We start from the raw sequence: 48161 nt of genomic DNA on the forward strand, positions 1-48161 counted from the left end.
GATACACTCTTTCTCAGAAAAAAATGTAGGCCCGCTAAAGAATTTCTCCAGAGGGATTAAACTGACATCATCTCCTTATATTATGCTTTGTGATCAAGATGATGTTTGATACACTCTTTCTCAGAAAAAAATGTAGGCCCGCTAAAGAATTTCTCCAGAGGGATTAAACTGACATCATCTCCTTATATTATGCTTTGTGATCAAGATGATGTTTGGTTACCCGAGAAAATAGTGAAAAGCTATCAAAAAATCAGCAGTTTTTGTTCATCTAAACCCGCGCTGGTATATTGCGATTTAATGATCGTGAATGAAAGTTTAGATTTATTTTCATCATCTTATTTTTGCTACAAAAAAATCCCCAAAACTTGGGATAAGCACTTTATTCAATTATTACAGCAAAATACGGTATCAGGCTGTGCTGCTATCTTTAATCGTGCTCTTCTTGAAAAAGCTACTCCTATCCCCGACGACGCCTACATGCACGACTGGTGGTTAGCGTTGGTTGCTAAAGCATTTGGGAATCTCAAGCTGATAGATGAGCCTTTAATCAAGTATCGACAGCACGCGAATAATAGCATTGGTGTTAAAAAGCGTACGCTTAAGAGAATAGATAAGCAATATCAATGCTTTAAATCAAGTATGATGAAGGTGGAAAAACAAGCGAAGGTGTTTTCTAAGTCTTTTGATGTTTCGCCACAGACTGCTTTAGGCAAGGATCTTGTATTGATCTCAAGCATGAGTGCGCTGACTCCTTTGCAAAAAGTGAGGCTTTGGTGTCAGAGAAGGTTGGATCGGAGTCACATTACAGGTCGCATTATACTGCTAGTTTACTTGCTATTTAGCTGCAAGTGAGTCACATTTTGTACGAAATTTTAAACTTATTCATCATAGAGAAAGTTATGGACAAGCGCATATATTTATCCTTATTAGCACCGCTAATCATCGCCGGTTGTGGCGGTGGTAGTGATGGTGGCAGCCCTGCTCCGACTCCGAAGTACACGATCGATTTCGCTAGCTTTTATGTGCAAAAAACAGACAGGACTACGACAAACTGCTCTATTTACGATGAAACAGTTTTTTATAAAGAACAAGATCCTTCCGATCCAAACTACGATCCAGATGCTGAACCTGAGATTGATTATCGCGAATGGGTACTTGCGAATGAGATACGAGACACGCGTCTTCGTGTGGTGATTCACGGGGCTGACGGTGCTGTACTGAAAAGCTTCTCTACGGTCGACTCTGAGTGGTCCAGTACGGGCAACTTATCAATCAAAAAAAGTCAAGTGCCGAATGATGGTTATCTCACTATTTACGAAAGCATCGTAAGGCCAGGCGGAACAAGTATTTTAGATAGCGTCTCGTATCAAAAGTCGCTACTAACATCAAGCATGCGCTTCAATAGCTTCAGACCCAATGAAGGACAGGGTAACTGCATTACGTCGGGTAAGAACTTCCCTAAATTACAAGAGAAAGAGCAAACCTTAGAAGACGGCGGGGACTCAAGTGGCCAGGTGTTTGCTATCAATACGCGAAACGAGGATTTTTGGGCCACTTCACCGATCAACGTACCCGCTAAGCTTGATAGTGAGCAACTACTAGCGGCTCGCTACGAACGTCTAGACTCGGATACGAAAGACAACGTTAATGAGAGTATTCAGCAAAACAAATATCGCCTCATTAATGCATATAAACTGTTCAAACGTGGCAACATTAGCAATAAGCCACTGGCAATGCATGAAATTGGTGACGATCGCCGTGATGATTAGAATCTCTGGTATGCGCCTCTAGCAGGTACCGGCACTCTTAATAACGCTAAACTCTACATCCACCAAGGTGGTGAGCCGTTGTTATGGCAGGTCTTACCTAGTAATAGTAATGGTGAGTATGGCTATGCATATGATATTGGTGCACGAAACTACTATCTGAATGGCCAAGGCACACTGAACAACTGGGGCTTAACCTTTAGCGAGAAGGCACAAGATGTCAGCAGTGGTATTGATTACTCGAACGCGCTATTAGACATCAATACACCTAATAGAGTGTCCTCAACTCAAGTGTTAACTTGTGGTAGCAGCGTAACCGGATCTTGTGTTCAGGGATATGTAAGTGGTGAAGAAGATACTTGGGATATTCAGCGTAGCTTCCTTCGCTTTATTGATGGGTCTGGGCGCGAAGTGCGTCAGGTTATTTACTCTAAACCTCAATCTATGCTGCCGCTACTGTCTTTTACTGGCTTCAACGATTTATTTCAAAATGAAAACATCAATAAGGCCAAAATTTCTCTGATATCGGCAGATAGTGATGATGCACTAGATGCGCTGACTGGCAACAATATCAACGTTAGGGGTGTTGCTACACAGACATCGGATGTATTGAATGATCCGGATAACGATGGTATGGCACTACTTCATACAGAGTATGAGCGCAAAAAAGCGCAGACGCAGCTTAGGGTGCAACCACATAGAGTAATCAGCGCAACAAACTAACCGAGACTATCTTAACGTAGTCGAAGTGGTGAGAATCCAACCAAAAAACTGCCCTTCATCCGTATCAAGGATAAGGGCAGTTTATTGTTTCTGGCTGCACACTTTATTTCGTTGGACAGAGTCGTTATCATCATTCGTTTTCTTTAAGGTTGTTAGTATAACCTATATATCCATAGGAAGACGTTTTCTCAAAGTCAGTGGAAGTGTGCCATATGCTCTTGCCTGGCGAGGGTCTGAAATAGCAAGGAAAAAACGTGAAGATACTTATTACTGGCGGAGCTGGCTTTATTGGCTCGGCACTTATTCGACAAATCATCAGTAATACTGACCACAGCGTCGTTAACGTTGATAAACTAACATATGCAGGTAACTTAGCCTCAGTTGCTGATGTGGCGTCATCCCCTCGGTATCGATTTGAACAAGTAGATATTTGTGACAGTGATGCTCTCTCTGATGTTTTTCATAAACATCAGCCAGATGCAGTCATGCACTTAGCAGCCGAGAGCCATGTTGACCGCTCGATAGACGGTCCGTCCGCATTTATTGAAACAAATATTATTGGGACCTACACATTGTTGGAAGTTGCTAGAGCTTACTGGCAATCCTTATCTGCTCAACGCAAAGACGCCTTTAGATTCCATCATATTTCAACAGATGAAGTCTATGGTGATTTACCGCACCCAAGTGATTATCGACAAGGTAAGCTGCCGATGTTCACAGAAACAACTGCGTACAAACCAAGCAGTCCATATTCAGCATCTAAAGCGTCGAGTGACCATTTAGTCACCGCATGGGCGAGAACCTACGGATTACCAACGCTTATTACTAACTGTTCTAACAATTATGGCCCCTACCACTTCCCTGAGAAGTTAATTCCGCTTGTTATTTTGAACGCTGTCAATGGAGAGCCTTTGCCGGTCTACGGCAGTGGCGATCAGATCCGAGACTGGTTGTTTGTGGAAGATCATGCGCGAGCACTACTCACTGTGGTAGAAACTGGAACAGTTGGTCAGACATACAATATTGGGGGACACAACGAAAAGACCAATTTGGAAGTCGTTGAAACTATTTGTGACTTACTTGATAAGTTAAAGCCACAAACAAACTCTTATCGAGACCAAATTACTTTCGTTAAAGACAGACCTGGCCATGATCGTCGCTATGCAATTGATGCAAGTAAAATTGAAAGAGAGTTGGGCTGGCAGCCGCAAGAAACCTTCCAATCCGGAATCGAAAAAACGGTGCGTTGGTACTTAAATAACCAAGGGTGGGTTGATGCGATTCAATCGGGGGAATACCGCCAATGGGTCGAAAAGCAATACGGGGAGCAATAAATAATGCGAGTATTGCTTTTTGGTACAGATGGACAAGTAGGATGGGAGCTACAACGCTCCCTCAGCTATTTGGGAGACCTATTCTGTGTAGGGCGTGATCATCCTGACTATGAAGGCGATTTCCTAGAGCCTAGCGGTCTCGTCCGCACTATTGAGGCGATTAAGCCAGATGTGATTGTAAACGCTGCGGCTTACACCGCGGTTGATAAAGCCGAGACCGATCAAGAGAACGCCCATAAAATCAACGTTGAAAGCGTGCTAGCGTTAGCTAAAGCAGCAGAAAAACATCAAGCATGGCTGGTGCACTACTCAACAGACTACGTATACGATGGTTCTGGTGACCTACCGCGTAGTGAGGAAACACCCACAGCCCCAATTAATGTTTACGGAAAAACTAAGGAAGCATCAGAACGGGCAATACGCGCACATTGTTCTCGTTATCTCATTTTTCGCACTAGCTGGGTATATGCCGCACGTGGCAATAACTTTATAAAAACCATGTTGCGCCTAGCAAAGAGTCAGCAAACACTCAGCGTTGTCGATGACCAAGTTGGCGCTCCCACAAGTGCAGAGCTACTCGCTGACTGCACCGCACATGCAATTAAAAAGGTGAAAAGTGTTGCACTCCAGGTAGATGAAGAAAGGTTAGCTGGAACTTATCACCTAGTTGCTAAAGGCTTTACAAGCTGGCATGGATTTGCAAAAACCATTTTTGATCTGTCAAAGAAAAATGGGATAAAACTTGTCGTTCAGAGCGTTGAGCCTGTGCCAAGTAGTAACTATCCAACGCCTGCTGCGCGACCACACAATTCTCGATTGGATGTATCAAAATTTGAAAAGAGCTTTGATTTAACATTACCAGCATGGCAGCTGGGTGTTGAACGTATGATCAAAGAACTATCTGAGTAGTTATATGAAAGAACAAAAAAAGCGTCGCGGGATTATTCTCGCAGGTGGCTCAGGAACGCGTTTGTATCCAGTCACACTTGCAGTAAGTAAGCAATTACTTCCTATTTACGATAAACCCATGATTTACTATCCGCTAAGTACATTAATGCTAGCGGGTATAGACGAAATACTCATTATCAGCACACCGCAAGATACACCGAGATTTGAGCAACTACTTGGTGATGGTAGCCAATGGGGTATTAAGCTCGAATATGCAATACAAGAATCTCCTGATGGACTTGCGCAGGCATTTATAATTGCAGAATCTTTCCTAGATGGGGCCCCCAGTGCTTTGATCTTAGGTGACAATATTTTTTACGGACACTCATTACAATCTTCGCTCGAACAAGCAAATAGTAAAACAGAAGGCGCAACTGTATTTGCTTATCATGTACATGATCCTGAGCGTTATGGAGTTGTGGAATTCGATGAAAAAGGCACTGCACGCTCTTTAGAGGAAAAGCCTTGTAAACCTAAGAGTAACTATGCTGTTACAGGTTTGTATTTTTATGACGAAAAAGCGGTTGAGCGCGCGAAGCAGCTTATCCCATCAAAGCGTGGCGAACTAGAAATCACCGATTTAAATAAGATTTACCTAGAGCATGATGAACTATCAGTAGCGCGTATGGGACGAGGCTACGCTTGGCTTGACACAGGTACTCACGAAAGTTTGATTGAAGCGTCAAATTTTATTCAAACGATCGAGCATCGCCAAGGATTAAAAGTCGCATGTCCGGAAGAAATTGCCTATCGGAAGGGTTTTATCAATGCCGAACAGCTTAAAAGCTGTGCGATTCCACTCAGTAAGAATGGATATGGACAATACCTGCTCAAATTATTAGAGACTGAGTAATCAGTATTCATTAATCCACAATATCAATAAGTAGCGTCGCTTTTTGGGTGAATAATAAACGAATTATTTTATCAATACGCGGCGTTATAGGAGAAAATATGAAAGCTACGCCTACTAATATTCAAGGTGTTTATATTATTGAGCCAAAAGTTTTTGGAGATGAGCGAGGGTTTTTCTTCGAAAGTTTTAATCATCAAAAATTTGAAGAAGCGATTAAACAGAAAGTCAACTTTGTGCAAGATAATCACTCACGGTCAATTCAAAATGTAGTGCGTGGTCTACACTTTCAAACTCAACAGGCTCAAGGAAAATTGGTTCGATGCACGCTCGGTGAAGTTAGAGATGTGGCTGTAGATATTCGTCGAGACTCTCCTACATTTGGTGAAGTAGTTACAGTGGATCTAAGCGCAGATAATAAGAAGCAACTTTGGATTCCTGCCGGCTTAGCCCATGGATTTAGTGTGCTATCAGAGGTGGCAGAGTTTTTATATAAAACAACTGACTATTATGCGCCTCAGTATGAAGCATGCATCAAGTGGGATGATCCTACGCTAAATATTAACTGGAAAATTACTGGGGAAGCTATTGTTTCAGAAAAAGACAAGCAAGGTATGAGCTTTAGAGAGTTATAATGATAGCGTCTGAAATAAAAAGAAATAGCACTTTGCTAATTTCTCTTGTTCGCCGAGAGTTGGCTATAAAATATAAAGGCACATTATTTGGATTCTTATGGAGTATCATTACGCCTATATTTATGCTTTTAGTCTACTCCACCGTTTTTGTAGTAGTTTTTAAAGCAAAATGGCACTTGAACAACAATGAACAAGCTGATTATGCACTTATGCTATTTGTTGGGTTGCTTTGTCATATTTTTATATCCGAAGTGTTGACAGCTTCAAGCAGTGTGATCGTTAACAATATAAACTTAGTGAAAAAGGTCGTTTTTCCTATCTCGCTGCTACCCCTAAATATTATTCTTTCTGCATTTGTCGGTTTTGCCCTAGGTATAGGCCTTTGCATCCTATACGCCAGCTATCAAGGCTATACTGAAAGCTATATTTTTTATTTATGGCTTCCATATGTCTTTCTTGTGTATTTATTCACTGTAAGTACATTTGGATATATATTTGCTTTTTTAGGTGTGTTTTTAAGAGATATTACTCAAATAGTCCCTATATTGAGTACAGTGCTATTATTCACAAGTACAGTGTTTTTCTCAATAGACTCAGCACCAGATAAAATAAAGCCTCTACTTTATTTAAACCCAATCAGTGCAATTGAATATAATCTATGGAATTCCACCTAATATCGAAAACCTAAATATACAATTTTTATTATATGCAATAGCGTTTGTGTTTGCTGTTATTATATTCAAACGATTACAAACAAGTTTTGCAGATGTGTTGTAGGGGTAGTAATGGCTAAGCTAATAGGTCAGATTCTTTTAGAAAAAGAAGTTATTAATGAATCAGACATAAAAGAAGTAATAAAGATCCAAGACCAAGCTAATGCACTTGAAAGACCTTATTTCGGAGAGGTATGCATTTCTAATGGTATATGCTCTGAAAGTGATATTTTATCTGCACTTAGCCAACAGTTAGGCTTTTGTCTATATGATGAGTTTAACGAGAATTATTTGAGTGGCGCTCAACCAGATTCCAGCCTGGCGCTTAGTTACTTTCCTGAAGACTGGTGGAAAAAAAATGGCGCTTATCCACTTCTGTTAAATGAAGAGAAAAGAACTCTATTCGTTGCTTTGACTGACGTTTGGAACGAATATGTTATTCAAACGTTCGAGCAGAAGTTTCAATTAGAGATTGAGCCTGTACTTATCTCTAACTACCAATATCGACAATTATTATCAACGTTTGAAGAAAGTGATGCTGAATTATCTGGCACCATTGTTGAGGGAGATACGAGCTCTGCACCTGTGGTTAAACTAGTTAATGAATGTATTCAAAGGGCTATTATTGATAAAGCCTCAGATATACATTTGGAAGTCAATAAAGGGAAATTCTATATAAGATATAGGATTGATGGTGTACTTCATACGGTTGACCAGCCTGACATATCACTTCACTCCGCGATTATATCAAGGGTTAAGTTAATGGCAGGGCTAGATATCTCAGAAAAGCGTCTTCCTCAGGATGGACGAATAAAAACTAGACTATCAGGTAATCAAGTAGATATTCGTGTTGCAACAACACCTACTGTGTTTGGTGAGAACGCAGTTTTACGTCTTCTAGTAAACGAAAAATCATCTCCTAATGGGACCGTCAAACAGACTTTAGATATGTTCCCAGACCAGTTGGCCCTAATTAATAAAATAATCACAAATAAAAATGGAATCTTCCTTGTTACGGGTCCAACTGGTAGTGGTAAAACGACTTCTCTTTATACTTTATTAAAAGAGTTGAACGACGAGAAAACAAAAATAATTACAGTTGAGGATCCGGTTGAATATCAAATGTCGGGTCTTACACAGATTCAAATTAATAGTGATATCGGACTCGATTTCGCAACAGTACTACGTTCTGCTTTGCGACAAGATCCTGACATAATGCTAATCGGTGAAATGCGTGATAAAGAAACCGCACAAATTGCAATTCAATCAGCATTGACCGGACACTTTGTATTGTCGACATTACACACTAATGATGCACCTAGTAGCTTTATTCGTCTTAAAGATATTGGAATTCCTGACTATCTTATTAAGTCAACAATTGTAGGTGTGATGGCGCAACGTTTGCTACGAAGAGTTTGCCCTCATTGTGCTCGAGAGGACGAGACTGCGTCTAAAATGGCAGAGAATGTTGGGTGGGAGGCGATAAAAGAAAAGTGGTCACATGTAATTCACAAAGAACAGTGGCTTTCTGCTACCGGTTGTGAAGAATGCAATTGGACCGGATATAAAGGTCGCCTCCCAGTGTTTGAGTTAATGTCTTGGTCTACTGAGTACGATGTGCCGATTGAGACCTCGTCAATATTAACTATTGCTGAACAGCAAAATATGCGAACACTGAAACAGGATGCACTATTGAGAGCGGCCAATGGAGATACCACACTTGAAGAAGTGATGAGAGTTATAGGATGAAAGACTATAAATATATAGCTCGTCGCCATGATGGTAGCCAATCCGATGGATGGATTAGAGCGAATAGTAAAGCCCATGCTGAAAAATTACTTGCTGATCGTAAATTGAATGTCATTTTGGTTGTTGAAGAGCGAGGTCAACGTAAGTCAGCAACTAAAATTAAGCGAGAGTCTTTAATGACATGTTTGAGAGAGTTGGCAACTTTAAGGGAAAGTGGCATGGCTCTTGACTTGTGTATTCAGTCCCTTGTAGAGACAACAGAAGAAAAAGAACTAAAGTCATCTCTTGTGCGCATCCATCAGGATATTTCTAGTGGTATGAGTTTGTCTGAAGCGATAGAATCTCAGCCAAAAATCTATCCTTTCTATGTCAGTTCCATGTTAAAGCTGGGGGAGGCAAACGGTAATCTTTCGGAATCAATTCAAAGTGTGGCTGAGCGAATGGAAAAAGAGGAAGCTATTGTAAGTGAGATTCGTTCAGCACTTACATATCCTTCTTTCCTTATCGTGATTTGTATAACGATTGTACTTTTTCTTTTTTCTTACGTTATTCCTAACTTTGAATCAATGATAAGTGAAGCTAACGAGGAATCAGCACTAGCGGGATTGGTCAATTTCGCAAAGTTTATCAACTCTAACATGTGGTTTATTGTTGGTATTATTATTGCTCTGATTTTGTACGTAAAGTACCTTTCCGATACAGGGAAACTCAAAGAGATTGGAATGTCCTTTATGAAAAAGACGCCGTTTTTGAGGGATCTTGTAAAAGCATGGCAAATTGTCCAATTCTCATCGAGTATGCAGAAATTGATAGAGTCCGGTGTTGATCTCGTAGATGCGCTTGTCATAACAAACAATAATGTTTCTGACCCTGATATAAATCGAAAACTGGATTTAGTAACAACCCGAGTGAAAGAGGGGGAACCTTTGGGTGTTACATTGCAAGAATATGATGTGTTCCCAGCCATCGTTAATCGGTTAATATCTTCTGGAGAAGCAGGGGCGGCACTGGCGCCATGTTTTAGAGAGATTAACAAGTTGTATGAAAGACGACTCTCAGTGGGAATTAAGCAAGCCTTGTCCGTGCTAGAGCCTGCAATTATTGTTATTATGGGGGCCATTGTTGGTTCAATCATGATAGTACTCATCTCGGGTATCATATCGATTAACGAAATTGGATGGTAAAATGAAACGTAGTAAAGAATCTGGTTTTACACTCATCGAGTTACTTGTTGTTCTCGTATTGATCTCCTTGTTAGCTGGGCTGGTTGGACCAAGACTTTTTAATCAAGTCGGCTCGTCAAAAACGAAAGTTGCTAACGCGCAAATCGAGCTGCTTTCTTCGGCGATTAAAACTTATCGTCTTGATACTGGCGAGCTACCCACTACCGAACAGGGGCTATCTGCTTTAATGGTCAAGCCTAGTAATGTCGTTGGCTGGAATGGTCCCTACTTATCGAAAGCGATTCCTAATGATCCTTGGAATCGACCATATCACTATGAATTGAAACCGAATTATGAGTTTCTTCTTTACTCCTATGGCCGAGATGGCGAGAAAGGAGGAGAAGGTGAAGACGCAGATGTAGGCATTTTGGAATGAACTCAAAAGGCTTCACATTAATTGAACTATTAATTGTGATGGCATTGCTAGCGCTTATCTCTGGAGTAGTTGTCCCCAGGTTATGGGGGCAATATACATCTTTTAAAGAGCAGCATAGTATTGAATCCTTGTGGGGAAAGGTGCAGCTAGAAGCTCAAAAAAAGAACGATGCCTCTGAAGTTTTCTTTATCGATGAAAGTTCGATTTCTTGGCTAACTAAATTAGCAGAGCAAAAACAACTTTCGATAGAGTCGTATCAACCTATTTTCTATCGAGCGGACGGTTTTGTAACAAGTGGTCATATATTGTTCGAGTCAGACGCAGGAAACCGATGGCGGCTAGAAGTGGAAATGCCATATGGGAAAGTTAAGATTCATAAAGCAGAATAATGGTTTTACTTTAATTGAAGTCCTTGTTGCGATCACAATTGTTGTGAGTGCATTTTCAGTTATATTTCCTGTAATGTATCAGTCTAATATACAGACGTCAAAAGTAAATCAAGCATTAATTGATGCCCAAATAAAAGAGTCAATTATCAATGAAATAAGTGTTATTAATGTCGCTACAAATCAATCAGGTGCAAAAAAACTAAGTGACAAAATAACATATGATTGGAGAGCTGTGCCGGCCAGCAGTATTATCGATGTTCGGGATGATACAGGGCAAAGAGTACAACTTTTCACGGTTCAGGTAAAATACAAAAGAAATAATAAAGAAGTTACTTTATCATTTGATCAAATGGGCTGGTATGATTAAAAGGGAATTAAATCAAGGGTTTACTTTGGTAGAGATGCTCGTGGTATTATTCATTTTTTCAATGGTTATATCACTTGTTATGTTTGGCTTTGAGCAAGGTAGAAGCCAGTGGTTGCGAACATTAAATGAAAACCAAGGATTCCAAGAAAGCTATAAAAAATTTAAGTGGTTAAATTCTGCTTTTAACCAGGCAATAGCATCTAATTTTCAGATTGGGTTCTCAGATTCCTCCCCTTACTTTAAAGGTAATGAAAAGTCAGTGTCTTTTTTGAGCGAGAGCCCGATTTTGGGCGGACCTGGCACCTATGCTTGGATAGAAATAAAGCAACGTCTGTCTGCTGAAGGCGATAAATCAATTGTTTATTACGAAACGCCTAACGCTGATCCTTATTACGGTACTTACCACACTGAACAAACAAAAGAGCTGATCCTTTTCGAACATGTTGATGAATATAAGTGGAGTTTCTATATCGACGACATGGCTGATGGTCCTAACGGTGGTCGTATAAGAGTCGGCCGACACTGGGCTAATGAGTTTGATAGTTATGATGACAGCCAAATGCCTGTTTTGATCAAGTTAAACGTTAAGCTAAATAACGGTGAAGGGTATGATTGGCCATTTAAAGTGACTCAGTTTACAAGAAGTGCAGATATTGGCTCACGAGTAGAGGTGAAATGAATAAACAACAAGGGATCGTATTACCTCTTACATTAGTCATTATATCTATGTTGCTAACAATCGGTAGTATGATGCTTATTAAGGCGGACACGAAATTACAGTCTGCCGTATCGGCAAGCAAAAGAGTAGATGCGCTACTCCACATCCATTCCGCAGAACAACGACTCTTTTTTGGTATGTTGGCAGGCGAAAGATTACCCATGGGGTACCAGATAGGGGATCTATTTCTGAGAACAGATGGCGAACCTATTAAGCTAGATAATGGTGTGCATGTTTCTCTACAAGATTTAAAGGGTTTAGTCAGCCTTCGCTATATAAAGAAGGTTAATCTCGTCAGCATATTGAGGCTATATGTTTCTGAGAAAGAAGCAGACGAAATTGCTAGCAGTATAATTCGCTGGCAATCTCAAGACAACGGAGGTTATGGACGGCAAGATTTGTTTAGAAGCATGGATGAACTACTCTTGATCGATGGTATCACACCGGAAATATATAACGGTACAGCATCCAAACCAGGACTACGTGACCTGACGGTTCTCAATCATGCTATTGACGTGAATTATGCAGTTGTACCTAATTATGTTCTTAAACATGTATACGGACTGTCCGGATATGAAATTAGTCGTATTGAGTACCTGAAAGTAAACCAGAGGTGGCGTGAGCTAGAGTCCTATCTTTACGAAATAGGTTTAGGAAGTGAATTGACTCCAAGTACTCGACTACGCGTTCAGTATGAATATAATGGAGTACGAGCTTCTGCTGAATATCGAATCCGGCCTGGCACGAGTATGCCGCCACCGATAAGAATGTGGCGATTTCCGGATTATGAGCGGTATTTCCTGTTTAAAACCCAAGATGTTGGAGATTAATAGTGCTATCAGCCTTACAAAAGCATTATGTTGTATCACCTGAAGACAAGCATACGGCAGGTAGACGAAAAAGATTTGATAGGGTTGTAGGGTTGGTACCACACAGCCGTTGTTTGTATAAGACTTATACATACCAAGCAGCAGTAGTGACTCGCGAAGAAGTCGAGTTATGTGTCAAGTCTGAACTTGAGCGGGAGTCATTGTGGGACGACTTTGAGTTTTATTGCTTTATAAAGGCCGTAGACAATACTTGGGTAGCTTGTGTGTGGGTATGGTCCGGTAGCGAAGTAACTTTCGATGTTGAGGTTACTCATGTTATTCCTGCACTTGCGTACGAGTTTGGTCTGACAGAACACCCCAAATGTGTTATTTTGCACTACGAGAATCATTCAGAGTGGGTCGCATTTATCGATGGAGGTGTAATAACTAAAATCGTTAAAGTAAAAAAAATGCTCACAGAAGTGATGAGTCAGCAAGTAAACTCTTTTTCAGATGTAATATATGGTGACATTCATAAGTCACAGCTAAATATTAGTGCACCTATCACGTCATATGAGCGAACTATCCCTAGGATAGCGATTCTAAATTTAGGTAAGTTACCTGTCTATCATGATATCGCCAACCCAAAAACATTTTATAAACCGGCATTGGCGTTTATTTTTGTTTCATTTCTTGTCTTTATTATAGATTATTCGGTGATCTCATATAAGAAAGACATGATCAATGAAAACCTAGTTTCGTTACAAGATGAGACAAAAGATATACAGCGGATCAGAGCGATCGATGCTGATATGCGCAAGGTAATATCAAGTGTAGCTAAAATAAAATCGGAACAGCAACGACTAGCAAAAATTATGGATAATATGCTTGTCAGTCTTCCTAGAGATACTGTGTTAAATCAGTTTACCTATTCCTCAGGTGTTATTGTTATCTCGGGCTTCAGCCTTGATGCTTTGAAACTTGCTGATGTTATAAGCAACTTCGACAATGTGAAAAATGCTCGCCTAATTGGTGAGGTTGTCCCACAAAAAGAAAGCGATAAACAAAGCTTTAAAATTGAAGTTGAGGTGGAGTAGATGCTTTCTGAATATCTGAATAAATTTTTTGGCCCACATACCAAACTACGCCAAGAGTTTGAAAATAGTATCGTTACTCAGTGGTCTTTGCTTGGTATTCTTGTCATTGGCTTTATTATGATTGTTGCTACACCGTACATATCATGGCGTAGCGAACAAGCAAGCCAAATTCACAATATAGCTGCGCGAGAGGCGCGACTAATCGATCTGGCTGATCGTCGTGCAGAGATTGAAAAGAATCACCAGGTGCTTGAAACGCTGTATAAAGAGTCACAAGCTATGCTAGTTGACGCGCCCTCATTTAATCGAGCGCTGTCGCTTTCTCTTGAAAAAATAGAAGCTATGTATCAGCCGATAGGTTTACGATTTACGACCCGTCGGTTTGGTGAACCCAGTCAAATTGCGTGGGCAGGTGAAAAGGTGCCCAGTCGTTGGCAGTGGGTTGGTTCTAGCCAGAGCATTAGCGACTATATCTATAAATTAGCAAATTCGGATACTATCATTGTCCCAGAAAGTATGGATATTAAGCCAAAGGCCAGCCGGAATGGAGACGTTCAATTTGAACTATCAGCAACACTTTGGTCTGTTCGCTCACTCTCAATTGAACAGTTGAAACAGCAAGAAAGAGCACTAGCACCATGAGTATTATCACCAAAAAACGGGTTAAACATTCAGCAGTATTAGCTTCAATACTTATTATTGCTGTTTTGGTGTCTTTTTGGTCGCTAACAGTGAGTAATCGTTTAGAGCTAAATAACAGTGATAAGCTGGTAACACGCAGCGACTTTTTTGAGGACTACGGACTCCCTTCAAATGCACCTGGAAATCTATTTGTTGACGGCCGAAACCGCTCTAACACCGAAACCGCCGATGTAAAAGAAGAGAAGGAAGTCAATACTACACCGATTCAACTAGTCAGTGTTATCTCTGTGCATTCACAACCCTATGCTGTTTTCTTAAAAGGAACGGATAAGATCACGGCTGCGATAGATGAGAAAATTGATAATGATTATAAGGTTAAAGCTATAACGCCGACATCTGTTACTGTGACTGACACAAGTGGAGAGAATAAGACCTTCATGCTGTTTCCTACAAATAACGCTAAGCAAAAAGGCAAAGATAATGAATAACCCGATTATAAAAAGGAGCAAACGAGTGACCAAGCCGCTCGCCGTAGCCGTTGCATCAGTATTGCTGCTAAATGCATGCGCATCTAATCAATCAGATCCCAGCGTAAACAGTATTGAGGCTCGGCCAGTCTCCCAGCAAAGCGATAGAGTTTTAGTTGATGAAAATCGGGGAGTCTCTTCTTCTGTTTCAGAGAGTGAGAAAGTATCGAGCGCGCCGCTCATCTACAAAGATAGCCTTTCTAAGAGCGCAAGAGATGCGGGTATTGTTCTACCTGAAGAGTCGGTTAGCTTGAATGCTGATAAAGTTCCATTAAATCACTTCATTAATTTAGCATTGGGTGACGTACTAAAACTTGATTATATCGTTGATCAGTCATTGAACAGTAACTCATCACCAATTACTCTCAGAATTAATCAACCGATTGGTAGCGAGAGGATGCTTGGGTTAGTTGAAGAGGTTTTGCAAGTTAATGGCGTATCATTGGTTCAAGATGATGGTGTGCTAAAAGTGCTACCGGTTAGTAAAGTCAATAACCGGGCACCGGTATTACTCTCTGACTCAGTTGGTGCCAAACTAAAATACGGTAACGTTGCCGAGATCATTCCAATTTATTATCTCTCATTGAATGACGCCTCATTACTGGTAAACCAACTTGTCAAAGACACACGAGGTTCAAGTGTCCTTTTACAGAGACACCTCAATGCCTTAATGGTTGTTGCTCGTAAGGGGGATATAGATAAAGTACATACAATGCTTGCGCAACTAGATGTTCCCAAAAAAGTTGCAAGCAATATGAAACTCATTCAGCCACGATACTTATCACTGGATGATGTTGTCGACGATTTAAAACTGGCCTTACAAGCATCTGGTGTACCCGTTTACGAAGGCAACGGCACGAACGGTGTGGTGTTAACAAAAATGTCTAACAACACATTGCTAATGACAGCAAGCACTGCAAGTTGGTTACAGTACGCTGAAGATTGGGTTAAGCGCATAGATAAGCCTAAACCTGTTGGGGGAAATGAAGGCGTTTATGTGTACTACATGCGTAATACCAAGGCAAATGATGCTTGGGGTGTCATCTCTGCCATCTTTGGGCGTCAAACACAACAAGATGCTGGCGAAGAAGCGGGCGTTGACCTAGTAAAAGAAGCGGAGAAATCGGCTTCTGACAGTGAATATACGCTACCAGGCAATAAAGGCCTTGATCGTTCCAAGAAAAAAACTGTTACTAATTCTAGTGTGGTTACTGATAGCTATCGAGTGGTTGTTGACCCTAAACGTAATGCTATTATTTTCACTGGTCAGTACAACGACTATCWACGGCTGATTCAGCTGTTGGAATATGTTGACCAACGACCACGACAAGTCCTCATTCAGGCGGTTGTTGCAGAGGTTAAGTTAGAAGAAAGCAGCAGTGTTGGAGTGGACTGGAACTATAATGCTAATCGAAGCAATAGTAGCAATAAGCTTTTATCCGTCATCGGTGAGGGTCTAGCGGAAGGCGGTTCGTTAAACCTGAGCCTCGCGTTAGGTAAGACTAACGTTGATATTAATGCCTTACTTAAGGAGTCAGGCTCTAAGGTGCTCGCAACGCCTCGAATTTTAGCGTTAGACCAAGAAACGGCTAGAATAAATGCCGGCGACCAAATCCAAGTAACAACTGGGGAAATCGAAGGTGAAGATGGAAAAACAAAATACACGACACAGTTTGTGAATACGGGTGTCACGTTAGAAATTACTCCCTCGATTAATCAGAATGGTCTTGTCGAAATGGAAATTAGTCAAGAAGTGAGTACGCCTAATATTTCAGAGACAGGAACATCAATCAATACCCGTTCTCTCCAAACTATGCTATTAGCAGATAGTGGACAGACTGTCTACATGGGTGGGCTAATTAATACTAATACGAAAACGACTGAGAATAAAATTCCGTTATTGGGTGATATTCCTTGGTTAGGTAATTTATTTAAATACCAAAGCAAAGGTTCAAATCGCTCAGAGGTTGTTTTGTTGCTGACACCTTATGTTATCAATAGTAAAGAAGATGCGGTTTTCTACACCAACGAATTTAAAGAACTTACTGGCTGGAACCCTATCGAAGAGCTAGAAAGCAACTAAGAGTATAGTAAGATAGACGGGTCCGCTAGTTGTTTTAAAAGGAGATATACGTAATTAGCCTTTATGACTAGAATCAATGTGGGCTCGTCAACAAGAACACAATTTATACTAAAGATAAAAGCATAGCATTCGCTATGCTTTTTTATTAAGGAAGAGTAGTTTGATTATCTCTGTACACCTGCCCAAAACAGCGGGCACCAGTTTTTTTGATGCATTAAATAAGGCTTTTAATGGAGAGGTATTACGAGACTACCAAGACTTTCCATTGCACAAGACTATCCATGATAGGACACACAAAGCATTTTCTGATGCACTATTCATGGAGGATGTATTAAACGATAAGCACGCGGAAGTGCGGTGTATACATGGACATTTTATGCCGGTTAAATATGCGTTGCTACCCGAGCATAAAACTGATTTTATTACCTGGATGCGACATCCTGTCAATAGGTTAGTATCTCATTATCATCACTGGGTGAACACATATAATGAACATTCCCCCTCATTGCAGAAGCGTGTTGTAGAGGAGAATTGGACACTCGATGATTTTGCGTGCTCTTTAGAAATGAAAAACGTCTACGCACAATTTTTGTTTTCTTTTCCTATTACGAGATTTAAGTTTATAGGGATTACGGAGCACTATTCGCAGGATTTAAATTGGCTACGTGAAAACTTACTTGGCCAGCATATTCAGGAAAGCCAATTAAATAGACGCAAAACCGATTATTCTATTGACCCTAAGCTGAAAGATGAAATCGAAACGTTCCACATCGAGGATATGGATTTATACGAGCATGCTCTAAAGATGAGAGAGAAAAGAGTTTGGGTATAGGGCCTTTATGGCCCTTTTTTAAAGGACTTTACATAATTAACGTGGCGACGTAGGACGATTTTCGCATAACGCCTAGCAAGCCAATACCAAAAGTCTTTAGCTATCGAGTTAGGATTTTTGAACACTTCTTTCTCAGGAATAGCAACATGAGTAATACCTAAGAACTTAAATATACGATTGAGCGTATTTTGATGGTGATGTTTTAAATCGCTGTTGTGAACAACGAGGACTTGGTCCTTTGGAAATACGCGATATAGATTATTTATCTGATCAATAAATTTTCCTCGCCTTAAGTAGCTTTGGGTTCGAGCCGGTTGTTTCCATTCGCGATTATTATGTAGTCGCATCCTGATAGGCTCAAATAGAAATGCGAGAAAAGGGTTTAAATGTTCCTGACCACGGCTTTTAGCCATCATATATTGTGAAAAAGCGCGTTCAATAGGATCTCTCACGACCAAAATAATTTTAGCGTCTGGGTTATATAAGCGTATTTTATTAGGAATATCTTGCCAGTAAGCGTAAATTGGTGTTGCATCACAAGCATAACGTTGTTCAGCGTAGTGAGAAAAATAGTTATTATAGTGTTTATCGATATCTGTAAGTTTATACGTGTCGAAGTTTGGCTGATCAAATAGATGTGCTTCTTTCTTTAATGCCACACAGATATCTGGATGCTGGGACATAAAATGGGCTAGGGCTGTCGTACCACATTTCTGTCCTCCAACAATAAATAGATTAACTTGCTTGTTCATGGACCACACTTTCAACTGTCAAACCAATATCGACAATACCCGTTGCATCACTGTTGTCCTCAATGACGGAGAACATGGCGACATCGACACCGCGGTGAAGGAATTGCCGCTGGCCATCAACAATGCCAGAGCATCCACAATTCAGAAAGTAGTCGCCTTTTTGCAATGTGCAAATAAACGAAAACTGTACTTCGACTGAACTACTTGCTGACAGATAATCGATCCGCTTTTGGTGACTTCTCGTTGATGTTGCTCCACATATCTCTATGCCATTGATTGTTTTTATCATCATGCCAAATCCGACTTCGAATACATCTCTTTCAGCCTGAACGTTAAAGCAGTAGCGATAGCGCTCACCAGCCACCAGCACATTTACACGCTCTCCTTGTGTGTTTTCTATCCTAGGCTCCGTGATTTCAGCGCCATTTTTCTGATACCAGACGGTCGACTTTGGGGTAAGTTCCGGACTCCAGTGCGTAACGCTTTGTGTTTGCTGTTTTTTTTCAGTTATGTTTTCCGTGTTAAGCTCTTCTGAATTAATAATCTTTTCACGGAAAGCTAAGCGTTCTTGTTCGTCTGTCATGTGGAGCAGTTTATGGTAGTTGTGTACCACTTGCTTTGGTGTGTCTACCATTAGAAGTTCTCCGCGATCCAGTAGGATCGCGCGATCACACAGTTCTATCACTTGACTGGCAGAGTGAGACACAAAAAGAAGAGTCACGCCTTGAGACTTGAGTTGCTTAAGCTTGGCTTGGCATTTTCTTTGAAACGCGGCATCACCGACTGAAAGAGCCTCGTCGATGATTAAAATTTGAGGTTCAATATTAATTGCTACCGCAAAGGCAAGACGAAGCATCATACCACTGGAGTAGGTTTTTACTGGTCTATCAAGAAAAGGGCCAATATCAGCGAAGTCAACGATGGCATCAAAGCGCTGTTTAATCTCGTCGTGAGATAAACCGAGGAGCCTCGCATTAAAGTAGATATTTTCTACACCCGTAAATTCCGGATTAAACCCTGAGCCTAGCTCTAGTAAAGCGGCTACACGTCCTTGCACCGTTACATGCCCAGAAGACGCCCGCAATACACCACATATTACTTGCAATAACGTTGATTTGCCTGAGCCATTATGTCCGACTATACCAAGTGTTTCTCCAGGGTATGCAGTAAAAGAAATATTTTTAAGGGCCTCAAAGCGAGGTTGACGCTTTTGTGGGAGCAATTTTGTTGCTAGCACGTTGATTAGCGTGGGATTGAGCAAGAAGGATTTGCTGATACCAGATACTTCTATAATGGGATTCATAGCCATCAATAGCGCAATAAAAGCGTCATTATGGACGAATTAACCGGTAGACGCAAAGTATGAAATGGTTATTTTAATAGGCACTATCGGTGTATTTTGGCGAGGCAGCAGCAGGGGCTAACACAATAATGAATACAATGAAAAAAGGAGGGCGATAGCCCTCCTTTCACTACGATATCTATAATCGATAGATTACAGAGTAAAGTCAACGATAGTACCGTTGTCACCGTTGTCACGGTTAACGTTACGAGTACCGTTTTGGATATCAGTACCTGCGTCGTCTTTCTTACGAACAGCTACTTCACCCATGTTAGTCTGAACTTCAAATACAAAGCGTGCTTGACGAGCTGGAGCAACAGTAACATCTGCCATCTCAGCAACACCTGCTGGAGTTAGAGTTACTGCACCACCGCTAGGCAGAGTGAAAGGCTGGCCGTCTTTCTCTAGCACTTTGCGGTGTACCAGTGTTTTGATGCCGTTGTTGTTATCAACGTCAACTTCACCAGTTGCATCGGCACGAGTGTTCGCACCCATTGCTTCGTACTCATAGATGGTTACTAGGATCTTACCACCTTGCTCACCCAGACGGTTTGATACGTCACGGATGAAGATTTTGTTTGAAGAAGTAGAACCAGTAGTGATGGTGTCAAACTTCATACCGTCACGATCAACTTGGATTACTTTCTCTACAACGTCTTCTACTGGGTAGAAAGAGTCAGTCTCAGCAATTTCGCTTACAGACTTGAACAGGTTACCAGCGTCACGGTTGAACTGTGCAATTTCAGCTTTAACAGAGTACGTACCAGAAGAGATTGGTGATTTAAGCGCGTATAGGCCTGCATCGCCAATTGCTGGATCGTCGTAGTTAAACAGAGTTGCAGTTAGTGTTTCAACGTCTTGACCACGAGTGATACCTGCGTTGCCTAGGTAGCGAGCTGCTTTGTCGCCGTCGGCATTTACAATCCAGCCAGTTTTCGCGCCAGTTGAATCTAGCAGTTCATTAGATGCGTCAACGTCGAAACCAGAGAAGTCACCACTCAGAGTGAAACGTACTTGTTCTTTCTGAATGTTTTGGTTGCTGGTGTTGTTAGTGAAGTTGAAAACGCCGTTGATGTCTGCATTCTGGCTGTCAGCGATAACGCCAGTTTGCTGAAGACCAAGCTTGTAGTTTTCAAAATAAGTGTTTACAAGCGCTGTTGCTTGACCTTGAGTCACTAGCGCAGTGTTGAACAGAGTCTTAGTCTGGTCAAATACGATAGGCGTATCTAGCAAGTCAGCGGTGTACGAACCGTTATGCTGAGCACCAACAGTCAGTACTACTTTCTCAGCGTTACCGTTGCGGTCTTCAAACAGTTTGAAGATGTTGGTCGCATTAGAAAGTTTCAGGTGGATTTTGGTGTTAGCGTTTGCTAGCGCTTCTACGTTGTCAGCAAGCTCAAGACGCAGAGTATCGTTAACAAGCTCATACTTCAGACGTTTTTGACCGTTACCTAGGTCAGTAAACTTGAACACGGTTTCGAGGTCAGCAATTGCGTTGCTACCAGCGAATACGTTGTCACCGTCAGTATCAACTTCGATACCTACCAAGTTGGTACCTGCTGCGTTAGAGGTCAACCAGCTGTCCACTTGGTTACCGTTAAACTCAGCGCCTTTGCCGTCTTTGATTTCAACGATAACAAAACCGTTGTTACGCAGTTCACGTTCGATGCTGCCGGTTGCTACAGGGTTGTCAAAAGTAAGCTCTAGATCTTCTACAGCGGTAGAGAAATCCAATGCAGATTGTTTGGTTTCTTTAGCGATGACAGTGGTTTCAAAACCAACTTGGTTGTCTAGGTGAACATCAGCGAATGCACCCGCTGACAGACCCATAGTTACTGCCGCTGCCACTAGCGTTTTTTTCAACATGTTATTTCCTTTATTGGATCCATTTTTTGATTTATCAACTCGACGAAAGCGCGAGGTTGTATTCGCACATTTGCCCAGTTGATGTTGATCAACCTTCGGTGCACTGTGAGCACCAACTACCCCAATGCATGAATCTCATGACACTGAGATAATGCGAAGGATTCACTGCGCGCCGAAATGCGCATGAGTATTGTCGTGTAGGGTAGACAAACTTGTCAACGCTGAATAATGAGTTTTTTGCGCCAGTATCACATAAACGTATCGAGCCTCCCTTATTTTGCTATCTAAGTTTATGATTTATAATAAAAAAAATACATTGCCTGTTTACTGTTCAATTGACTAAATATAGCCCTTTTGTGATATGGATCACTAAATATTTTGACATGTATAAGAATTTTTATGTAAAAGTCTAGGTTTTTTTATGCCCAAATTGGTGACCAATATCACATTTGGTATCATTTTATACTTGGTTGCAGAATGACCAATGCGAATGATTGTCGTTAAGCGATAAAAAAGCAGAGGCCGTTTAGTGTTCTGTCGTCGTTAGCAAGCGAGCGTCAATAGAGGAAATCGATACTTGTCGTTTTGTGGCGCAGCGATGCCTGTGTAGAATAGCTCGCAAAATTATTGATGGCAGTTGCTTTGGATTGTATCTAATCCGTCACGCCTTGATGTTTTTGAGTCGAAATTGAGCAGAAGCGTCAAGTATATAAGTAAGGTTGTGACTATCGACTTCTGTCATTCAACGTTAAAGCAGTAGAGAATAATTATGAACAGTGGATTTAAGTCCAACGCTGGTAATGTTCTACCGAAACCTCCGAGGCAGGTAGTCGTCGTTTTAGGTATGCATCGAAGTGGTACTAGTGCCCTAACAAAAGCCTTGCAAGTACTGGGCGTGTCACTGAGTGAAAACCTGATGCCCGAGGGAGAATTTAACCCTAAAGGTCACTGGGAAGATTTAGACATTGTTTCCATCAACGAGAAACTATTGGCGCACTGCGGCTGTGTGTGGTTTAGCCCTTACCAACCAGAGCTAGATCTAAACGACTCTTTTGTCGATGCACTGATTGATGAGGCTGCCGCGTTGCTCCTTAAACGCGTTGATGAGTTAGGGTGCTACGGCTTTAAGGATCCGCGCACCTCACGCTTACTTGTTTTTTGGCAAGCTGTGTTTGCTCGCGCTGGCATTAAACCGAAATATGTTTATGCGCTTCGTAATCCGCGAGACATTGTGAAGTCTCTACGTAAGCGCGATCAGTTTACTGACTTGCATGGCTATTTGCTTTGGGGGCACCACACCTTTGATAACCTCACGTTGCTAGCGGATGAGTCGCTCTACTGGGCACCGTTTGAGGCATTGTTGCAGTCTCCCCGCAAGGTAATGACAGAATTAGCAGAGTTTATTGCTCTACCACCAGCTCCCGAAAAAGATCTTGAGGCGTTCTGCAAAGACTATATCGATCCATCACTGTGTCATAGTGCCTCTACGTTAACCGATCTTTATTGCGCAGAGCATGTGTCTCCTTGGGTGATTGCCTTGTTTAAGTGTATTCAACGTTTGAGCGAATCGCAGAGTAACCCCAGTGTGCTTGCGCAAGATCCTGAATTTCAAAGACTATCCGCCAATTATCCTGCGGTGTGCCAGAACAGCCAAAATCAACTGTTTGAAACCATCAGCCGTGCGTATTACGAGCAGTTAGCCCAGATTCACCATTTAAAACTGAATGTTGCTCAGCATCAAGACGATGCCCGCAATCGCCAAGCAGAATTGCAAAATGGCATTCATGAGCTTCGCGCAGCATTAGATGAGCAAACTGCGGCTGTGGCTGAGCGTGACGCCGCTCTAGTAGAGCGTGATGCCGAACTAAGCGCCATTCAGCAACAGCTTGCGCAAGCTCAGCATAAGCAACGTGATGTAGAACAAGCGAATAACGCGGTGCAGGCAGAGTTGGGCCTTACTCAACAACACAACCAGGCACTAGAGCATGCCATTGCCGAGATCCGTCGCTCAACGTCATGGCGTCTGACGGCACCGGTGCGCGGGTTAGGAGTATTGATTCAACAACCTAAGCAAATTATTAGTCGGTTAAAGGCGAATGTGACGTTATTAAATCAACTGTGTGTACAACACGGGGGGCTAAAAGCCGTGGGCAAAAAAGCCTGGCGTCTTTATCGTCAATACGGGTGGCGTCGGCTATTCGCGGCAACTAAAGCACAGCAGAGTCGTTCGGCAGTGACAGACGCGTACGACCATTGGCTGGCCAAGTATGGAGCCCCGAGCGAAGCGGCTCAGCAAGCGATCTCTGCGCGGGTAGCCAGCTTTGAACACCGCCCACTCATTTCGGTACTAATGCCGGTTTTTAATCCAGACGTCGGGCACTTAGAGCAAGCAATTGAGTCAGTACAAGCGCAACTTTATCCACATTGGGAGCTGTGTATTGCGGATGATTGTTCCACTGATCCTGAAGTGAGCGAGGTACTACAAGCTTATGCGCAGCAAGATGAGCGTATAAAGGTGGTACATCGAGCGCAGAACGGCCATATCTCCGAGGCGACCAATAGTGCTTTAACTATCGCTAGCGGCGAGTTTGTTGCCTTGATGGATCAAGATGACACCCTGACCATCGATGCATTGTATTGGGTGTCTGAAGTTATCCTCGCCAACCCAGATGTGGCGTTGATTTATAGCGATGAAGACAAGCTAACCGCTGATGGACAAACGCGTTACGACCCCAATTTTAAACCGGACTGGAACCCAGAATTAATTCGCAATATGAATTATGTCTCACATTTGGGCGTATATCGAACACAAATCGCTAACGATATTGGCGGCTTCCGCGTAGGGTTTGAAGGCGCGCAAGACTGGGATTTTGTTTTGCGGTTTTCTGAACACATCAATCGCGAGCAAATCATTCATATCCCTCGAGTGCTCTACCACTGGCGAGCTATTGAGGGTAGTACCGCCACAGGCGGCGATGAAAAACCTTATGCCTTGCTTGCGGGCATCAAAGCCGTCGAGGAGCATCTTGCGCGTCAAAACGTTGAAGCGACTGTTGAGCAGCATCCTGAACGCGATTACGCTCGGGTGCGTTACCACCTGCCAACACCGTGTCCTTTGGTCAGCCTAGTGATCCCGACCCGTAACGGCTTGGAGGTACTAAAGGTATGTATTGACTCTATTTTAGAAAAAACTACCTATCCGAACTATGAAATCATTATTGTCGATAACGGCTCGGATTGTCAGCAAACCTTAACTTACCTGACAAACTTACAAGCACAGCACGATAATGTGCGCGTGTTGCGTGACGACAGCCCGTTTAATTACTCAGCGCTCAACAACAAGGCGGTGGCTGAAGCGAACGGAGAATTGATTGCGCTTGTTAATAATGATGTGGAAGTGATTACACCAGAATGGCTCACAGAGCTTGTTAGCCGCGCGATTCAGCCTAATGTGGGTGCCGTCGGTGCGCGTTTATGGTACCCAGACAACACCTTGCAACATGGTGGCGTGATAATGGTGGGTGGTGTCGCAGGTCACGCACATAAACACTTGCCGAAAGGCCAGCCTGGTTATGCCTGCCGAGCGATTGTGGCGCAAAACTATTCGGCGGTCACGGCCGCTTGCTTGGTGGTACGCAAAGCGCTGTTTGAGCAAGTAGGGGGATTGAACGAAGCTGATTTAACCGTCGCATTTAATGATATCGACTTTTGCTTAAAGCTAAAACACGCAGGCTATGACAACGTATGGACACCGTTTGCAGAGCTCTATCATTACGAGTCGAAAACCCGCGGCTTTGAAGACACGCCCGAAAAGCAAGCGCGTTTTAGCAAAGAAGTGGCGTATATGCAGGCGAAATGGAAAGATATTTTGCTCAATGATCCTTGTTATAACCCAAATCTAACTATGGCCCGAGAAGATTTCTCGATAGCTGAGAGCCCAAGGGTATAGTTACTATTACTAGGTGAATCATCCAAGGCGAGATGATAGAAGCAACATTGCCAAGAATGTTTCCTCGCCTTATACGCAAACATATAAATGTGTAGCCAAGGATAATTAATGAAAATTGCCGTTGCAGGAACAGGTTACGTCGGGTTGTCGAATGCCATGCTACTGGCGCAACACAACCAAGTGGTTGCCCTTGATATCGTAGAAGAGAAGGTCAACCTGTTGAATAACAAGCAGTCGCCGATTGTAGACGCGGAGATCGAGCGTTTTCTGAAAGAAAAACCGCTCGATTTTGTTGCGACGCTAGATAAAAAACAGGCCTATCAAGACGCTGATTTTGTTGTGATCGCAACACCCACTGATTACGACCCCGAAACCAACTACTTTAACACCAGTTCAGTTGAGGCGGTTATTCAGGATGTGATGGCGGTTAATCCGGATGCGGTGATGGTGATCAAATCGACTGTCCCGGTCGGCTACACTGCAAGCATTAAAGCAAAATTTGGTTGCGATAATATCCTCTTTTCGCCGGAGTTCTTACGTGAAGGCAAAGCGCTCTACGACAATCTCTATCCTTCACGTATCATTGTCGGTGAAGACTCAGATCGTGCGCGCACCTTTGCCAGCCTGCTGCAGCAAGGGGCGATCAAAACAGATATCCCGCTACTACTTACGCACTCTACCGAGGCAGAAGCGGTCAAGCTCTTTTCCAATACCTACCTAGCGATGCGCGTTGCGTACTTTAATGAGTTAGATAGCTATGCCGAGTCTCATGGTTTAGATGCAAAGCAAATCATTGAAGGCGTCGGGCTCGACCCACGCATTGGCGATCATTACAACAACCCCTCGTTTGGCTACGGTGGTTACTGCCTGCCGAAAGATACTCGCCAACTTCTTGCTAACTACCAAGATGTGCCCAACAATATTATTCAAGCGATTGTCGATGCGAACACCACTCGCAAAGATTTTATTGCCAATGCGATTATCAAGCGCGAGCCCAAAGTTGTAGGTATATACCGTTTAGTGATGAAAGCAGGGTCAGATAACTTCCGCGCCTCGGCGATCCAAGGAATTATGAAGCGCATTAAAGCGAAAGGGATTGACGTTATCGTTTATGAACCTGTACTTGAAGAGCAAAGCTTCTTTAACTCCGAAGTGATCACTGATCTGGATAGCTTTAAACAGCGCGCGGATGTGATTGTTGCCAACCGGATGGTCGACGAAATTCGAGACGTAGCAAGCAAAGTCTACACTCGTGATCTGTTTGGCGAGGATTGAGGGAAAAACCACAGTACGGGCTCGGTCTGCTCTTTCCGTACTCCGTAAGCGAAGCGCTCTGTATTCCTATTCTTGAATACCGATGACGGAATACAGAGTACGGAAAGAGCAAAGGCCCCGATGCGAGCACGAGGCTGCTTTTTCTAGTCTCTAGAAGCGAAGCGTCTAGTCTCTTTCCGTATTCCGTATTCCGTATTCCGTAACCTTTCCCTAGGACCCTAGGATCTTCCTCTCTTTCCGTCTTCTCCCTCGCAAAACTCTCTTAACACCATACAACTCAACCATCGACCTTACGTATCCTCACTGTACATTCATAATCCGTGGATGATGTTATGTTATTTATCACCAGCCGCATTCCTGAACAGGGACCGAAAAGTGAGGCCAGCCGTTGGTTGAGTTTTGATCATCAAAACACCGATATATCGAAATGGGTGTATTTTTGCCAGCGTGCGGGACAGGGTGAATATCAAGAGCTGACAGCGGCGCCGTTTATGGCGAGATTAAAAGCCTTACCCACCCAAACCCAGATCCTCTTTTTACTTCATGGCTATAACAATCACATGGAGCGTCATGTTTTTCCGATGGCCCACACGCTTCAGGTTCAATTTGACAGAATTGCACCCAACGCCATTATGGTCGTACCGATCATCTGGCCCTGTGATGACGATGGTCGGCTCGGCATGATTGATGATTACTGGGACGATCAACTGGCAGCCACGGCATCTGGTCTGGCTTTTAGTCGCTTACTGGCGATGTTTGATGAATGGCGTCGCGCTCCAGAACAACAAGCGAGCCCCTGCAAGCGAAGTATGAATATACTGGCGCATTCTATGGGAAACCGAACCTTAATCAGTACCTTTCACCATTGGCATCAACACGTGGGGCTGGATACCATGCCACAATGGTTCCGACATATTTTTATGGTGGCGGCGGATGTTGATAATCAAGCCTTAGAACCTCAGCAGCCGGGCAGATCTGTGCTGGATGCGGCTAAACAAGTCCACATTTATTATGCTGCAGATGATTTAGCCATGGCTGCCTCCAAAGTGGTCAATATGCGTCATCGCACCATCACTCGGCGTCTGGGGATGACAGGGCCAGAAAACCTTGATGTGTTGCCCGCTCACAAGGTGACGGTAACCGACTGCGATGCCTTTAACGACCAATTCGACCCAAGCTGGGGACACACTTACTTTCTTACCGACGACAATGGCCACCCAAGCCCATTGATAGAACAAATGATGAATAAGATGATAAGAGATTGAATACGGGAAGGAGCAGACCGATGCGAGACAGCCTGCTCTTTTCCGTATTCCGTAAGCGCAGCGCTCCGTATTCCAATTCCCGAATACCGATGACGGAATACAGAGTACAGAAAGAGCAAGAACTCTGATGCGCGCACGGTCTGCTCTTTCCCGTATTCCATAATCTTTTCCCAAGGACATCACCATGCCCAATACTTCCATCGATAACGACATCCTCACCGTCACCCACCATGGCGGCTATCATACAGTGACGGGCTCATGCCATCAGCTAGATATTAGACCGAGTGGTTTGCGTTTGTTGATTGATTGCGGCCAATACCAAGGTGACGAAGCGCGAGAGGCGAGAGTGCACCTCAATGGCAAAGGTATCGATGCGCTTATTCTTACCCATGCGCATATTGACCACTGCGGTTTGCTGCCTTGGTTGCTGGCGGCGGGTTTTTCTGGACCCATTTACTGCACTGAAGCGACGGCGGCACTGGTGCCACTGTTGATTGATGATACATTAAAACTGCAATTGAACATGCGGCATGGCGATCGCCAGCGGATACTAGAGCGTATTAGCCAGTTGATAGTTTACCTACCTTATAATACTTGGCACCGACTAAAACCAAAGCAGAAAGGGCATTCAGCGACGTATTTGCGCCTTCAACCCGCCGGGCACATTTTGGGTTCAGCGTATGTGGAGTTAAAACTGCCTGATGAGCGGCGCGTGGTGTTCTCAGGAGATTTAGGCCCAAGCAATACGCCACTATTACCCGATCCTAAACCGCCTGCGCGCGCAGACATTCTCTATCTCGAATCCACTTATGGAGACAAAACACATCAATCCGTCGCGACGCGTTCACAGCGGCTCGAGGCAATTATTCAGCATTCATTGCAAGATGGAGGTGCGATACTGATCCCCGCATTCAGTGTGGGTCGTACCCAAGAATTGCTCTTTGATATCGAACAGCTGATTTATCAAAAGCAGCTAGATAATGCGCTTCCTATTATTCTCGACTCCCCCATGGCCCAACAGGTCACGCGCCAATATCGCCACTTCAAAAAACTGTGGAGCAAAGAAGCCAACGCTAAACTGAATCAACACCGCCATCCGTTAGCGTTTGACCAATGCATTACCATTGATGCACACAGCCAACACCAAGCGCTAGTGAATCGCCTCAAACAGACCGGAGAACCCACCATTGTGGTGGCCGCTTCCGGCATGTGCCAAGGCGGGCGGATCATGAACTATTTGAATGCATTACTCCCTGACCCGCGCACGGACGTTATTCTGGCCGGCTACCAAGCCCAACACACCCTAGGGCGTGAGCTTCAACAAGGAAACAAGCACGTTTGGATAGACAACGAAGCAATAAACGTTCAAGCCCAAATTCATACTCTATCGGGCTACTCAGCCCATGCTGACCAAACCGACTTAGTCAACTTTGTGCACGGCATTCAGCCTCCCCCCGAGCAAATCCACCTTATTCATGGTGAGCCGAGCAGCCAGCAGTTACTGCGCGCGAAGATAGAGAGAAAGCCGATCTCAGTATTATAAAACCTAGGGATAGATATCGAACAACGGAAAAGAGCAAAAAAACACCACACTAAAAGCTTCCCCCCGACTTTTCATCGCTAACCCTTTTGCCGCTATGCGTTAGCAAGTAAACTCATGAGCGTATAATTTATTCGTAGCAATGCGCATAAAGGATGCCAGATGTTAGCTAAGCGCATGGGGGGGCGATACCTCATGGCGGTAGCATGGCGAAAGGTTGGTTAAAAAGTGTACTCTATTAACAAGGTTATTCACAGGGGATAAGGCAGTAATATGTCAGTATTACAACAAAAAATGACGCATTTAAAACAGCTAGAGGCCGAAGCTATCCACATTATGCGTGAAGTGGTTGCAGAGTTTGATAACCCAGTGATGCTTTATTCCGTTGGGAAAGACTCTTCTGTGATGCTGCACTTAGCAAAAAAAGCCTTTGCGCCAGGCATTCCTCCATTTCCACTAATGCACATTGATACCACATGGAAGTTTAAAGAGATGTATCAATTCCGTGACCGAATGGCAGAAAAAGCGGGAATGAAGCTGATTGTGCATCAAAACCCTGATGGGTTGGCAATGAACATCAGCCCTTTTACACATGGAAGTGCAGTGCATACTGACATCATGAAAACCCAAGGCCTGAAGCAAGCACTGGATAAATACGGGTTTGACGCAGCCTTCGGTGGAGCGAGACGAGATGAAGAAAAATCACGTGCCAAAGAACGAGTATACTCGTTTCGGGATAAGTATCACCGTTGGGATCCAAAGAATCAACGACCTGAGTTGTGGCACATTTACAACGGAAAGATAAAAAAAGGCGAGAGTATCCGAGTCTTCCCCCTTTCTAATTGGACTGAGCTTGATATTTGGCAATACATCTACCTAGAAAATATCGAAATACCTGGACTGTATCTTTCCAAACCACGCCCAGTTGTGGAGCGTGATGGGACGTTAATCATGGTCGATGATGAGCGCATGCCTTTAGCTGACGGCGAAGTGCCAGAATATAAAATGGTAAGATTCCGAACACTAGGTTGCTACCCATTGACTGGTGCAGTGGAGTCAGAAGCAACGACACTGACGGAAGTGATCCAAGAAATGCTTTTGACCACGACATCAGAGCGTCAAGGTAGAACTATTGACCATGATAGTGCGGGCTCCATGGAGAAGAAAAAACGCGAAGGCTACTTTTAAAAGGCCAAAAAGATGGTGTTAACTGCACTGGTATTAGTTGGTTTAATTATTATGCTGGTGGTGACGAAGCGACCAGCAAGCCATAGTTTTGTACTCGCCACGGCTCTGCTTATTATAGGTGGAGAGGTCAGTATACAAACTGCGCTCAGTCATGTCATAAATTCCGGTATTGTCACTCTTATTCTCCTTATGCTTGCCGCTATCGTACTAGAACGTACATTACTGTTAAATACACTGGCAAAGCATATCTCTCATCCTAGTTACCTTGTCAGTTTGCTTAAACTAGGGGGGGTAAGTGCTGTGGCATCATCATTGCTCAATAATACCGCTGTCGTCGCGACGATGATGCGAGCGGTAATTAAATCGCAATTGCATGCGCCACAGCGCCTTTTGATCCCCTTGTCTTATTTTTCGATCTTGGGGGGAACACTCACCTTGATCGGGACGAGTACGAATTTAGTTGTAAGTGGGCTTGTTGTTACCCAAGGTGGCCCTAGCATTCACCTGTTTGACTTTTTACCCATTGGCGTCGCGCTAGTACTTGGCTGTGGTGCGATGATTTTCGTGGTAAGCCAGTGGTTACCACAACAAGTAAAAAGTCCACAGCTAGAAAGTCAGTACTTCATTGAAGTCCGCGTTGAGCCCAATAGTCCTTTAATTGGCAAAACGGTAATCAAGAATGGTTTACGCGCATTGGATGGTTTGTTTCTAGCGGAGATCATTCGTGGTGATACCTTAATGTCACCAGTCAAGCCCGATGATGTTTTACAGCCCAACGATAGGTTACTATTTAGTGGTGATGTGCGTTGTGTCCAGCAGGTTACGGCTATGCCAGGGTTGACCACATTTGATAAAAGTGATTTGCCGGCCAACAATGTACGAGAAGTGTTGGTCAGCCCTGAATCAATACTGATCGGGAAAACGCTAAAACAAGTTGGCTTTCGCGCTCGATTTGATGCTGCCGTCATTGCGCTCTCACGCGAAGGTAAAATCGTTAGTGGTAAATTGGGTAACAACCCCATTCAAAGCGGCGACAAACTTGTTCTCGCCGTCGGGCCAGACTTTACACGCCGTCAAAATTTGACGCGCAATTTCTTTTTGCTATCAGATTACCAAACTTACACTCCTCTTGGCATCAGACAAAATATCTTTGCTATTGGCGGATTTTTCGCCGCAATAGGCGCAGGGGCACTGGGGCTGTGCAGCCTTATTGAAAGCCTGGCGTTGTATTTAGTGATTATGCTAGGGCTTGGTGTTGTGGAGAGTAGCCAACTGCGCCGTCGGTTCCCATTTGAGCTTTTGACCATACTGGTGTGCGCGCTGTCTATTGCAACCGCTGTACAAACGAGTGGCTTAGCACAAATGCTAATTACATACTTTTTAGCCGACATTAATGGTTTACCGCTAAGCGTTATACTCGTTGGCTTAATTATTTCAACGGTTCTTCTAACCGAGACAATGACGAATACCGCGGCGGCGGCGTTGATGATACCGATTGCACTTAGCATTGCGGATAGTTTAAGCCTTAATGCAATGCCTTGGGTTATGGCGGTTGCCTATGCAGCGAGCGCATGCTTTATCAGCCCTTTTGGTTATCAAACTAACTTAATGGTCATGAGTGCTGGTGAGTATCGTCCTACCGATTTTATCCGTGTAGGTTGGCCAATTACGCTTACATATATCGCCATCGTGACAATATTGATCCCGATTGTCTTCCCTTTTCATTCTGTGTGAGTGCCATGACCAAGATATCGACACATGCCACAAATATTACTTGGCATAACAATAGCGTGCCCCCACAAGCAAGGGCCGAGCTTAAACAACAAACGCCAGCAGTGCTATGGTTCACCGGTTTTAGTGGCTCCGGAAAGTCCACGATTGCGAATGCGGTTGATCATCAACTACTCATGGCTGGTGCGCATAGTTATCTACTTGATGGTGATAATGTTCGGCACGGTTTAAATCATGACTTGGGGTTCAGCGCGTCGGATAGAGAAGAGAATATTCGTCGCATTGGGGAAGTCGCCAATTTATTTGTCGACGCTGGGATAATCGTGCTCACTGCCTTTATCTCACCATTTCGAGCTGACCGAGAAAAAGTACGTGCTCGCATGGGTCATGCGGCGTTTATTGAAGTGTTTGTTGATACGCCACTTTCAGTCTGTGAAGCTCGCGATCCTAAGGGGCTATACAAAAAAGCCCGTGCTGGTGAGATCCCAGATTTTACCGGTATCGATTCTGCTTATGAGCCACCACTGGCACCTGAAATTCATTTACGCACAGACCAAGACGACATTCAAACTTGTGCGCAGCAGGTGATGAACTACCTAAAATCACACAATTATATTAATACCGCGTTACCAGAGGGGGCGATTTAACCGATGCATTACGATGTCTTTAATGGCGACGCGGATGGCATTTTAGCCTTGTTGCAATTAAGAAAAGCCGCGCCACTGACAAGCACGCTAGTCACAGGGGTTAAACGCGATATTCAGCTACTTAGTCACGTGGCACAGCAATCGGATGTGTCGGGTGTCACTGTGCTTGATATCTCGATGGAGAAAAACAAATCAGCCCTTGAAGCGCTTATCAGACGACAGATCCCTGTTTTTTATTGCGATCACCATCGAACAGGGGAGATACCCGTTGCGGATAACTTCACTGCACTTATTAATACCAATGCAAATACCTGTACGAGCTTGCTAATTAACCGACATTTAGGTGGCCGCTATGCTGCATGGGCGGTAAGTGCTGCCTATGGCGATAACATGGTGGCAGCCGCTGATGCACTTGGTAAAAAGTATGGCTTTAACATGAACCAGCAACAGTTCTTAAATGAGCTAGGTGTGCTGATTAACTACAACGGTTATGGGGCGACTGAACAGGATTTGCTATTTGCGCCGGCGCACTTGTTTCAAGTGTTAATGAACTATGATTCTCCTTTTGACTTACAAGCCGACAGCAACTCGCCATTTTACCAATTACAAGCGGGTTACGCCGCCGATATGGCCAAAGCACAGGCAGTAACGCCAGAGCATACATCAACAGAAAGCGCCATCTACTGTTTACCCAATGCTTCTTGGGCAAGGCGTATTAGCGGCGTGTTCGGTAACCAATTAGCCAATCAAACGCCTGATAAAGCCCACGCGATACTAACACTGAACCCGAATGGAAAAGATTACACCGTCAGCGTACGAGCACCGATTAACCAGCGCGATGGCGCCGATGAGATCTGTGGGCAATTTCCCACAGGCGGTGGTCGCAAAGCAGCGGCCGGAATTAATCAACTCCCAATATCCGAGTTAGTTACTTTCATCGATGCGCTGAATCAGTATTACAGGAAGCAATAAACTATGTCCCACTCTTCAGATTTAATCAGCAAAGACATTGAAGCTTACTTGCAGGTTCATGAAAACAAAGACCTACTTCGCTTTCTCACCTGTGGTAGCGTGGATGATGGTAAGTCCACCCTGATTGGTCGTTTACTTTACGATAGCAAGTTGATCTACGAAGATCAGATGGCTGCCATTGAAAAAGATTCGCAAAAATTCAACACGACTAACGAAGCGTTTGACTTGGCGTTGCTAGTGGATGGTCTGCAATCAGAGCGAGAGCAGGGCATTACTATTGATGTGGCATATCGTTACTTTTCGACCGACAAACGAAAATTTATCATCGCGGATACGCCTGGGCATGAGCAATATACTCGTAATATGGTGACCGGTGCTTCAACTTGTGAGCTGGCGATTGTGATGGTGGACGCACGCCACGGAATTCAAACCCAAACGCGACGTCACAGCTATATTTGTAGCTTATTGGGTATTAAACACATCATTGTGGCTGTGAATAAGATGGATTTGGTGAATTATGACCGAGAAATCTATCAGCGTATCAAAGCAGATTATCGTGATATGGCAAAGCACTTCACCGTGGATGATATTCGTTTTGTGCCCATTTCTGCACTCAAAGGCGATAATGTTGTTACGCCAAGCGAACACATGGATTGGTATCCTGGCGCCACGTTGATGAAGCTGCTTGAGACAGTAAAAGTCGCCCAAGATAAAGACACAGAACACATGCGTTTTCCTGTGCAATACGTGAATCGACCCAATCTTAATTTCCGCGGTTATTGCGGCACATTAACCTCGGGTACGGTGCGCGTTGGGGATAATGTGACAGTGCTACCGTCAGGTAAAAAATCAGTGATTGCCTCGATTTATACCTACGACGGTGATCGAGAGTGTGCGTATCCAGACAATGCCATTACCGTAACGCTTGAAGATGAAATCGATATTTCTCGCGGCGACATGTTAGTCCATACCGGCCACGAACCTACTGTGACAAATCAATTCAGCGCTCATGTGGTTTGGATGGATGAAGTGCCATTACGTACACACAAAGATCTTTGGGTCAAATTCGCCACTTATACAGCAACAGGGAAAGTAACAGGGATTCAGCATAAAGTTGATGTGAATACGCTCGACACCCACGCGTTGGATAGTGAAAGCTTGGCATTAAACGAGATTGCCTTAGCGGACTTTACCCTGACTGAAAAGACGCCAATAGACAGTTACCAGTACCTCCCTAAAACAGGCGCTTTTGTGTTGATTGATCGTTACACAAATCTCACTGTTGGAGCGGGTATGGTTCATAGTGTTAATCAGCAGGATGAGCTCGAGCCGTCGCAGAGAGAATACACTGACGCTGAAATAGCATTAAACGCATACATTCGAGAGTACTACCCAGAGTGGGGGTGTGTTGATATTAAAAATCAAGGTCTATGATTTTTCTCACTAGGTTATACCGTAGCCATAAAACATAATTATCGTGATCCCTCCCACAGCTTTATCATTGGAATTGATGAGTAAACAATCAAATCAATAGGTTATGGTGAGTTTGACCTAACTTTAACTTTAAATAGTGTCTCAGCAATGTAGAATACGTCAGACATTTGACGCATTGCTGTGGGCGATCAATCAGAAAAGTCTGATTTTTGGGTGCTCTGTGCTCAAATACTCCTTGCGTAACAAAGTGGCAACTAAAACGAGTAAAAATGCGCGTGGGAGGAGCGACACCTCATGGCGGTAGCGTGCCTAAATGATAATCATAGATGCCGCGATGCGCCTTTCTGACCTAACGAGTAACGTTATTACATATACCCATGAAATGTTCAAAATGGATGAACCGAGTATTCCCTTACTTAGGCGGCAGTCGAACAGTGTCCCTATTGATGCTGTTGATCAGCGCGCAAGCAGAAGCCTCTCCTTGGTTGGAAGCGAATGACCCATTTTTGCGTGCAGATCTAACGGCGCTTTCTGATGCAGGTCGACTGCATGCACCAATCAATCATTATCCACTTCGATGGTCTAGCTTTTACGATGACACAGTGCCTAATACTGGCAGTCAGCCTGTATCGTCTCGAGAGAGGATGCTCGACACCGCGCGTAATCACATTCGTTATCGCGCGCATTCAGCCAAGCTCAATCGAGCGCCTATTGGGTTTGATCTTGAAGTCGCTAACGACGCGGCAATGACTGATCCTGGTTATAGCGATACGCCAAAGCATCAATGGCAAGTGGCGAGCTACTACCAAAAAATGGATCATAAATACGCGTTTAAAGTCGCTAATCAGTATCGAGAAGATGGGCAAGGTAACAAAGACTATACATGGCAAGACTCTTACTTTGCCCTCAATGATGGTCGTTGGTTGTTTACAGTTGGCACTATGCCTAAATGGTGGGGGCAAGGTTGGCAGCACACGTTAATCTGGGGAACCAGAACAGAAGCCGCACCGAGTGCCAGTATTAGTTATCTTGGTAACGCCATGCCGATATTAGGGTTTTGGTCAATCGAGGCTGTCTATGTCCTGCCACACAAAACCGGTTACGATGCCCACGCTGCTGTTCGTTTTATTAGCCAGCCGATTAGTTCATTGCAATATGGCCTTAGTTACCAGCAATGGACGGAACCAAAACAGTATATGCAACAGAGTGAGCAATGGGCCATTGATGCAAAGCTTGCGTTACCAAGTGGTGAGCTACCCTTAGCCCATGCTATATACGGTGAACTGGCTAGTAACTATTCAGCGACAGCACCTGCCGTGAATTTACTGGGTTGGAGTGGACAAACAGAGCTTTACGGGCAGAGTGTCAGGGTAGCGATTGAGCATCTCTCTACCATGACGCACTTTGAAGATGATTTATCTGATACACCAGCGCGTGATGGAGACTTATCGTCCCGTCAGCGCGGTGGTAACAGCACAAGTTATGGACTCGACAATAGTCAATCCATTGCTTTGTATGGCCAGTTCACCAATGATCATGCTATGTCGTTGTCGGCGGCCAATAAAGAGCAAAATCAACAGACTTGGCATGAGATCGAAGGTACGTACCATTTTCCGTTCTTTAACGGGCGGCTTACTCTTGGATTAACGAACACTGATGCGCCTATTAATAATAGTAGCGACACTCGCGTGTGGAGCCAGTATAAGCTTCGCTTTTAAGCCGACTCATGTCTTATTCATTACACTAACAGCAGAAATGGAATCCATCTTGTCATGTTAATGTCTCACCTAGGATTAATCTTACGCCAGCCCGTAAAGTGCGGTGTGCTGATTATAACGGCCTTTATGCTAATCAGTGTAAAGGTAACAGCCGCCCCTTCGCTATCGGCGAGTCAACTACAGCAACTGCAGCAATTGTCACCCGCGCAGCAAAAGCAATTGGCGAAGCAATATGGCATTGACCTATCAATGCTTCAGCAAAATAGCGTGACTGATAAAAGAGACAGCAGCGCGACGCCTGCTGTTCCTCAACGTGTGACTGGAGCGCCACTAACAAGCTCGTCAAAACAAACAAACGCGACAGATAAAAAAGGTGAAGACTCGCTAACGCCGTTTGGTTACGATTTTTTTGCGGGTCAACCCCTATCAACCACGGTGGTTGATGATTTACCTCTTCCTAACGACTACCTAATTGGCGCCGGTGATACCCTTGATATTCAAGTGTTTGGTAAAGAGAACCAGCAATATCAATTAACGGTTAAACGTGATGGCAGCATCCATTTCCCTAAATACGGCCCTATGCCTATTGCAGGTTATACCTTTGGGGAAGCACGTGACAAAATACAAGCCATGTTTGCCGAGCGTGTTATAGGGGTAAATGTTACTGTTGATATCGGTGCGATGCGTACCATGCAAGTGTATTTAACCGGCGATATCAAACAGCCGGGTGCGTACACCGTCAATGGATTAACAACAATAACGCAAGCACTGATCGCAAGTGGTGGTATCAAAGAAACAGGCTCGTTGCGAGCAATACAATTAAAACGTAGTGGTAAAATTGTTAAAACACTAGACCTTTACGATCTGCTACTGCGTGGCAATAGCCAAGATGATATACGTTTACTCAAAGGCGATACGCTTTTTGTCCCAGCACGCGGCCCTCAAGTCAGTGTTGAGGGTGAAGTCTTGCGGCCAGCTTACTATGAGCTAACCGCAAACAGTAAGACCTTGGGGGATGCGATAGCCATGGCGGGAGGTACCTTACCGCAAGGTTATTTAAGCAGCGTGAGTGTTAAGCGACAAACCGAAACAGGGAAAAAACAGTTTAATCTTGACCTTACCACACGCCAAGGCCGAAACTTTGCTCTCAAAAATGGCGATCAAATTGTTATCGCCAAAAGTGCTGGTACTTTGGATAACGCGATTGTGTTACGTGGAGAAGTGGTTAGGCAAGGGGCATTCAAATATACGCCAAACCTAAAACTTAGCGACATATTGGGCGACCCTAAGCGTACGTTAAAACCAAGTGCAGATCTTAACTATGCGCTGGTGGTGCGCGAGCGTGATGCTAATCGGCATATTGATACCTATCAGTTCTCAATTAATCAAATTATTGCCGATGCGAATAGCGAGCAAAACATTACACTACAACCTAAAGATCAGATATTTATCTTAAGCAATGGGGTTGATAGTGAGTTCTGGGACGATGCTGACATCAATGCTGAAACAAAACAGCAACAGCAACAGCAACAGCAACAGCAAAACAATAGCCAGGCATTAACAACCACAGCGATTGATGTCGAAACTGGTGCTGAAATTGACCTGCAACAACGTAAACAAGCGGAGCGCTTTGTTGACAATATTACCGAAACGGTCGATGAGCAAAAGCGTACTACTCGAGAAGCTGAGCTATTACCGATCATTGAGCGATTGAAAGATCAAGCGACTTACGACCAAACCGCGCGTGTTGTAGAGGTGAGCGGAGCCGTCAAATTCCCAGGCGTATACCCATTATCTAAAAACAGCACTTTTAACTCGTTGATTCACGCTGCGGGTGGACTTGCTGAGTCTGCTTATGTACAGCAAGCTGAAATCACCCGTCGTGAGATCATGAATGGCAAACTTACTGTTCGTCATTATCCCGTTGATGTCAGTGCGATGCTGGCAAACAATACCAAAGGCTTTGTAGTACAACCACAAGATCGGATTAATATCAAAACCAAGCCAAACTGGCACAAAAACAACACTGTGGAGCTACAAGGCGAAGTCCGTTTCCCTGGTGTGTATGCCTTTGAGCGTGGTGAAACGCTACAAGATGTGATTGAACGCGCAGGGGGATTAACGCAATTCGCTTATCCGAAAGGCGCGGTATTTAGCCGAGAGCGTTTAAAACGCCAAGAGCAAGAGCGCCTTAAAATGCTCAATCGCCAACTGCAGCAAGAGATTAGCAGCTTAGCACTGCGTCGCCAAACAACCAGTGCGCAATACACTACGAGCCCAAGCGAGGCACTAAAACTTGCTGAAGAGTTGCAAAACGCAGAGGCGGTAGGCCGTATGGTGATTTCACTCCCTAGAGCACTTAGCGGCGATCAAGTGGCAAATATTATGGTTGAAGGTGGCGACAAGCTATATGTACCACCTAAGAACCCTGTCATTAGTATTATGGGAGAGGTTCAGTTCTCTTCAAACCAATTGTTTGAGCCCGGCATGACGGTGAGTGATTATCTTGAGCGTGCTGGTGGCACAAAGCAACAAGCTGATAAAGATCGTATTTACGTAGTAAGAGCTGATGGTTCAGTGATGTTACCCAACAATAGCTTTTGGTTTAGTCGTAACCAAAAACAACTCGAACCCGGTGACACGATCGTTGTGCCCATTGATACTGATTACCTAGATGGATTAAGCACAGCCTCGACCGCCACGCAAATTCTTTATCAACTTGGCGTAGCATGGCAAGCGGTTAAAGACTAAAGCGGGGAAGAGCAGTCTCTTGATCGAATTGGTTTTTGCTCTTTCCGTACTCTGTATTCTGTATTCTGTAACCGGTATTTGGAAGTTGGAATACGGAGCGCTTCGCTTACGGAATACGGAGAAGAGCAATAACCGCAGTGCACGCACTGACTGCTTTTTAATAACAGGGATTCTTAGATAAGGACATCTATTGAGATTTAAAAAGTTAAAAGTCTGGCAAAGCGCATGTCGTTTATCTTGTGAGATTTACAAGACGATGCGTGCCTGTAACGACTATGGCTTTAAAGATCAAATTACTCGCTCTGGTTTATCGATACCGTCGAACATCGCAGAGGGTGAAGAAAGAGAGTCTGTTAAAGACCAACTGAGGTTTCTCAATATTGCAAAGTCGTCAACGGCGGAGCTTATTACTCAAATTTATATAGGCATAGAGATTGGATATATAGAAAGAACGGCAGGTTTAACTTGGATAAATGATGCTGAAACCATTGCAGCGAGTATCGGTCGGTTATCCAAAACAAAGCAAACGCGGATAAACGAAGCCCCCGCTGACTATATTTGCCCCGATAACTAGTCTTTTTCTGTATTCTGTATTCCGTATTCTGTAATCATTGAATTAAACTTATGAACTCAAATTTAAAACAACACTACCAATCTCCCCCCATACCACCAATGGCAGCCGATGATGAAATCGACCTCCGTGAACTATTTGCCGCATTGTGGCAAGGTAAATGGTTAATCATTGCGGTGACATTTGTATTTGTCGTGGCTGGAGTGGGGTACTCGCTTCACCTTCCAAATATCTACAAATCTGAAGCCTTGCTCGCACCGGCTAATGAAAAAAGCGTAGGCGGATTAGCCAGCATGGCAGATCAACTTGGTGGTTTAGCGTCTCTTGCTGGCGTAAATCTCGGCAGTAATGGTGGTAGTGAGACGCAAATTGCACTCGCGACATTAAAATCACGCCAGTTTATTAGCGAATTTGTACATGCAAATCAGCTAGAAGTGCCACTAATGGCGGCTGAGGCGTGGGACCAAGAAACGGGCGAATGGAAAATCGACTCTGAGCGTTATAACCCTGAGACAAAAACGTGGTTAAAGCCTGAAGGGGCGCGGGTAAACAAACCTGCAGCGCCCACCGATTGGGAGCTTTATAAGGCGTTTTCTAAGTTTCTATCTATTAACGAACAAAAAGACAACGGCTTAGTCACCATTAGCTTTGAGTCAGAATCACCAATAATGGCACAACACGTGACAGAAAAGTTGGTTGCCGCGATTAATGCGCGAATGAAAGCTGACAAACTACAAGAAACCAACACCAACATCGCCTATTTGCGTCAGCAGTTAGAAAATACAACCCTGACCCAAATGCAGAACGTATTTTACCAGTTGATTGAAGAGCAAACCAAAACGCTGATGCTGGCCGAAGTGCAAGACGAATTTGTGTTTAAAACCGTGGATCCTGCCATTGTCCCTGAGGAAAAAGCGGGTCCTAAACGAGCGTTGATTTGTATACTGGCAACGCTACTGGGCGGTATGCTCGGAGTTGCGATTGTGTTAGTGAGGTTTGCGTTTAGGCAAGATGAAGAATAAGACGCTTCGCTTTTGGGAACAAAGAGACGAGACGCTTCGCTTCTAGAAGCTAGAGACTAGGAAAGACAATAACGTCTGCGCATCTGGGCTCTTGCTTTTTCTGTACTCAGTAATCTGTATTCGGGAGTGGGGTACAGAGCGCTTTGGTACGGAATACGGAGAAAAGCGAAAGAGTTAATAGCTGCACGGTATGAATTCTGCGTATTTTGAACTAATACACTGGCAACCCGATGTTATATTGAAAGAAGATACATGCCGAACTAGAGTCGATGAGCGAGCAGAAGTCCTTGCGCGATGAGCAAAATGTGCTGAGCGACCATAGTAGGACGCCTTTCATGACTCAGATGTTCATGCCATTCTCGTGACTAAAAAATGATTACCAATAAGAATAGGTAGCTAATGGATAATATTTTAAAACTCATCGGTCGTGAGGAAGCGCTTTTTTCCTCGGATATTGCAAACGCAAGTGCTGAACTTGAGCGGATTGTCGCTTCATCGCGCTTTCTCGTTTTGGGTGGCGCAGGCTCGATTGGTCAAGCGGTCACTAAAGAAATCTTCAAGCGTAACCCTAAAAAGCTGCATGTTGTTGATATTAGCGAAAACAATCTGGTCGAGCTAGTAAGAGATGTACGTAGTGCAATTGGCTATATTACGGGTGATTTCCAAACGTTCGCGCTTGATATTAGCTCGCTTGAGTATGATGCATTTATTAAAGCTGACGGTCAGTACGACTACGTCTTAAACCTGTCGGCACTCAAGCATGTTCGGAGCGAAAAAGATCCTTTCACGTTGATGCGAATGATTGAAACCAACGTATTTAACACCAATAAAACTGTTGAGCAAGCGGCCAAAATGGGTGCGAAAAAATATTTTTGCGTCTCTACCGATAAGGCCGCGAACCCAGTCAACATGATGGGGGCATCAAAGCGTATTATGGAGATGTTCCTCATGCGCAGTAGTGAAAAGCTCCCCATTTCAACTGCACGCTTTGCCAACGTGGCATTCTCTGACGGTTCCCTGCTTCATGGCTTTAATCAGCGATTGCTTAAAAAACAGCCCATTGTCGCCCCCAATGATATTAAGCGCTATTTCGTTACGCCTCAGGAGTCCGGTGAACTTTGCTTAATGTCTTGTATTTTTGGTGAAAATCGTGACATCTTCTTCCCCAAGTTGAGTGAGTCTTTACACCTCATTTCTTTCGCCGATATTGCTATCAAATACCTAGAGTATAGAGGCTATCAACCCCACTTATGCGACAGTGAAGAAGAAGCGCGAGCGCTTGCGAAGACCCTTCCTGTACAAGGTAAATGGCCTTGCCTGTTTACTGAGAGCGACACCACGGGTGAGAAGGACTTTGAAGAGTTTTTTACTGATAACGAGACGCTAGATATGGCTCGTTTCCAAAATCTTGGCATCATAAAAAATGAACCACATTATCAAAATGCGTTGTTAGCCCTTTTTGAAGCAGAGATCGGCGAGATGAAGCGGCAACAGTCGTGGACGAAAGCGGACATTGTTGCCTTGTTTTTTAAGATGATCCCGGGCTTTGGGCATAAAGAAACAGGTAAATACTTAGATGGAAAAATGTAAGGTGCACCATGGCGTCCAACCAGTTAGTTGAGTTTGTGCGGGATCTCTATCAAACCAATGAGTTTATTCCGCTTCATGCCCCGACATTTCACGGCAATGAAAAGGCCTATGTGACCGATACCATTGACAGTACATTTGTCTCCAGTGTTGGTAAATATGTGACGCAATTCGAAGAGCGTGTCGCGCGTTTTACCGGGAGTCCCCGCGCTGTCGCAACGGTGAACGGTACCGCGGCGCTGCATACGGCATTACATATTGCAGGCGTAGCACGTGGTGATTTGGTGATCACGCAAGCGCTGACCTTTGTGGCAACCTGCAACGCCGTCTATCACATGGGCGCAGACCTGTTATTTATTGATGTGTCGCCCGTTAGCTTAGGACTTTGTCCAAAAGCCATGGATCGCTACTTACAAGAACATGCTGAGTTAACCGAGCAAGGCTGTATTCATCGAGAAACAAAACAGACTATTAAAGCCGCAGTGCCAATGCACACCTTTGGTCACCCCGTCGAACTTGATGAGCTGGTGGCAGTGTGTGAAAAGTGGCATATCGCGCTGGTAGAGGATGCAGCGGAAAGTTTAGGCTCATACTACAAAGATAGACACACTGGCACCTTTGGGCTGTGCAGTGCACTCAGCTTTAATGGCAACAAAATTATCACAACCGGTGGCGGGGGAATGGTGCTGTGCGCTGATGAGGCCGTTGGCCAGAGTGCGAAGCATGTCACCACAACAGCCAAAGTGCCGCATCCTTATGAGTTTTATCACGACGAACCAGGGTTTAACTATCGGATGCCAAATTTGAACGCAGCACTAGGCTGCGCACAAATGGAAGTATTAGAAAGCTATTTAGCCAAAAAGCGTCACCTTGCACAGCAGTATCAAGCCTTTTTTGCCAATAGCGATGTAAGGTTTATTACCGAACCTGCGTATGCCTCATCAAACTATTGGTTAAACGCGATTTTGTGTCCTGATCAGGAAACCCGAAATACCATGCTTTCTGAGACGAACAACGCCGGGGTAATGACACGGCCTATTTGGCAGTTGATGCACCGATTACCGATGTTCAAGGATTGTATAACCGCAGATCTCAGCATCTCTGAGTGGTTTGAAGCGCGTTTAGTTAACTTACCAAGTAGCCCAGTGGCATGAAGAAAGAATTGATTTTAGTCGGTGGCGGCGGGCATTGTGCATCATGTATCGATGTGATTGAGTCTAGCTCTGAATACCAGATCCTTGGCATTCTTGATACACCAGCCAACCTTGGAAAAAAGATTCTAAATCACACTATTATTGGCACCGATGACGATATAAAAAAATACACACAGCAAGACTGCTATTTTTTACTTACCGTCGGTCAAATTGAAAGTGCGTCGCTGCGTATTAAGCTCAGTAGCATCGTTACTCAAAATAATGGTAAGTTGGCCACTGTTATCTCTAGGCGAGCGTATGTCGCCGATTCGGCGTTGGTTGGTGCAGGAACGATCGTGATGCATGATGCTGTGGTCAATGTCAACGCAAAGATCGGTGAAAACTGTATAATTAACACTAAATCGCTGATAGAACACGATTCTGAAATCGGCTCCCACTGCCATGTTTCAACCGGAGCGATACTCAATGGTAGCGTTAAACTCGGAAATGAATGCTTTGTGGGTAGTGGTGCCATTGTCGAACATGGTGTGACAGGAGCGGATGCTTTATTTATCAAAGCGAACTCAATGTATAAGAGAAGTAAAAATGAATATAGATGATCTATCTGTGTATCCTGATAATACGCTTTTTATGGCACTCAATAAAATGGATGCGATTAAAAAAAAATTACTGATTATCAAGAACGAACAAGGTCAGTATATTGGTTTGCTTTCTATCGGTGATATTCAGCGTGCTATTATTAAAGGCCATCAACTTAGCGACGCTTTAGGCAATATCAACCATGATGATAAAGTGGTTGCGACTACCTTAGATTCGATTGATTGTATCAAGTCTTTAATGCTGTCCATGCGGGCAGAGTTTATGCCGATACTAGATGAACAGTCAGAAATTAAAGATGTGATCTTTTGGGAAGAGATTTCAGAGCGCGATGAGCCGCTGGTAAAAATAAAAAATAAAGTCCCAGTTGTTGTCATGGCCGGTGGCAAGGGGACTCGCTTGAAGCCAATCTCGAATATACTGCCTAAACCATTAATTCCAATTGGTGAAAAAACCATACTGGAAGAGATTATTCATCGCTTTAAATCTGCTGGTTCAGAAGATTTTTATCTGTCGGTTAATTATAAAAAAGAAATGATCCAATACTATTTGGAGAGTGTCAATACAAAGGTGGAATATTTCTCAGAAGATAAACCATTAGGTACAGCGGGTTCACTTAGCATACTAAAGGGGAAATTAAACAGTACTTTTTATGTGACTAACTGTGATATATTGATCGATCAGGACTTGAACGAACTATATAAATATCACAAAGAAAATAAAAATGATATTACATTGGTGGCTGCACTTAAAAACTTTTCTATTCCATATGGTACCATTGTCACTGGTGAAGGTGGTTTACTGTTAGAAATGCAGGAGAAACCTAACTTTTCCTTCAAAATAAACACCGGAGTTTATATTTTAGAACCACATATTTTACAAGAAATTCCAGACAATACGTTTCTTCATATTACTGATTTAATTGAAAATGTTAGAGCTGCTGGAGGAAGAGTTGGAGTTTTCCCAATTAGTGAAAATTCCTGGCTTGATATTGGTGAATGGCCTGAGTATATGAAAACAGTTTCGAGGCTATCAGATGAAGATAGTTTTAAAGGTCTGAAATATGAATAAAAAACTGCTTTTAGGTAATCCTAATTCTATCTTCATAAGAGAAATGATAAGTGAGTTGAAAAAACTCAATCAAAATCTTCAAGTGGATTTGATTCTCAGCAAAAGGCATCAAGTCGGTAAAATATCAGCCGATAATGTTTATAACTTTATTCCAGATTCTGAAGTTTCTTTATATAAACTTTTTGCTTTCTACTTTAGTTTTTATAAATGGTTTTTTTCGAGCAACTCAAAGTACAAATCAATAGATGTTCACTTTGTAAATATATACTATCTACCAATTTTACCGCTATTGAAATTGAAGTGTGAGAGCCTGAATTTAGTTTTTTGGGGCTCGGACCTATTAAGGTGCAAATATCAAAAACTGTTAGGCGTCATGATAGGTATGGCAGATGTTATTAACATTTCCTCGGAAAATATGAAGCGAGAGTTGGTCAGTAAATTTTCCAATAGTCTTAAAGGAAAGCAAATTACAATCAATAGATTTGGCAGTTTGTCTCTTGATCTGGTCGACAAGGTTAATAAAGCAGATGCCAATAATGACAACTGCTACTTTTATGAATCATTAAATAAGTTTGATAACAAGACCATAGTGACCATTGGTTACAATGCTTCAAGGGCACAGCAGCACTTGAAGGTGATAAAGACCATTAAAGATAAGTGTCATGTCGATAGTTATGTATTTGTGTTCCCGTTCACTTACGGTGTCGAAGACAGCAGTTATATCAATGAAATTAAGGCGGCAACAGAAGGCTTAAATGTTGTTTTCTTAGAAGAATATATGACAGATTTTGAAATTGCCTACTTGAGAATCAAGACAGATATATTTATACAAGTTCAAATTACAGACGCTTTTTCAATGTCAATGCAAGAACATATGTATGCCGGAAATAGAGTTATCACCGGAAGTTGGCTAAAATATGACGAATTAAGCAGTGAAAGAACGGTTTTTGAACAGGTTGATTCGATTGATGAAATCGGCGGGCTGCTAGATAGGCCACTCTTGTCGGTTGATGAGAAGAATCATAATAGAAACATCATACATAAACTGAGTAACTGGACTTCTGTGATTGATGGGTGGGAAAGACTTGGTCGCAAATAACAGTTACGTTAAGCATGTTCTGGCATTAATGACAGGTACAGCGTTAGCGCAAATTATTGTTTTTATTTCATCTGCATACTTAGCGAGAATCTACACGGCTGAAGATTTTGGTAACGCTGCCGTCTTTATTTCGATAACTACCATGATTTCCACCTTCATTCATGCTCGATATGAACAGGCGATCCTGCTACCGAAGTTTTCTAAGCATGTGGATTACCTAGTTCATATCAGTATGATGATTGGTGTTACTCTTTCAATCATGCTCTTTATACTTATTGGCTTGTTGGATTTTTCCCTATCCACTTTCTATGGGGAAAAGGTGATAGCAAATTATTACTATCTTCTGCCTATATCCGGCTTGCTGGTTGGTTCGTTTAATCTTTTTTCTAATGTAGCAAACAAGGTCGGAAAGTTTAAGTTAATTGCAAATGCTAATTTGGTCAAAGCTCTATTTTTGGTCGCGCTGCAAATAGCTTTCGGTTGGATGGGGTTTAGTGAAGAAGGTTTGATTTTAGGTGCGGTCGTCTCATTCTTAGCGGGTGTGCTGTGTTTTATCTATTTTATTAGCAGCATAAATTTTCGTCTCGCTACTAATTACTACACTAAATATTTAGCCATAATAAGAAAATTTATCGATTTTCCTAAGTATCAAGTTTTTCATGCGGTCATAAACTCTTTTTCAGCGAGCCTACCAATATATAGTTTTCAACTGCTATTTTCATCGGCAGTTGTCGGTTATTACTCTATGAGCCTGAAGTTAATTATAGGCCCACTGTTTATGGTTTCAGAGGCATGCTCACGAGTTTATACTAAAAAGGTCACTGAGTTGGTTAATAATAAGGCCGATTC

The 48161-nt window shown here is 43.4% G+C and carries 42 protein-coding genes; 39 read left to right on the top strand and 3 right to left on the bottom strand.

What is annotated here, in order from left to right:
- Positions 1-105 precede the first annotated feature (105 nt).
- From BZJ17_RS13065 to BZJ17_RS13160, 20 genes are all read left to right on the top strand, one after another.
- The gene (locus BZJ17_RS13065; protein ID WP_077641014.1) at positions 106-852 is read left to right on the top strand and encodes a glycosyltransferase; all 747 of its coding nucleotides are present in this window, start codon (positions 106-108) and stop codon (positions 850-852) included.
- Positions 853-899: 47 nt separating this feature from the next.
- Positions 900-1769: a hypothetical protein gene (locus tag BZJ17_RS13070; RefSeq protein ID WP_077641015.1), complete on the top strand. Its 870-nt coding sequence runs from the start codon at positions 900-902 to the stop codon at positions 1767-1769.
- 78 nt (positions 1770-1847) lie between these two features.
- Positions 1848-2489 (top strand): hypothetical protein, encoded by a 642-nt coding sequence (locus BZJ17_RS13075; RefSeq protein WP_077641016.1) that lies wholly within the window; start codon positions 1848-1850, stop codon positions 2487-2489.
- A 254-nt stretch (positions 2490-2743) separates the two neighbouring features.
- Positions 2744-3823, top strand: a complete 1080-nt coding sequence (gene rfbB, locus BZJ17_RS13080; RefSeq protein WP_077641017.1) for a dTDP-glucose 4,6-dehydratase — start codon at positions 2744-2746, stop codon at positions 3821-3823.
- 3 nt (positions 3824-3826) lie between these two features.
- Positions 3827-4732 carry a dTDP-4-dehydrorhamnose reductase gene (rfbD, locus tag BZJ17_RS13085; protein ID WP_077641018.1) on the top strand — a complete coding sequence of 302 codons (906 nt, stop codon included), beginning with the start codon at positions 3827-3829 and terminating at the stop codon, positions 4730-4732.
- A gap of 4 nt (positions 4733-4736) precedes the next feature.
- A complete protein-coding gene (gene rfbA / locus BZJ17_RS13090; RefSeq protein ID WP_077641019.1) occupies positions 4737-5624 on the top strand; it encodes a glucose-1-phosphate thymidylyltransferase RfbA in 888 nt (295 codons plus the stop codon).
- Positions 5625-5722: 98 nt separating this feature from the next.
- Positions 5723-6256, top strand: a complete 534-nt coding sequence (rfbC, locus tag BZJ17_RS13095; protein WP_077641020.1) for a dTDP-4-dehydrorhamnose 3,5-epimerase — start codon at positions 5723-5725, stop codon at positions 6254-6256.
- A complete protein-coding gene (locus tag BZJ17_RS13100; protein ID WP_077641021.1) occupies positions 6256-6930 on the top strand; it encodes an ABC transporter permease in 675 nt (224 codons plus the stop codon). The genes rfbC and BZJ17_RS13100 overlap by 1 nt, the downstream gene beginning before the upstream one ends.
- 111 nt (positions 6931-7041) lie before the next feature.
- Positions 7042-8718, top strand: coding sequence for a GspE/PulE family protein (locus BZJ17_RS13105; RefSeq protein WP_077641022.1), 1677 nt, complete (start codon positions 7042-7044; stop codon positions 8716-8718).
- Complete coding sequence (locus BZJ17_RS13110; protein WP_077641023.1) at positions 8715-9902, top strand: type II secretion system F family protein; 1188 nt, start codon at positions 8715-8717, stop codon at positions 9900-9902. The genes BZJ17_RS13105 and BZJ17_RS13110 overlap by 4 nt, the downstream gene beginning before the upstream one ends.
- A gap of 1 nt (position 9903) precedes the next feature.
- Positions 9904-10317: a type II secretion system major pseudopilin GspG gene (gene gspG, locus BZJ17_RS13115; protein WP_077641024.1), complete on the top strand. Its 414-nt coding sequence runs from the start codon at positions 9904-9906 to the stop codon at positions 10315-10317.
- Positions 10314-10706, top strand: coding sequence for a type II secretion system protein (locus BZJ17_RS13120; protein ID WP_077641025.1), 393 nt, complete (start codon positions 10314-10316; stop codon positions 10704-10706). The genes gspG and BZJ17_RS13120 overlap by 4 nt, the downstream gene beginning before the upstream one ends.
- Positions 10675-11073, top strand: a complete 399-nt coding sequence (locus BZJ17_RS13125; RefSeq protein ID WP_077641026.1) for a type II secretion system protein — start codon at positions 10675-10677, stop codon at positions 11071-11073. Before BZJ17_RS13120 ends, BZJ17_RS13125 begins: the two co-directional genes overlap by 32 nt.
- Entirely contained in the window at positions 11066-11752 is a 687-nt protein-coding gene (locus tag BZJ17_RS13130) for a type II secretion system protein (RefSeq protein ID WP_077641027.1), read from the top strand. Before BZJ17_RS13125 ends, BZJ17_RS13130 begins: the two co-directional genes overlap by 8 nt.
- Positions 11749-12621: a hypothetical protein gene (locus BZJ17_RS13135; protein WP_077641028.1), complete on the top strand. Its 873-nt coding sequence runs from the start codon at positions 11749-11751 to the stop codon at positions 12619-12621. The genes BZJ17_RS13130 and BZJ17_RS13135 overlap by 4 nt, the downstream gene beginning before the upstream one ends.
- Positions 12622-12623: 2 nt before the next feature.
- A complete protein-coding gene (locus tag BZJ17_RS13140) occupies positions 12624-13697 on the top strand; it encodes a hypothetical protein (protein WP_077641029.1) in 1074 nt (357 codons plus the stop codon).
- Entirely contained in the window at positions 13698-14339 is a 642-nt protein-coding gene (locus BZJ17_RS13145; RefSeq protein ID WP_077641030.1) for a hypothetical protein, read from the top strand.
- On the top strand, positions 14336-14827 hold the full coding sequence (locus tag BZJ17_RS13150; RefSeq protein ID WP_077641031.1) for a hypothetical protein: 492 nt from the start codon (positions 14336-14338) through the stop codon (positions 14825-14827). The genes BZJ17_RS13145 and BZJ17_RS13150 overlap by 4 nt, the downstream gene beginning before the upstream one ends.
- 25 nt (positions 14828-14852) lie before the next feature.
- Entirely contained in the window at positions 14853-16949 is a 2097-nt protein-coding gene (locus tag BZJ17_RS13155; RefSeq protein ID WP_241836806.1) for a secretin N-terminal domain-containing protein, read from the top strand.
- 160 nt (positions 16950-17109) lie between these two features.
- Positions 17110-17781 carry a sulfotransferase family 2 domain-containing protein gene (locus BZJ17_RS13160; RefSeq protein ID WP_157893192.1) on the top strand — a complete coding sequence of 224 codons (672 nt, stop codon included), beginning with the start codon at positions 17110-17112 and terminating at the stop codon, positions 17779-17781.
- A gap of 5 nt (positions 17782-17786) precedes the next feature.
- Here BZJ17_RS13160 and BZJ17_RS13165 read toward each other — a convergent pair whose 3' ends face one another.
- The 3 genes from BZJ17_RS13165 to BZJ17_RS13175 all read right to left on the bottom strand — a co-directional run bounded on the left by BZJ17_RS13165 (position 17787) and on the right by BZJ17_RS13175 (position 21741).
- Positions 17787-18533 (bottom strand): sulfotransferase, encoded by a 747-nt coding sequence (locus tag BZJ17_RS13165; protein ID WP_077641033.1) that lies wholly within the window; start codon positions 18531-18533, stop codon positions 17787-17789.
- Positions 18517-19842: an ABC transporter ATP-binding protein gene (locus BZJ17_RS13170; RefSeq protein ID WP_241836807.1), complete on the bottom strand. Its 1326-nt coding sequence runs from the start codon at positions 19840-19842 to the stop codon at positions 18517-18519. Before BZJ17_RS13170 ends, BZJ17_RS13165 begins: the two co-directional genes overlap by 17 nt.
- 186 nt (positions 19843-20028) lie before the next feature.
- Entirely contained in the window at positions 20029-21741 is a 1713-nt protein-coding gene (locus tag BZJ17_RS13175) for a hypothetical protein (protein WP_077641034.1), read from the bottom strand.
- Between the two features lie 844 nt (positions 21742-22585).
- Here BZJ17_RS13175 and BZJ17_RS13180 point away from each other — a divergent pair.
- The 19 genes from BZJ17_RS13180 to BZJ17_RS13270 all read left to right on the top strand — a co-directional run.
- Complete coding sequence (locus BZJ17_RS13180; protein WP_241836808.1) at positions 22586-25690, top strand: glycosyltransferase; 3105 nt, start codon at positions 22586-22588, stop codon at positions 25688-25690.
- Between the two features lie 108 nt (positions 25691-25798).
- Positions 25799-26965, top strand: coding sequence for a nucleotide sugar dehydrogenase (locus BZJ17_RS13185; RefSeq protein WP_077641036.1), 1167 nt, complete (start codon positions 25799-25801; stop codon positions 26963-26965).
- Positions 26966-27297: 332 nt separating this feature from the next.
- A complete protein-coding gene (locus BZJ17_RS13190; RefSeq protein ID WP_077641037.1) occupies positions 27298-28230 on the top strand; it encodes an alpha/beta hydrolase in 933 nt (310 codons plus the stop codon).
- Between the two features lie 184 nt (positions 28231-28414).
- On the top strand, positions 28415-29773 hold the full coding sequence (locus tag BZJ17_RS13195) for an MBL fold metallo-hydrolase (RefSeq protein ID WP_077641038.1): 1359 nt from the start codon (positions 28415-28417) through the stop codon (positions 29771-29773).
- Positions 29774-30043: 270 nt separating this feature from the next.
- Positions 30044-30958 carry a sulfate adenylyltransferase subunit CysD gene (gene cysD / locus BZJ17_RS13200; RefSeq protein ID WP_077641039.1) on the top strand — a complete coding sequence of 305 codons (915 nt, stop codon included), beginning with the start codon at positions 30044-30046 and terminating at the stop codon, positions 30956-30958.
- 12 nt (positions 30959-30970) lie between these two features.
- A complete protein-coding gene (locus tag BZJ17_RS13205; protein WP_077641040.1) occupies positions 30971-32692 on the top strand; it encodes an SLC13 family permease in 1722 nt (573 codons plus the stop codon).
- A 5-nt stretch (positions 32693-32697) separates the two neighbouring features.
- A complete protein-coding gene (gene cysC / locus BZJ17_RS13210) occupies positions 32698-33336 on the top strand; it encodes an adenylyl-sulfate kinase (protein WP_077641041.1) in 639 nt (212 codons plus the stop codon).
- Positions 33337-33339: 3 nt separating this feature from the next.
- Complete coding sequence (locus BZJ17_RS13215; RefSeq protein WP_077641042.1) at positions 33340-34308, top strand: acetyltransferase; 969 nt, start codon at positions 33340-33342, stop codon at positions 34306-34308.
- A gap of 3 nt (positions 34309-34311) precedes the next feature.
- A complete protein-coding gene (cysN, locus tag BZJ17_RS13220) occupies positions 34312-35742 on the top strand; it encodes a sulfate adenylyltransferase subunit CysN (RefSeq protein WP_077641043.1) in 1431 nt (476 codons plus the stop codon).
- A 395-nt stretch (positions 35743-36137) separates the two neighbouring features.
- Complete coding sequence (locus tag BZJ17_RS13225; RefSeq protein ID WP_157893193.1) at positions 36138-37460, top strand: capsule assembly Wzi family protein; 1323 nt, start codon at positions 36138-36140, stop codon at positions 37458-37460.
- Positions 37461-37565: 105 nt separating this feature from the next.
- On the top strand, positions 37566-40211 hold the full coding sequence (locus BZJ17_RS13230) for an SLBB domain-containing protein (RefSeq protein ID WP_347230982.1): 2646 nt from the start codon (positions 37566-37568) through the stop codon (positions 40209-40211).
- Positions 40212-40401: 190 nt separating this feature from the next.
- Positions 40402-40785, top strand: a complete 384-nt coding sequence (locus BZJ17_RS13235; RefSeq protein ID WP_077641045.1) for a four helix bundle protein — start codon at positions 40402-40404, stop codon at positions 40783-40785.
- A gap of 50 nt (positions 40786-40835) precedes the next feature.
- Positions 40836-41804, top strand: coding sequence for a Wzz/FepE/Etk N-terminal domain-containing protein (locus tag BZJ17_RS13240; RefSeq protein ID WP_077641046.1), 969 nt, complete (start codon positions 40836-40838; stop codon positions 41802-41804).
- Positions 41805-42203: 399 nt separating this feature from the next.
- On the top strand, positions 42204-43394 hold the full coding sequence (locus BZJ17_RS13245) for a UDP-N-acetylglucosamine 4,6-dehydratase (RefSeq protein WP_077641047.1): 1191 nt from the start codon (positions 42204-42206) through the stop codon (positions 43392-43394).
- Positions 43395-43402: 8 nt separating this feature from the next.
- On the top strand, positions 43403-44545 hold the full coding sequence (locus tag BZJ17_RS13250; protein WP_077641048.1) for a LegC family aminotransferase: 1143 nt from the start codon (positions 43403-43405) through the stop codon (positions 44543-44545).
- A complete protein-coding gene (locus BZJ17_RS13255) occupies positions 44542-45144 on the top strand; it encodes a NeuD/PglB/VioB family sugar acetyltransferase (protein ID WP_077641049.1) in 603 nt (200 codons plus the stop codon). Before BZJ17_RS13250 ends, BZJ17_RS13255 begins: the two co-directional genes overlap by 4 nt.
- On the top strand, positions 45131-46213 hold the full coding sequence (locus tag BZJ17_RS13260; protein WP_108743823.1) for a nucleotidyltransferase family protein: 1083 nt from the start codon (positions 45131-45133) through the stop codon (positions 46211-46213). Before BZJ17_RS13255 ends, BZJ17_RS13260 begins: the two co-directional genes overlap by 14 nt.
- Complete coding sequence (locus BZJ17_RS13265) at positions 46206-47312, top strand: glycosyltransferase (RefSeq protein WP_077641050.1); 1107 nt, start codon at positions 46206-46208, stop codon at positions 47310-47312. Before BZJ17_RS13260 ends, BZJ17_RS13265 begins: the two co-directional genes overlap by 8 nt.
- Positions 47284-48161 (top strand): oligosaccharide flippase family protein (locus BZJ17_RS13270; RefSeq protein ID WP_077641051.1); only part of this gene is annotated, 878 nt, incomplete at its 3' end. The genes BZJ17_RS13265 and BZJ17_RS13270, both read left to right, overlap by 29 nt.

It is taken from the genome of Salinivibrio sp. IB574 (assembly GCF_001996205.1).
Taxonomy (GTDB): domain Bacteria; phylum Pseudomonadota; class Gammaproteobacteria; order Enterobacterales; family Vibrionaceae; genus Salinivibrio; species Salinivibrio proteolyticus.

Coding starts and splice junctions, on each gene's coding strand:
- BZJ17_RS13215 (WP_077641042.1), top strand. CDS start 33,340: ATGCATTACGATGTCTTTAATGGCGACGCGGATGGCATTTTAGCCTTG.
- BZJ17_RS13120 (WP_077641025.1), top strand. CDS start 10,314: ATGAACTCAAAAGGCTTCACATTAATTGAACTATTAATTGTGATGGCA.
- BZJ17_RS13145 (WP_077641030.1), top strand. CDS start 13,698: ATGCTTTCTGAATATCTGAATAAATTTTTTGGCCCACATACCAAACTA.
- BZJ17_RS13205 (WP_077641040.1), top strand. CDS start 30,971: ATGGTGTTAACTGCACTGGTATTAGTTGGTTTAATTATTATGCTGGTG.
- BZJ17_RS13240 (WP_077641046.1), top strand. CDS start 40,836: ATGAACTCAAATTTAAAACAACACTACCAATCTCCCCCCATACCACCA.
- BZJ17_RS13175 (WP_077641034.1), bottom strand. CDS start 21,741: ATGTTGAAAAAAACGCTAGTGGCAGCGGCAGTAACTATGGGTCTGTCA.
- BZJ17_RS13225 (WP_157893193.1), top strand. CDS start 36,138: ATGAACCGAGTATTCCCTTACTTAGGCGGCAGTCGAACAGTGTCCCTA.
- BZJ17_RS13265 (WP_077641050.1), top strand. CDS start 46,206: ATGAATAAAAAACTGCTTTTAGGTAATCCTAATTCTATCTTCATAAGA.
- BZJ17_RS13195 (WP_077641038.1), top strand. CDS start 28,415: ATGCCCAATACTTCCATCGATAACGACATCCTCACCGTCACCCACCAT.
- BZJ17_RS13245 (WP_077641047.1), top strand. CDS start 42,204: ATGGATAATATTTTAAAACTCATCGGTCGTGAGGAAGCGCTTTTTTCC.
- BZJ17_RS13150 (WP_077641031.1), top strand. CDS start 14,336: ATGAGTATTATCACCAAAAAACGGGTTAAACATTCAGCAGTATTAGCT.
- BZJ17_RS13255 (WP_077641049.1), top strand. CDS start 44,542: ATGAAGAAAGAATTGATTTTAGTCGGTGGCGGCGGGCATTGTGCATCA.
- rfbC (WP_077641020.1), top strand. CDS start 5,723: ATGAAAGCTACGCCTACTAATATTCAAGGTGTTTATATTATTGAGCCA.
- rfbA (WP_077641019.1), top strand. CDS start 4,737: ATGAAAGAACAAAAAAAGCGTCGCGGGATTATTCTCGCAGGTGGCTCA.
- cysD (WP_077641039.1), top strand. CDS start 30,044: ATGTCAGTATTACAACAAAAAATGACGCATTTAAAACAGCTAGAGGCC.
- BZJ17_RS13100 (WP_077641021.1), top strand. CDS start 6,256: ATGATAGCGTCTGAAATAAAAAGAAATAGCACTTTGCTAATTTCTCTT.
- BZJ17_RS13190 (WP_077641037.1), top strand. CDS start 27,298: ATGTTATTTATCACCAGCCGCATTCCTGAACAGGGACCGAAAAGTGAG.
- rfbD (WP_077641018.1), top strand. CDS start 3,827: ATGCGAGTATTGCTTTTTGGTACAGATGGACAAGTAGGATGGGAGCTA.
- BZJ17_RS13135 (WP_077641028.1), top strand. CDS start 11,749: ATGAATAAACAACAAGGGATCGTATTACCTCTTACATTAGTCATTATA.
- BZJ17_RS13185 (WP_077641036.1), top strand. CDS start 25,799: ATGAAAATTGCCGTTGCAGGAACAGGTTACGTCGGGTTGTCGAATGCC.
- BZJ17_RS13125 (WP_077641026.1), top strand. CDS start 10,675: ATGGGAAAGTTAAGATTCATAAAGCAGAATAATGGTTTTACTTTAATT.
- BZJ17_RS13250 (WP_077641048.1), top strand. CDS start 43,403: ATGGCGTCCAACCAGTTAGTTGAGTTTGTGCGGGATCTCTATCAAACC.
- BZJ17_RS13110 (WP_077641023.1), top strand. CDS start 8,715: ATGAAAGACTATAAATATATAGCTCGTCGCCATGATGGTAGCCAATCC.
- BZJ17_RS13105 (WP_077641022.1), top strand. CDS start 7,042: ATGGCTAAGCTAATAGGTCAGATTCTTTTAGAAAAAGAAGTTATTAAT.
- BZJ17_RS13130 (WP_077641027.1), top strand. CDS start 11,066: ATGATTAAAAGGGAATTAAATCAAGGGTTTACTTTGGTAGAGATGCTC.
- BZJ17_RS13165 (WP_077641033.1), bottom strand. CDS start 18,533: ATGAACAAGCAAGTTAATCTATTTATTGTTGGAGGACAGAAATGTGGT.
- BZJ17_RS13170 (WP_241836807.1), bottom strand. CDS start 19,842: ATGGCTATGAATCCCATTATAGAAGTATCTGGTATCAGCAAATCCTTC.
- BZJ17_RS13260 (WP_108743823.1), top strand. CDS start 45,131: ATGAATATAGATGATCTATCTGTGTATCCTGATAATACGCTTTTTATG.
- BZJ17_RS13180 (WP_241836808.1), top strand. CDS start 22,586: ATGCATCGAAGTGGTACTAGTGCCCTAACAAAAGCCTTGCAAGTACTG.
- cysN (WP_077641043.1), top strand. CDS start 34,312: ATGTCCCACTCTTCAGATTTAATCAGCAAAGACATTGAAGCTTACTTG.
- cysC (WP_077641041.1), top strand. CDS start 32,698: ATGACCAAGATATCGACACATGCCACAAATATTACTTGGCATAACAAT.
- BZJ17_RS13070 (WP_077641015.1), top strand. CDS start 900: ATGGACAAGCGCATATATTTATCCTTATTAGCACCGCTAATCATCGCC.
- gspG (WP_077641024.1), top strand. CDS start 9,904: ATGAAACGTAGTAAAGAATCTGGTTTTACACTCATCGAGTTACTTGTT.